Source organism: Erwinia papayae, from assembly GCF_058241465.1.
Window position 1 is genome coordinate 55,990 of record NZ_JBZCHT010000008.1, and the last position, 50,527, is coordinate 106,516.

Genomic DNA, 50,527 nt, shown 5'->3' on the forward strand with positions numbered 1-50,527 from the left:
GGGGCGGTTTCCGAAAAGTTCAGACTTCCGTGCCAGACTTTGGGGGGCGGCGATCAGGTTTTTACTCAAAATGGGTTTTACGGTCGGCCTTGTAGGGTATCCCGCTGTAGGTAAGTCATACCTGCTCGCCCGGACACTGCCAGAAGGTATTATTGACGGTCGAGAGCTGGTGGCGAAGAACAACTGGGAAACGCCGGTGCCATTCCCTTCCGACAAGATCCCGTCCGGGCCTGTAGGCCTTGATGAAGGAAATGTGTTCGGGAGTCAGGCTTTGTTATCGGTAGCGGCGACCCTGAAAAAATGCGGTGTCGTGTTTACTGCTCAACGTCTGAAAAATGCAGAGAGCCTCGCGGCAAGTTTAATGGCGCGGCGTGTGCTGATTTTTTATATCGGTGAGTATGAGTCTTTTAAGTTTGAAGTTGCGGCACAGTATGATCGGCGCAGGAAATCCTGAACCTGCGGAGGTGATTTTTACGCCTCAGAATCTGGTGGAAAATGAATGAATAGAATTTGCATTTGTAATCAATAGTATATAGTTAGAGTGTTTCCCCTGCCTGCGGGGGTTATCGGGTGCGCAATGAATCAGCCCAAGAGCGGTAAGCGTGTTTCCCCTGCGTGCGGGGGTTATCTGGGCTATATCGAACGCGTTAATGGGAAGTGATTTTCAGGGAAAAACATTCGCTCGCAAAATACCTATAGCAAAAAACGGTTCGCCGGTTTTTTTGTGCCTGCGGTATTCGGCCTCTCTTTTGCGGCAGGGATAATACATCCCTGCGAAACTATTTAAAGAAGGTGACGATAATGACTCAGGTTCAGAAAGGTAAAACGGTTCCCGTTCGGCCACCAGCGACGTATTTCAGCTATAGCCCCGACGACGGGTATGAGGAACATGACTCGCCGGAGAAGGCAAAGGCAGCGGCAGACGCTGCGATTGATGCTTATCGGGGTGAAGCATGTGATGGCTGGTCTGATGAAGTGACCAGCGTTACGTGGGGTGTGGTGGCACAACGAGCGACAAAGTTTGGCGAGCGTAAGCGCACCAATGAAGACGCGCATCTTTCTCCAGAAATTCAAACGGTCTGTGACTACTATCTTGCGCCGGAAGTGACCGTACCAGCCTCACTCCCCTTCCCTGCAACGACCGCGCTGCGCATGTTTGCCGAAATGCTTGCCTGCGAATCAATTAAGTCAGGAAATGATGATAGCTGGCGTAGTCGTGCCAGTAATGCAGCGGTTGAATATGCTGATATCGTTGATGCGGAAAATATCGCAGCCGGTCTTACCCCTCTCTCTCCACCAGCAGATCTGATGCCGCGGATTTATGCAGAGGCTCGCCGGGCATATCGTCAGTACCGTTCTGGTGTGGCAGGGCAAACTGTCACGGATGCGGATAACCCGGACTTTCTGTTGGTTATGGCTGCGTGGCAGATGTTTGTCGGGCTGAACGGTGAGCGTCAGGACGGTAAAAAACCGTAGAGTAGTGACAGATAACTCAGGTAATGACCGTTTTCATTTACAAACGTTCGAAATCGAAATTAATGATGGTGGATAAATAATGGACAGATTTGGAGTAGGTGCTGCATTCGCGATTTCTGGGCTGATCATTTTCGTCAGCAGCGGTAGCGTTGGTGACAAAGGTATTATCAACGAGGCAATAAATGCGTTGCTGGTTGATAGTCATCCCTTCGCGCTGGTGGCGCGGATTGGATTCGGTCTAATGATGTTGGGGACGCTTATGTTAGGTTCGTGGATTTTATTTCCGGGGAAGCCCGCAAGACACGCCGAAGTGAACCGGCCAAAACAAAGCGACAAAAACAGCGGTAACTGAGAAAAGTTCAGCTAATCGCAATTTCCATGTAAAAGGTATCTATATTAAAACCAGCGGTGAAGAGAATGGAACATAGCGGATTTTTATTTGTCATTACAGGCTTGAGTATAATCAGCGCGATCTACTGCATGTACGAGATGCAAAAAAAATCGATTAAGACGATGAGCGTACCTGCTGCTACGTTACTGATTATTGCCGCGTTAAGTAGCTATACGGTTTATACAGAAGCACCAAAAATGGTGAATGGTGATGCTCATCTGAATACAGTTCTTGAGCATCACCCCTTACCGAAACCCGTGACCAAGGATCGTCATTGGCAGGGGCTGGAGGTGGCGTACCTCAATGCCACCATTAAGGCTATCGAGTCTGGACGCGCTATTCCTGATGAGGGCATGGAGGTAGCAAAAATCAACATGTGGCTTTACAACAAAGAAATGGCCGGAAAGCTTAACGTTGTCGATTGGGATGGAAAAGATCGCGAACTGGATATTAGCCGAGTTCTGCGATATCAGGAATGGCAGAAGTGTGAAAATGAAGTTTCTAAAAAACCGGGCGATCCGAGAATGTGCTTCCCACCGTGGTCGATTGCCAGCGGTCATGTCCATACGCCTGATGTTGAGTGATCGGGGTGTATCAACAATGTTGACACTATTGCGTGTTGGCATTAGAGTATATACATGTGTTGATACATCAAGAGGTGGTTATGGCTCAGGCAATAGTAAAAAAATGGGGTAACAGCCCGTCAGTCCGGTTGCCAGTAGCAGTGATGAAAGCGGCATCGCTAAACGTCGATGATACTGTCGATATTGAAGTAGAAGATGGTCGTATCATCATCGTCCCTGCAAGACCGAAAGAATATTCCCTTGATGCGCTGCTGTCTGGTATTTCCTCCGATAATCTGCATGACAAAGTGGATTTTGGCCCCGCGAAAGGTAAGGAATTACTCTGATGGTAAAGCGTTATGTTCCAGATGCGGGCGATCTTATCTGGATTGATTTTGACCCGGTAGCCGGGCATGAACAGGGCGGACACCGCCCTGCTGTTGTTTTGAGTCCTTTTGCCTACAACAACAAAGTTGGCCTCCTTCTGTGTGTTCCATGCACGACGCAAGTTAAGGGATACCCCTTTGAGGTCACGTTGTCCGGCAGCAAAGAAGGCGTAGCCCTGTCAGATCAGATAACCTGCGTTGACTGGCGAGCCAGAAAAGTGACCCAAAAATCCACAGTAAGTAAGTCGGAGCTTGCAGAAATCCGGGCCAAAGCAAAGGCGTTGATTGGGTAAGCATCTTTCGCCCTCCCCCCAGCAAGCATCGGGGGGTTATCGGCATTCTGTTTTACCAGAATCTGTACCGGTTGCATTTCCCCTCAAAGTGGGGGTTGATGATATCGACGGACGGCCCGGCCCTGTTCGTTGCAATCTCCCCCCTCATTTTCGGGGGTAAAGTCTGGCCGTAAAAGTTATGATCTCTCAGATTTTTCGGGGGGATATTCTTCGTGAGAAACTAAATATTCACTGTACGCTGCAAAGCGTTCTCTCTTGTTACTGAGATTGGAGGAATGAGAGTGGAATTTTCTAAATACCGTTGGGTGATCTGCGAGTGTTGTGAAGGTGAAGGCAAGACCGGCCACCCTGCTTTCGCTAATGGCATCACATCCAGCGAATGGAACGAATGGGATGAGGAAGATCGTCGAAATTATATGGACGGAATGTTCGATGTCACTTGTGAACACTGTAAGGGACGCGGTTCCGTCAAAGTACCTGATGTATCCCGTATGACATTCGCTGAAAAACGTGAGCTGGTGGTTATTCGGCGAAACTTTCGTGAAGACCGGGAGATCGAACGTATTCATGCTATTGAACGGGCGATGGGGGGCGTAATCCGGCATGGCATAAAGTGAAGTGCTTATGACGTTCTTTTTCTGCCTGAAAAAGAAGCGCCATGAGGCGTTCTGACTGAAAATAGTGTTATCTACATTACCGGGATGATAAGGGAAGTTTTTCCATGCTGTATATGCTGACTTGTTTAGTGATTATGGTGTACGTGATGTACCTGATGGTTACGACACTGAAAGATAAGCTTGAAAATTTGGATGACAGCCGGGTTTTCAGGCCGGGAGCGTTAACCACTTTCGCAACAATTGGTGCGGTAATACTGCTGTTAAGCCCGCTGTACATGACGATGGTCAGTGATTCCCTTAGTCAAAACGCCTCACTATTCACACAGTGGGCCGGGCTTGCTGGTGGACTGCTGTTGGTCGGGGTTTATGGGTGGTTGTTTCTGAAAAGACGTGCATTTTCCTCCGGTCTTATTTCGATTTGTGGGGCCACCCTGATTTTTATTTTTGCGAACAGTTTGCTGTTTGTTTCATCCTCAAATACCGGCGTGCTCAATTTCGGTTTTATCAGTCAGATGACAACAATTAATGATGTCGAATGTGAAAGCGGAATGATGGCCGTGAACCTCGCAGATAAAGGACATTCTTCCGAATGGCGCTGCCCACAAGGCTTCGTTCTGCTGGGAATGTCCAGTAAGCCATTCATTCCGTGGCCTACGTACAGCACGGGCAAGAGTCTTGAGCTTACCGACGCCATTCATACCATGATGGACAGCGCACAAACTGCTACAGAGAAAAAAGACTGATGGAGTGAGCCATGTTTACAGTCGGAAAAACAACTTTCGATATGGCTCATCGTCGCGGGTTGGCACTGACAGTCGAGAGCGACTGTACTGATGACGGCTCTGCCCTGCTCTGCTTCTGGGAGCGCGATGAAGAGTCGGAGTGGATATTCAGCTACCGATTTGATGATCGAGGGTTGATATGGAATGGTAACGTTTATGCGAAAAGCTTTCTGGTAAAGACCATGCCGAAAATAATTTCTGACGAGGCTGAGCTGCGCAATGTAGTGCGTATGTTAGGAAGTAAGCGTCTCAACAGGTGGTTGAACAAGTCATAAAAGTCCTTTTTTGTGCGCTAAATTTTGGTTCCTCCTGTGATGTGAGAAAATTGTTTCAGGTTAAACAGTTTCACGATACAGGAGCTGCACCATGTTCACTATCGGCAAAAAAACATTTGATATGGCAAAGAAGCGCGGCTTTGAGTTGACGCTTGAAGAGGGGCTGGCTTCTGATGGTTCGCTGCTTCTGTGCTTCTGGGAGGAAGGTCAGGACTCTGAATGGCTGTTCAGCTACCAACACACCGGCCACCAGCTTGTCTGGCATGGTAACGTCTACGCACCTGAACGTATCGTTAATCACCTGCCTAAAGTTATTGACGATGAGTACGAGCTTCGGGACATGATTAGTGTTCTTGGCAAGCTGACGTCACAGAAATACCGGGCTTCGATTAATACTTGTCATAAAAAAGTATCTGCATGGAATAGCTATAAGCGCCCTAACTGGATTGAATGCGAACGCCAGCAACTAATGGGGAATGTATCCCGGTTCGGAGCGGGAAATCTCTTTTGAAAATCATAAGCTGAGTAATGTTTCAGATAAATTATCTCCGGGGGGAACTATGAAAACTGCTGATGAGCTGGTGGAACTAACCCCAGCACAGTTGAAAGCATGGAAAAAGCTGCAAACGGCGGTGAAAGAGTTCGTGAGCGCCGGTGGACAGTTTTATTCCAACCTCGACATATTGTCGGGTTATAACGGCAAATACGTTGCAAAGATTGAGCCGGGATGTACTGGTGAATGTCAGGCCGATGACTGCGGTATGCCGTCCATTACAAACTCTGGTTTTTGCTCTTACGCTGACGATGATGCCGGGCTGTTTTTTACCCCAGCCGGGAAAAAATTGTTAAGCAAAGGCGCTGACGATGAAAATTGAAATCACCCCCGCACAACTTGAAGCTATTAGGGAACTGACGGATGATTGCGCTTCAATGATAGGTTGCGGCGAAGACGACTCCGACCGCATCTGGTTAAAGCGCATTCGGCTTATTGATCGTATGCTTGCGAAAAACGGTTATCAGCGAGATTTTTACAAGGAAGTGGTCACTGATGCTGACGAGGATAAACTGTAGAAAAAACTGCACAAAGCGGTATCTGAAAATGTCATGATATCCCCCACCAAAAAAATCAGCAATTTTTCCACCTCAAAACGTCCCCTTTTTTCTTACTTCTTTGCAGGCAAGTTATGAAAGAATGCTTTTTCTGAAACCAACGCATCTGTGTTTAGTTTAAGGAATGGCAATGGAACAACTGAGTTTCAATGAGGAAAGGTTAAATTTTACAACGGCTGCTGCAACAATAGTTATTGAGACGGTGAAGCATCCTGCGCTCGTATTGGTCATCGGGCGATCGGGTTCGGGAAAATCAACGCTGGCGGAAGCGGCTTGCCGGAATGGCTGTTTCGAGTTGATTGACGTACAAACTACGCGGCCAAAAGACTATGAAACGATTTTGCCGAAAATCCTCGCCACAGATAAACATCTCATCATTGATGGATTAGACCTTAACGTTCAGGAATCAGAAGTGGTACTGAGCACGCTGAGAAGCCAACAGGTACAGGGGAAAGGCGCAATAGTTACGTCTATGTTTTGTGACGACTCCCCAGTCACCCGTCTGTTCACGGCAATGTTCTGGATAGAAAATGAATCACCAAGGATCGATGGACATATCCGCTTTAAAAGAATTTTGAGCCTTGATGAATACGACCCGCGAGGGATGAATTACTCCCGGAGCCTTACGACTCAGACCTCTATCTCTGATGTAGAACCCACAGAACCTACGCTAACCGCCCCTCTCCGTAACACTCGCCGGAAAAATAAAATAGCGGCGCAGACACCCGAAAGTAAGTTACAGGCGGAGCACAAGTCTCTCGCGGAAGCCATCATAGCTGCTGGCCTAAAAACAGGTTTAATCTCGTCCCCTGATGAGCTGGCATTTGATAGCCACGACCGCGACGTTATTGCCGATACCATCAAGTCTGCTGCTTTGGATTCAGGTGTAATCTCCGAATCTGCTGATTTCACTGTCGATGAACTGGTCAGGATCGTACAAACGATGGCGGACGTGTGTGCTTCCGGCAATGGTGAGGTGATATCTAACTGATATATCTGCTGTTAAGTGCGTTTCTGGCGGAGCTTTCGAGCTGCCTTTCTGAGTAAAAATACGCTGACCAGCCCTCCGTTGCTGATGTTTGTTGATAGTGCGGTGTTGCTGAAACCGACTTCTCTTCGTCAGATTAGCGACCTTCTCACCAAAGCGAAAAAAGATAACAGCAGCATCCAGTTTGACGAAGCCGATGTGGGCCGTAACAACGGCTACAAAGTTTCTCCGTCATGGCTGTACGTTGAGCCGGGATTCAACCTGCGCGACCTGAACATTGAACAGGCGGAGATGTTCAAAGGTATGTGGCTACGCGGTGCGCGCATCCCGGCAATTCTGGTTAAAGTTGTCATCCTCAACGGTGTTACTCGACTGAAAATCATCGATGGGCATCACCGCTTTGCTGGCCTGATGGCAGCTATCAATGAAGGTGCGAACATCCCTACAGTGCCAATTGAAGAATATACCGGTAACTCTGCGGATGAAATTTTTGAAATGCTCAAAAGCGCACAGGGTCTGGCGCTAAAACCTATCGAGCGGGCAGAAGGTTTCCGCCGTCTGCGTGGCTGGAATCTGAGCATTGAAGATATCGCGGCAGGTTCCGGCAACAATGTTCAAACAGTACGCCGTTCGCTGATTCTGGTCGATGCAGAAGAGAACGTTAAGGCGCTGGTACGCGAAGAAAAAGTATCTGCTGATGTGGCTATCAACCTGCTGGTGGAATGCAAAGGCACTGAGCGCGACGTATATAAAGAGCTACTTGCGTCACTGGAAGAAGCACAAAAAGCGGGTAAAACGAAGGTCACAGCCCGCTTCGTTAAGTCTAAAAAAGTGTCGGTTAAACCGAAGGTTATCCGTGAAACATTCACCTCCCTGCTGCCAGCAAGCAACCAGATCCGCTCTCAGATTGAGCGTGTAAAAACTGATGATACTACAGACCCTGACGCGGTTAGCATCAACATCCCGGCAGACGCCGCCCGTATGCTGCTGGCCGTTCTGGAGCAGTATGAGGCGAGCCAGAAAGCGGGGGCAGCCGAACAGGAAGAGAACGCGGAGACAACTGAGCTGGACGAGCGCACGGAGGCAACTGAGCAGGAAGAGAGCGCCGACGAAAGCGCCGTAGAAGAGCAATAACACATTCCCCCGTACTTACGGGGGTTATTTTTATATGGCGGTCACTGCACTTGCCAGAACGCATCGAGTAACACGGAGTATATATGGCTGACTGGTGGCTACCAATGCCAATGTTGACGGTTCTGGCTCGCATTAAGCGTGGCGATGTGCTGATCGGGGACAGTAATGGCCGTTACTACTGGAAAGCAGACAATAAACGCTGTAGCCCTACTGCAAAGGCGCTGGTAAACCGGGGCCTTATCTGCCAGAAAGGTTTTAACGGGGAAATGTCGATTACACCATCCGGCCGGAATGAACTGGGGTATAACCATGCCCGTATTCCCTATTTACCGTAACAGTGATTGATATCATGAACAAAAATAGCTTAATAGCGCTGGTGTTTTCATTCCAAATTCTGGCAACGCAAACTGTTCGTGCTGACGTTCAGCAAGAATATGTCCGGCTGTCTCAGGATGAATATCAGCAACTCCTTTCCCGCGCTCAACAAAATGGTGAATTCTTACCCCGTCAGAGCGGTGTCACTGATACCGGGCCGGACGGCGAGCCTATGGTGCGCCTGACAAACCGCGAGTACACCAAACTTATTGAACAGTCTAAACCCGAAGCCCATGAGAGCTGGAGCGATAAACTACCGCCTTTTAGCATGTTCAGTTTTTGGCTTGGTTGGGTGAGTGGGATGGTCGGCATCATTATTTTCCGACTCTTGATTAGGTCTGCATGATGAAACTGGGAGCGAGGCAAATACGTTTTTTAGAACTTACTGTGAAACACGGCACTACTGATTTTGTTTTCGCTGGTGGCGCAGCGGATCAGAACGTCCGGGAATCGCTGGAGAAAAAAGGCTTGCTGAAAATAATCCGGCAAACTCCGGGGTATTATCCTGTCTACGAACTGACAGATGTCGGCAATAAATATTGTAAAGAATCGGGGGGTGGGGGCTAATAACCGATGGAAAATCAATTCGAAGTGAAAGCAGATGAAGGAGTATCAAACGACCGTCTGCTAGAAGCGATTAACAGTATGAGCTTTTGGGGAAGCACTACCGGTATTGAACTTGACGAAATCATTGAGGTATTCAGCGAAGCGTTGCGTAACCGCAGGGTGAAACAATCGGAAGACATTGTGCATTCTGGCCGTTTGCCTGTTGAACATATAGGTTACGTGACCCGTGATCGCAAAATGATGATCTTCAAAGACAGTCCGAACATGTTGCCGGAAGATGTAAGCACGCTGGATAAACTGGTTGTCTTATCCGGGCAACTGATTAAACCAGAGGAAGATATCCTGTCAGAAAATGTTGCCCTCAAAGCAGAACTGGAGCGTGCGTGCGGCTTCTCCGTTGATACCCCTCTGACAGACCGTCGTTTACTTGCTGTTCGCGCTGATGGTGTGGACGAGTATGCAGCCTTTCAGGATGCAGTAGCCGAAAAATATGCCAAACCCTCACCGGGTTGTTATGGGGAAGAATCAGCGCGATATGCAGCCGCATCTGCCCGGAAGTTTTCGCAGAATTTACGAAATAATGGGTAAAACGAATTTTCTAGGGAGAAAATAATATGTATACATTGGTTTTGGTTATGGCACTTGGTATGAAAGAAGGCGTTACTTCCCAGAAAATTCCGGGCTACTCCACTCTGGCTGAATGCGGCAACGCAATTAATGATATCTATTCACCAAAGAAAGATTCATACAACCAATTCAAGGCAATTTGTGTCCCCTCCCCTTCCGCTGGTGAAGAGAACAAAACTTAGCGACAAAGCACTATTCTCTTTCAGGCCGCATATGCGGCTTTTTTATTATATTCACTATTTGGCCTGAGTATGTATGGTGCTTTAATAATTCAACCGCCCTGAATGTCGAGGTTATGTATGTCTTTCCCTAAACCAATTAAGGCGCTTCAAATTGTCACCTCTTGGCTGGAGGACAATATCGCAATGGAGTCTGAAATTATCTTTGATAATGATGAAGACAACACCAACGCCGAAACCCTTCTTCCAGCCTTACAGCAGGCACTGATGCTATTGCTGGCGCTGGAAGGACATCAGACAAGTGAAAGCAAGGCTGTTTCTGATACAAAATTGCGGGAAGATTTTGAAAAACGAATCCGGCGTAGTCGTCCAGATTGAGGAGGCATGATGAAAAGATACACCATCATTCTGAGCGATCACGCTGGTTATGCCGATTATCATGTGCTGGCCTCAGACAGGGCCAGTGCCATTGCGAAAGCAGTCACCGAACACTGTAAGAATGACAGTGAAGACGAACGTGAAGAGCGTCAGAATAAACGCTCGCATCAGCCCGAGCCAATTTTCTCGTATCGCGGGTGGTGTAAGCACGCGAAAAAATAGAAAAACAGGAGAAGGTAATGAAACCATATGGCCGTTTTTATTCCGTTAACGGTTGTACCTGTGCATTATGCCGCTCTCGCGGATACCGCAAAGGTAATGCCTACGGCGACGCTCTGCGGGCCAGTAAACACCGTGCTCGTCAGGAATCAAAACGTGAAATTAAGGATCTGATTCATGAAGCTGACTAACGCCCAGATTTACACCCTGCGTCGTTTAGCCAGCGGAACCCGTTATACTCTGCGCGGCGACAGTAAAAAGGCGCGCGAATGCAGACCGTGTGTCAGAAGTCTTTTCGGTACTGATGATATAGCCGCACCATCCATTCCCGTGCTGATTCGCCTTGGGCTGGTGGATTTCGCCCGTTCGGGGCCAAAGGTACACTCCACGTTTTATCAGGTGGAACTTACCGAAGCGGGGAAGCAAGCCGTTGCCACTATGAAGATTAAGGACTGACATTTAATAATAATCTTTCTATGCGGGAATTAAGATAACTATATCGTAAACATTGGAGTGAAATATGAAAATCACGGCAACATTGATGAGAACACAGCTTGCTTAGCAGGGAAAAAAGATGAAACTGACTGGTAGTAATAAAAATGGTGATCGCTTCTATGTGGTGACTGGGTGGAGCGGAGAATACACAATACAGGGCATCGCTTGGCAACTTGGTTTTATTTAATCAAGGATTAATCCCTTATGTCCGTCAGACAAGCCATTATCCATAATGTCAGGAAGTTTCGCGCTGTGCCTGCTGGCAGTTTTCTCTGGCTGGATATACCCGGCGCAGATGACTTGATTGAGAGCCGTGAAGTGCGGAACCTTGACTTCCTGCTGGCAGAATACGGAATGCCGGAGGAGTTGGTGGTTCATCTCGATACGCCGGAGGGGGACTTTGAAGACAGTTTTTGCATCGATGTTTGCGATCTGGTCAATCCTCCAGCCCTCCCCCGCAAAACGAACCGAGCGCTCGAAGCACGAGAAAGAGTTGTCACGTTATTCGGCGCTAAAAAAATAGAGAACGTCGAAGCACTGGTGACATTTTACGCCGGTTATCTGCTGGAGAAATTCAGGGCGAGTCATGGTTATACCGGCCCTGATCCGATAGTTAAAACCCGCTGGCATACAAAGTCATCATGGGGTGGACGTAAGGGCATAACCATATCGCCGGGCTATTTGTATAACACATCATCAGACTTTTTTGGGTTCACGTTCTGGGAATACCGGCACGTTAGCAAGTCCCCCTTGATCGGTGATTTTATTTCGCTCAACCGCTTAAACCACGTTAAAGCACTGGTGGCCCATGAGCTGGCGCACTTCCTGCAACGGAATACAGAATATGCCTCATTGCCTGCGCTGGACTACCGACGAAGCCACGGCGAAGGCTGGCAATACCTTTACACTGTAACGCGAGCAGACCTTAACCGCTTCGTCAGCAACTGAGCATTCGTAGTAAGATGTTTTTCCACTCGCCAAGTTCCCCAGAGTCAGGAATCGTAAAAATGAAATCTATGACGTTTGAAGATGCAAAATCAAAGCTGCTGGAAAATGTTATAGGCAGTAACGACTATGCAAAATTAACAACGTGGCAGGAGTTGAGTGAAGCGGCGGAACAGGAAATATGTTTTGCAGAGGAACGTATTCGTGGTCTACAGGATGTTGCTACACAAGCGAACGAAAATGAAGAGTTTTGATCAGGAGGGAGAAACACGATAAGTATCCCCGGTCACTGGATTAAATGTAACTCACTGAATTATATAGTTTATGCGCTAATATTTCGGGGTGAAATCCCGCAACTGTTCTCACGTTGACTGGCTTATGTGCCGTATTTTGGCCCAGCTTCGCTATATGCTAATGTTTAATCAGTGGTAAAACGTCGTGAAGTAATCTTAAATCATTACGAGGTGTTTAGATGAATAGTATGCTGGTGGAGAAAAGACAACAAGTACCCGGTATGACTAAATGTACGTGGGAAGGAATGCCCGTCACGGTGATCGATGTCGGTTATGCCGGAAAAAGTATTATTGAGTGCTTGAAGGATACCCCGCTGGAAAATATGGAACTTGGAGGAATCAATCCTTTTGATGAAATGATCGAATAAAAGCTCATTTCACCCTCATCGAGCGGTATGTAGAAATATTATAGCGGGGAATTCCCCGCTCACTTAACCATCTCCATCTCCAACTTCGGCCCTCCCCTACTCCATGTTAGTCTGACCATAACAGAACAAGACACAGGGAGTACAACCATCATGGCTATGACCAAAAAAGAACAGACTGAGTTTGAAAAGGCCAGAAGTTATCGTTCTCTCCGCTTTAGCGACTACCCCACCAGCACCGATTTAGATGCCAAATCGTCCGATTCCGGGCTGATAGTCGGTTTTGCTATAAATGTCAGCCGCGTGTTCTCAATGGGAACAATCAGTAGCTATAGCCCGGCAGTCTATGCGGCATGGTCAGAACGTAACTCACACGGTTCCGGTGATGGTTCAGATGATAACCGCCGTCGTTCCTCTCAGGGCGCTGTTCCTCTATATTCAACAAAGAAACGCGCACTTGGGGCATTACGTCGTGAACTGGAAGATAAATTTGCAGCTCTGCTCTTAGAAATAGATGATGCAATTGCCGAAGAAGAATTAAAGGAAAACCCAAAATGAAAGTAAAAGAACTTATCGCCCTTCTCCAGAATCAGGATCAAGAAGCAGAAATTGTCATTGCCGGTTTCGAGACTGTGTGCAGCAAAATGGTGGCTCAGGCCGATATAGTTACCCCTTGTCAAACCGTCTCTGTTACCTCTGATAGTTTTGCAGGCAACCGACAATTATCAACGAGTGGCGAACCGTCCGTGTGGATTGGCTGGAGCGGTGATTATCGAACCGAGGGACACAGGAATGTGCTGAACAACCCAGATTATTATGACAAGGAATATGACGATGATTAACAGAGTCAAACACCTGCTGCTGTTATTCGTGTTGCTGACCGCATCGCTTGCTTTATATCGGTATACGTTATCCATTCCCGATAGCCCAGTCCAAGCTGTAATGATGCCTCTTTCCGGCGTGCTGGGCGCGACTGGCGTTGCGGGCTTATTCCAGTTTTTCTTGGTCGTTGTCCATGAATATTGTTTACGCAGATTATCCGGGGGAAAAAATGCAGGATAATCCTGTCGTTGTCAATCAGCCTACCGGTCGGATGATACGCATAACGAAAACAACCGGGCGCGGTAGTGATTACTATGGCCTGTGTGAACTCTGTGGTGGTCATATGTCTGAATGCTTTACTTCGCGACTGGCCCGTGAACGGCGACGTGAGGATGGTTCGCTCTACCCTGACCTTGCTGGCGTCCATGTTTTTGCGCATAAAACATGCATAGATAAACTTGCAGAGAGAGATAAAAAGTTTTAACAGGACGGGCTGAATGGACAGATTTAATCGAATTCCTTTTGGTTTTGAGGAAAATACCCAGCAATTTGTTGACGTTCATGATGTTAAGTACGGAAGGAAATGTGGGTGTGTCTGCCCGTCATGCCGTCTTCCATTAATAGCAAGACACTGATTAGAATTTTCAACGGTGTGTCAGAGTGATTTTTACCCAAAGTTGGAAACGAACGGCTGCGGGAAGATGGCTCTACCTATGTTGACTATTCTGGCTCTATGGTTTTTGCACATGAAGCGTGTATTGATAAACTGTCATTAAGTGATTGATGAACACTTGTTTTAAATAAGGAGAAAGTCTGTGGATGCTTTTTTTAACAGCGTGAGTTGGGGGTGGACTATATTCCTTTCCATTTTGATTTGGGGAGGTGCGGTTGCAGCCATCATTTTCTACTACATAAAACAAAACAGCCGCCATTATTACTATTCCGGTTTCCCGGAGTTTCCTACGACCATTGTCGTTACATTCGCGGTTGCTATGGCATGGCTGGGAGCGCTACCTATCCTGAATGCTATGGCTGATCAGTATCAATACGGTTCACTGGTTGGTGCGTCAAGAGAAATTCTTTCCGATCAGTACAGGCCCGTTTACGGCAGAGGTGGTTTCCAGTTCTTTGTTTTCTTCATCATTGTTCTCGCTGGTGGGCTTATCACTTATTTTCGCCGGGACAGACGGTATTAATGAAGGGAAGCTCGCCCCACGTCCTTATTGCGGGCAACCGCAGTTCTCATCGCCAGAGTGTTCACCTCTGGCATGAGACAACGACACGCGCCCACTGGCGCTGATCGTTCATAGGGAATGGGAGCAATAAACCCATTCCCATTTTTGCCTTTAGGCCGGTCACGGAGTGGCTGAAACCATATCCCCGGCGAATATAACCAATATCCAGTATATGGCCGCGACCGCCACCCCTGTAGGGAGCTAAAACCCTGCGGGTGCAATCCACCTACCCACCCTCTTTACCCTCTTCCGTTTTACCCTCTTTGCCACCCTCACTGCCCCGCAGCAAAAACAAATACAACTTATTGATATTTAACAGATATTTATTAAAATTTCGCCACGAAATCCTGCAAATTTCGGCCACCAACACCCGCATGAGACAATGCAGTTAGAAGATAAAAATTTGTCATTCAGGAACGAGATATGAAGAACCATAAATTTTACATGGCTTGTCTGCGCGATACAGTGGGAAGCAATATGGCGTTTCATTGCGTTGATGGTGCTGGATACACTACCGATATTGATAAAGCCGCAGTCTTTTCGAAAGAAGAAGCCCAGCGCTTCTGGGATTCAGCCCGTGAGTTTGATGTGCCTGTTTCCCAGTATTGGGTAAGCGCTCTGTCCGATTTTCATGTGGACTGCCAGTACGTGCCGACTTTGACAACGCTTGTCGATGGCTGCACCCGCTATGTTGGTTTCATTAAGGGGCAATGGGATGGTAACGATTTATACTGGTTGTGTGATGGATATATCCCGGTAACTAATTTTCATAACGCGACAATTTATGACAAACCTGATTTAAGTCGCGAAAATGTTATCTGGATACCGTTTGACCGGGCAGATGCAGTGAAACGCCGCACGTTCGCCCTGCGCCTCTTTGACAGACGCACAATGATTCAGGCAAAAGGGTTAAAAATGCCTGAATGGCTTAAACGTCAGCGTCGTCGAAAACACAATGCCACCGGAAAGGTTCGCTGGAACTGTCCGGGGTGTGGCAAAATTCACTGGCAGTATAATCCTTATGATTTTGACGGCTGTACACACTGGGGTTGCCCGGAGTATGTGCGTCATTTTGAAGATTGAAGAGGCGTAAACATGTTTGCAGATAAAGAACCACACATAGTTATTAATGGTGTTGTGCTGGATCATGCTCAAACCATTGCCGTGCGAAATGCCATATCAACTCATCGCGCATGGCTCATCGATAATGGATTAGGTGATGACCAGATAGGCAAAGACCTATCCGAGAGTTATCAGGCTCGCTTAGGTGAGGTTGAAGACATCATGCTTTACTCGCCGCGATGACAGAGAATTTGCCTGTTTGCACCAGTTCGGCACCTCATTTCGTTATGAGATAATCAAGTGAATTAAGGCGATGCCGGAGCGGAATCCGGGAGTAAAGAGGCTCCATGAACACTAAAATTGAAGTCGGAAGTTTAGTATTCTGTTACAGGACAGAAGGGTGCCGGGGGCGCTGTGAAGGGTTGAAAGCGGTCACTGAATTGGAAGTCAGGGATGGAATAACCTACTACAAGGTAACGCCATCAGATGACCCAATGTATACTGGAGATCATTGGTATACAGCAGGTTGTCTGATGTTAGCTCAACGCCCGCCAGTCGGCACGGAAACAAAATTTAAGATTGGTGATCGAGTCCATTGCTTCGGAACCTATCATATTTATTGCGCCACTGGCGTTATTGAACATATTGTCTGGTTTGAGGGAAAACCAGACTACTACGTAACACCAACGGCAACCCCCTGGTATGGTTACAACGATAAGTCGTTGCAACTGGCGACCAAACCTGTTTGCACCACACCAGAATGGGAGAACTTCGTGTTTTAACACTCCTCCCCTACGGCTATTCGGCCCCCTTCCCCCCTGTGGGATAATGTACTAATTCAACACACGCCGGGGGCATCATGGTTACACCAGAAGAACATTATCAGTTCCTGAAAAAGCACTTCCGCACCAAACGTTTTGAAGACCGTAACGGTAAAGTCTGGGGTGCTAACTATTCCAGAAACATCGCTGCACATCATTACAAGGATTTGCAGGACTTCGGTTATAGCCTCATAGGACGCCATGAGTCGGCTAACGGTGAATGCGTTATCTATGATTCTGACCTGAATCTTCTTGAAAGCCCCCCTGAGCGTAGCCGTCAGTCCGCAAAGTTGGGAGGTTCAGGCCATGAGTAACAGCATTAAGCTGTTTTATCCGCAGAAGAGCGAAACCTTGCCGCACCTCGAAGCTATTGAGCTTCTAAAAGCGGCACCATTCGGCGTATTCCTCGCGTTTATTGACCCGCGAACGGACACATACGTTCAGAACGTCTTTCCATTTTTTTATGACCCGGTAGATACCTACGGGCTGAAAGGGCGCTGTTTTATTTCAGAATGGCACGGACTGAACATTTACATACCCGCCGATCTTGGCTGGTACATTGACGGTCAGCAGAATTTACGTCAGAGCACAAAAATTTTCCGTCAGGAATTGGGATATCTTTGTGCTGGCCGTTTTGTCACGAAACCTGTCTCTGTGGAAGTTTCAGTGAATATCCGCGTTGGCGTTGAATTTGATGTCGCTTTCCTACCGCTGCTTTCACGCTCCGGTCACGGGAAGATAGCCACCGCTACTTCCAGTTCTCATCGTTCGGGTAGTTGTTGATGGCCTGTACCGCTCTTGTTCCTCTTGATACGCGCCAGCAGTGCGCGATGACTGCTATTGCCAAGATTGAAGCCCGGATAAGTGCCGGGCGTTCTCTGCCAGAATATCCCTATGCAAAAGCTTTTTTTCGTGAGTTGTCCGGGAAAAACGTTATATCTGCCCTTGATATCCGACTGGTCGATTCCGCTTATGATCCCTCTGTCAGGGGTGGCGCGACCAAGACTGATTACATCAAGGCTATTGACGTCATGATTGAAAGTCGTGGGGAGCAGTGGATACTACCCCTCTCTAAATCAGTAATAGTGTCCATCTTTCCAGCATCGTCAGTCAGGCAGATACAGCGCCGCGATCACCGGGAGCAGATTATCCTCACCCGTAGTGAGCGCCGGTCAGAACAGCAAAAACAAGAGAGAATGTTTGTGGCTGAAAATACAAAGAGCGATGCGTGGATCGCTTTGCAGTTTTGCCTGCCGGGTACGCACAAAAGATGGTTACAGGTCTGGAGAGACGAATTGGAGAACGCGGGGATCACCGAGTGGGAAATCAGGGCAATGCTGACGCGCTGGTGGTCAGGGTTCTGGATAGCTCGCATCCGCACTGACTGGCGTTGGTGCGACAGCATGTATGAGTTCCTCAATGAGCTGGACTACGTTATTGAAACGTCGTCACCTCATGATCTTGCTCTTTGTCGTGCTGCCTTACCGCTGGCACTCCCCCAAACCACGATTACGGCCTGAATATCAGCGTGACGTTTTGAATCCTGCTCCATATTTCATCAGAGGGCGGCTTAGGTAGTTTGGTATAGCCAAGTATCTTTAATGTTCTCTGGCACAGTTCTTTGTCACCCTGTTCAGCTTTAGCCCCAAGAATATTACCGTCCCGGTCAATTTTCACGCTCAGACTACACTTCTTCCCTTTATATCTGTTCGCATCATAAATCTGGCGCTGTATGGCTCCTGTGATATCAGATACATAATTTGCAGTCTCGCGATCAGGTATGTTATCAGCCCGTATGGCAGCAGTATCATCAGCTAAGGCTGCGCCTGAAAGGGTAAGCAGCACGCATAAGATTCTTATACTCATCATGACCTCTATTCCCTGTTCCTTTTAATCAATGTATATCAGCGCGTTTTCTTCGGTAGTCCATAGCATCTGGTAAAATACCAATATGTTTCAGTGTATACGGGGTTGTTCATGACCGGGCAAACATTTTTTCTGGGTGATTTGGTTCACTGCTACCGCCATCATGGCCGCTGTGACGGCGCAAAAACAGTATGCGGTGTTGATATGCGCGACGGAGTGACCTTTTATCGCGTAACCCCATCTGATGATCCGTGGTATACCGCAGAACAACTGACAATGGCACAGCGCCCACCAGAGGAAATGTCTACGTGTTTTCAGGTCGGTCAGCGAGTGCATTGTTACAACATTGATGATCTCTATATTGGTACAAAAATTGTTGAAAGTATCGTTGTCTTTGATGGTGAACCTCATTATTACGTTACACCAACAGACACTCCGTGGTTCTCCTACAGAGAATGCTCCCTTAAAGCAGTGCTGGATGCCATTCACCCCGTAGCAGAATGTGAAAACATGATTTTCTGAAAAAATCAGGGAAGGGAACGCGATGACAATTTCCACTTCGTTATTTTACTACCAAGACCTGTCGCCATCGGCGAAAGCCCTTGCTCGCGCACGGGTTATGGCTTTCGAAGAAGAACAGTACAAAAAGTTGGTTGCTCACTTGAAACAAAACCGTCCGGCCAGCAGTATCAATGCGCTGGTTAACGATACATACCATATTCAGCGTGTAGTCAATAGATTACAGGCCGTGCGTAAATACCAGCGAGCTTCACAGCATGAAGTTGAACGCGCCATTGAGGAAAATCTCTGCATGTTCGATGCTGACGGTCGCTATTATATGTTCACTCAGAAAGCCTTCTACTGAGGTGTTTACATGCCAAGTCAAATAAATGAAATTATTGAAAGGAGTCGCGCCGCTTTTAAAGAAGGGTGGTTGCAGGACATCCTTAAACAACCGGGCGCACCTTTTCATACGCTGGCCGGGCTGGTGGGTTTGATTAACTCATCACGCGCCAGTCACGGTTTCGAGCCTTTACCCCATGTAGATCGCGAAGATGGTGCACAGGCAATACCTGTAGAGCTGCTCTACATCCTGCCTGAACAATGTGACTGTCGCGCCATCGAGGAAGAATCTGCCGCACGTCTAATACATCCCTACAAAACAAATCCGCTTGCGGTTAGGCCTTTAATTGTAGAGCAGATGTTGATAGACGGTGAATTGCGGTTGGCCGTTCGTGATGGCTGTTTGCGCTATATCGCAATGATCATGGCAAAAGAGCAGGGGGCACAGGTTGATTTTGTCCTGGTAAGGTCTATGAGATAGAAAATTGCCAGACAAGACAGGAGGGGAAACCTCTTAAAATCAGCAGCCTACGGGCTGCTTTTTAGTATCTGGCGTATATTTTCATAATCATGAGAACCTCAGTCAACATTCAAATGACAGTCAAAAAACGTTTCAATTACGATTGAATGCATTTTAGATAACTGTTATCGAAATCACTACCGTGTACCAGAAATTCTGGTATAGTTCCAAAAAACGATAACAAGGGGTGTATATATGTCAGATAATTTTGACCGACTACTCGAAACCGGTAATCGCGCGAATATCATGCTCAACTGGCTGACAGAGCAAATCCAGTCGAAGCGGGAAGAATTCGAGCAAACCGAGTTTTATAAAACCTACTCTAAAGCCGCAGTATCAAAACTACCTCACCTGAGTAAGCGAGCTGTTGACGCCGCAGTCGAGGAAATGGAAGCAGCCGGGTATCAGTTTGGTAAGCGTCAGGGGGGAACTTCAACACAGTACGCCATGACTATTCAGAACATCATTGATATTTACAAACACAGAGGTATCAAAACCTACCGTGAAAAACGCGGAAAGGCTTTCGTTATCTTTGTTGTGAATTTGAAAGGTGGTGTATCCAAAACGGTTTCTACCGTCACGATGGCACACGGTATGCGTGCGCATCCGTCCTTACTGCATGAAGACCTGCGCATTCTGGTCATTGACCTCGATCCGCAAGCGTCGTCTACGATGTTCCTCAATCATCATCACAGTATCGGCCTTGTTAATAACTCCAGCGCACAGGCCATGTTGAACAAAGACCTGACCCGCGAAGAGATTCTGGAGGACTTCGTGAAGCCTTCCATCGTGCCGGGCGTCGATATTATTCCCGCCTCTATCGAGGATGCATTCATTGCATCCCGATGGACGCAGCTATGCGATCAACATCTGCCGGGGATGAATGAGAACAACGTCCTGCGCGAAAATATCATTGACAAAATCAGTGACGATTACGACTTTATCTTTGTGGATACGGGGCCTCACCTTGACCCGTTCCTTATCAACTCCATAGCGGCCAGTGATATGCTGATGACACCGGTTCCGCCTCCGCAAGTGGACTTTCACTCTACGCTCAAGTATCTGACTCGCTTACCTGAGCTTGTTCAGCTTATTGAAGACTCAGGGCTGCAAAGCAAAATCATTGCCAACGTCGGGTTTATGTCGAAAATCATCAATAAATCAGACCACAAACAGACGCACAGTTTTGCTAAAGACGTTTTTGGTGGTGATATGCTTGATGCTGTTCTTCCTCGTCTGGAAGGATTTGAGCGCTGTGGGGAATCTTTTGATACGGCTATTAGCGCCAACCCGCAATCTTATGCCGGTAGCCCCGAAGCACTGAGAACTGCGCGTACCGCCGCAGAGGATTTTTCCCGTGCAGTGTTTGACCGTATTGAATTGTTGAGAGGTGCAGCGTGACACAGAAGAGAGAACGCCCTGTTCTGGGCCGGACTTTTGCCGAATCACCTCTTTCCGGCAAACCTACCGTGACGACGGCTGAAAGTAGTCAACGTTTCACTCTTGCCTCGGGCCACAAGGTTACATTTCACGTCGAAGTGATCCCCGCAGAGTCAGTTGAAAGCCGCACTTATGTTGATCAGAGTATTAACGGAAGAGATCAGAGCGCACTCAGCGCCGAATCTCTTACAGACATCACCCGCACACTGCCCTTGCAGCAGTTTTTCCCGGTGATTGGTCGTCAGGTCGGTGAACGTATTGAAATCCTCGATGGTTCGCGTCGTCGTGCTGCCGCGCTCATTTGCGGAGTCGGACTACGAGTCATGCTCACCAAAAGCGATATTAGCGCGGATGATGCCCGCCAGCTCGCTGCCGATATCCAGACAGCCAAAGAGCACAACATTCGTGAAGTCGGGATGCGCTTGATGACACTGCGTGACAGCGGCCTCAGCCAGAAGGAAATTGCCGAGCAGGAGCGTCTTTCTCCGACGAAAGTAACGCGAGCAATTCAGGCTGCATCAGTACCTGAAATACTACTTACTGTATTCCCGGTTCGGTCAGAACTGACGTACCCGGATTACAAAAAGTTGCTGACTGTATCTGAGGTGGCTGAAAAGAAAAAACTTGAACTTGATGCGCTGGTGGCCGATGTGGGCAAAGAGGCCGAAATATTGCGATCAGGAACGAATCTGTTACCTGATGATTACAAGAATGAGGTCATTAAGCTTTTTGACAAATCCATATCGACTCTTACGGTTAAACCTGCGGCAAACAAACCTGTTGTTGAGTCGCTAAAAAAATACGATGACAGCCGCGCATATGCACGGAAAAAATCGAACAGCAAAGAGCGGAAGGTTATTTACGAATTCAGTCGAATCAGTAAAGAGGCGCAGGAAAAAATTGACGAGGCGATTCGGGCGATCATAAATCAATATGAGTAGTGAGGCTGTAGGGTGAATATCAACGACCTGTACGGTATAGATCGCGAGCTGGTGATTGTGTATTGCAGGCTATCTGGTGGGAGAGGGGGACGGCTGCAACAACCTGCCATCCAGCTCCCCCTTCCGAAGACGTCTTTGGTCTGAATGAAGTAAGCGAGGCTTTGCGTCTCATGGGGGCGTCCCAGATACGTTGATAAATTAAGCCCTGTTTTACAGGGCTTTTTTGTTTCTGAAAGAACACTCCCCGCTCGATAAAACACGTATAACTTTATGTTTATAATGAGTATTTCCCTGTAATTTCGGGGCGAAATCCCGCGCATTTTTCTGGGGGTATAAAGTGTGATGTTTCGGGTTAAACTTCCCGCATGGGATAATAGTCCCACCTGAGATGGCTGTTCGTCATAACTTTACTCAGAATTGTTTGAAATTGCTGATTGCCTGACTCACTCTGGGCATTGCGCTCAGATAAAACGGGAAACATGTATGTCCTCTAAAAATACCAAATATGTCACCTTTACTTTTAATGGCAAGGCTCCTTCTGACTGGATAGCTACACTTACCGAAGCCAGCGAACAAACCTCATGGATAGACCCAGAGTCGCCGGGGAGCGTTATCCTGAGAGAGATTATGCTCAATACTCCGGTTGATGTTGAAGCATACACAGACAGAAGCACTATTACGGTAGAACTTCCGAAGCAGGCTGACGCGTTATCATCATTGCTGGGTATGTATGCCGCTACTGATGCAAAAATACTTTTATTGGCAGGCTGTCAAAAAGTCAGCTCGCTGGCGAGCGTCACACTTAAAACCGTAACGCTTGAGCCTTCTGGTTTTGCTATCTCCAGTGAACATAAGGCCGAACGTTCCCTGTATTTCATGACACATAATGGGATTTGCGTTAAGGCGGACTCCTCAGTAACTCTCTGTCCAGAAAAACTTCCCGGCGCGACTTTCTTCGCCAGCGAAGAAGAATTGGATTCTGCGGGTATTGTGCGTTGGGGTGAAAACGGCGGGGAAGGGTGGCGGACTCATGCTACCGTGATGGCTGGCCGCGTTGTGTTAATTAATAATTTCGGTAATATTATAGCTCTAGGCAATGAACCCGAAGATGCCATTAACTCAATTAGTAACTGACCGGGATGTAAAAAGTGAGTGTATTTTCATTCCAAACATCTTGGCGTGATCCGGTGCTGGTGGCTTTGAATGTGCTGTGCATTATTATTTTTCATTATGAGCTGACGGCCTATCTCGCTCCGCTACAAAAGCCTTTCCCACTAGAGCTTGGCTTTTCTTTTTCTCTCGCACTTGCTGTATTTATGGAGCTGCGACACGGTTTCAACCGGTTAGTGTTCATTCAGTTAACAACGACTGTTATCGTGTTCATATTCGGAACGTTCGTTGCACATCTGCTACGTTACCAGTATCTGTCACTGGCTTCTTTCATGATATCAGAGCCGGATATTGAAAGCGTAATCGGCAGCGACTACTACGCAGCCCTGACAAATCCTGCTATTGGCTATGGAAGTTGTTTTGCTGCTGGCCTTTCTTTCTCTCGCCTTTTCGTCTGGAAGATATTGCGAAGACTTTTGCTTGCGATCTTTACACGTGGGTGTAGTGATAAAATTTGTCCATGCTGCGGAACCGCAGTAAAAAAATAAAACATTTATCTTTTAAAAGGGAAACCATGCATAACAAATCGTCACAACCTGAGCAGCAAATATCCAAGGTGAAGTCCCCGGCCTTCATCGGTTCATTAATTTGCTTTATTGGATATATAGTTATCATCGGGCTGGGTTACGCAGAGAAATTGTCTGAGAAGTGGATTGGGTGGATTGATATCGCCTGTCTCGTTCTCGGTCTGATAACGTATATAGCAGACACCTCTGGATTTCTTGAGAAAAAACCAACGTGGTTGCCTGCGGCCAGAACGATAACACTTGCGACTATTTCTTTGTCACTTTCAATTCATATCTTTACTCAAACAAACATGCTCGCCCACTTTCCGTTATTTGTTTCACTCGCTTGTGTACTTATTGTCGTCGTCGTAGTTTGGGCTATAAAAGCAGGCTTTGAACGGTGGAAAGGTAAAAGCATCTAATTTTCTTCGTTATTACACATCTTTCTGATTGAAATCCCAGCCCTGTATATGCAGGGCTTTCTGGTTCCAGATAAGCAACCAGCCGATCTCATTTCATCATTTGTCATGATTAAAGCCGTTTTATATTCGGCCTACAAGGTTTCTGTGCAATCATAAAATCATCAATGAACATGCTTGTACGAATGTATAAAACTAATCTTACGCAGAATACCCTGAATTAATCCCATTACGTCAGAACCGAATAAGGAACAATAATGTACGGAACAGTTAAAGAAGTTATCGAACGCCTGATTCGTAGAAACCCTGATGAGCCTATTGGTGCCATATTCTGGGATACAGATGATGTTAAAGAAGCGATGGCTCTCCAGCGCAATGAGAAGATTGATGACGAACTAGCAGAACAAGCTTTGTGTCGGGTTATCTCTACTCATGACGCGAACCACGGAGTTTGTTGGGGTACGTTCGTCTGTACTGTAGATGACATCAGACAGGAGTTAACTGAAAAATCCGAACCGTAAAAATTAAGCTACACCAAACGAAGCCTGCAAAGCGGGCTTTTTTATTGTCTGAGACTGTTCAAATTTTATTCGTTCATCTTTTCGACCCTTTGTTTATCAGTTATAGTCTGTTTCCAGATACTCCCATGAGAGGGCAATTAGACGGAGGGGAATATGTTTAATCCGAAAGAAAATAATGTGACATACCATGCGATGCTTCGCTGGACTGAGCGTGGGTACATGGGGAATATCGGACTTCTTCATGAGCTATCAAAAGCTGAACCGCTTGACATGGATGCCGCCAAAAAATAGTAACTACTTGCAACTATTTTTGCATGTAACTAACCTATTCCATAAAAATCAAGAAGATAAAGTGTATTTATTCACGAGGTGGTTTATTTTTGTTTTGGCAGAGGAGAGTAGGTATGTCCCGAAGCATATCGAAATTGTTGTTCGTGGGATACTGGCTCACTTTGGTTGTGATGATCGTGATATCAGTAGCAGGTAGTCGTGCTCTCATACGTAGTGATGACTTACGTGTTTATCTGATGGCTTCAAGCATAGCCCCATACAATACTAATTGGGTAACTGTGATCAGGAATCGTGATAAGCCAGACATTACTGCATTGATGGTAAATGTGCCCGGCACCGACGATAAGACTCATATGCGCTTCATAGAGTACGCGACAAGCGATTTGGCTAACTTGGGTAGGGATACGCTTAAAAGCCTCGTACAGAGCGATACAGAAGCTTCTATTCTTGGTAGACCTACATACGGAATGCTGGTAGATGTCGATCCTAAGCAGGCCAAAATGTTGATTTATGACACAAAGGCCGACATGGCGCTTCTTGGTCTAACGATGTTCTCCGTGCCGGAAGTCGCATTTCTTGCGGTTGCCACATTGATAACGCTGCTTAAGTATGTGTTAACGGGAAGAGGACGAAGGGCGTTGGTGGTCTTTAGTTACTGGACAAAAATATCCTATTTTGTTTCGTTTTTGTCTATGTGCGCAGCTCTCTGGCTTATGTCTTTCCCGGTTTATCCTTCGCTGCTGAAATGGGTTCGTGAGTTGTTCTGATTAATTTTCGATTATTATTCAACCTCTACAAAGAGATAACGAGCAGGGCTGTGATTAAGCAGATAGTGTTGTTCTGGCTGAACTCTCAGAAGAGGACGCGATAAAATTTTATTTGGAATTGAAACAGGAGAAAATTATGGTTTCAAAAGTAAGCATTGGAATTGGCGGAAAAAAAATCGAAGTTTCTGGACATAATATTCGTGTTGCTGGTGGCGAAATATATGTTGATGGACAGCAAATTAATGTTGGCGGAGACATAAGGCCGATCAATGTGGTTATCAACGGTGATGTTGGCGTTCTGGAGACTGACAGCGGCGATGTGACTATCAATGGTAGCGCAGGGTCTGTAACAACAAAAAATGGTAACGTCAGTGCTCAAAGCGTTACAGGCGACGTCACGACTAAAAACGGGAATATCCATTGTGGATCTGTAGCGGGTTCAGTCGATACCAAAAACGGCAACATAAATCACCGGTAACAGGGTAGACAGATGAAGATTTTTAAGATTTTAACACCCTATGAAATTGAGTTGTTACAAAATTCAGGGTTCCGAAAAGTGGTCAATGAAAGCATATCTACGGAAGGTTTTCTTGAAGGTTATAACCGCCTGAACAATATTACCTTCAACCTCCCAAAGAACGGGCTGGAAATTCTAATTGATCAGGCTACGGGGGCAGGGGACAGGAGAATCCGCGAGTACCTGAACGGTTTGCTGCCATTTATCTATAGAGCTGTTTATCTGCCGTTATGTTCTGGATTTACAGAGTGATGCTGACTGAGCGGGAACCGCTTTCAGGGAATGAATGGGGGTATCTTTCATTTCCTGAAAGCGGTTGGACAAGCGGAGCGCGTCAGTGAGAAAACAACTATGTTTGCAAGTTGTAAGCAATGTAGAAGAACTGCTCTCTTGAGTTATCCACATATCCACCGGCTAGATCCAATAATAAGATCCATATAATATCAAAATAAGATCCTAACAGATCCCGGATCGCGCTATCCCTTGGTATAGCTGGCTTGAACCTCTTTGTGGATGTGCTGTAGTGGGATCTTGATGTGTTGTAGAGGGGAATTGATGTGCTGGAGAGGGAAATCTATGTGCTGAGGCGGGATTTGCTGTGTGCTGGAGAGGGGAAATTGCTGTTTTTATCAACATTGTGAGCTGAACCATTGGTATAAAAAATTATTGCTTAATAAACAAGTGCTTAAATGTTTATTTTTCATCGAAAAAAGATCCTGTTAGTAACAGATAATTAACAGGGGGTTGGCTGTGTTTTTGTTAATGATGATGAAAAACATAGAGTTATCAACATATCCACCGGAAAGATCCAATAATGTAGATCCATATATCTCCATTAACTGCCAAACAGATCCCGGAACATCTAACTACCTGATATTAATGGCTTTAAAGCGTTTGTTGATGTGCTGTAGCGGGAAAGCTATGTGCTATAGCGGGACAACGATGTGTTGTAGCGGGGAGACGATGTGCTATAGTGGGAAAAGTGATGTGCTGTGGTGGGATGGCACATTGTTTTTATTCACATTACGCATGTGGTCGTGCAAATGGAAAATTCGAATAAAACCAAGAAGTTGTTCAGGGATGCGATCCCGGAACCGGAAAATGATACACAGAGGAAATTGACAGTCACTACGCATTCATCGGTTCAGCCAGCAGTGTTAATGCGAATGGGGGTTTTTGTCCCGACTAAAAAGAAGGGGACAGAAGCTGAACCAATCAATGCCAGTAGTGCTCTTTCGAAACTTGAATATGCCGCGAAAGAGGGTTATACGGACGTGGTGATTACAGGCCCACGCCTCAACCTGTCAACGGATTTTAAAGTCTGGATGGGTATTATTCATTCATTTAGCCGTAGTGATGATGCTCTCAAAGGAAACACAATTACTTTAAAATTCAGTGACTTTGCACGTAACTGCCAATATCCAAACAAGCGCTTTGATTCTCGTTTGCGTAAAGAGATCCGGGATTCCCTTGCAAGAATTCGTGGGAAAACTATAACCTTTTCAAGGCCGGGTGCTACTAAAGTTGATATCACGGGCTTATTAAAAACCGCTCAGTTTGATATTGAGACGAATACTATTGTTCTCGAAGCTGACGAAAAGCTGTGGGAACTCTATGCTGATGACAACCTTACACTTTTACGCAAAAAACCGTTATCAGCTTTGCCTCGCAAAGAAGCTGCCCAAGCTATCTATACTTTTATCGCTTCCCTTCCGGCTCAACCAATACCGTTATCGTTTAAGCGTCTCCGTGATCGCTTGTTACTTCCCAGTAGCAAAGGAGAGCAAAACCGTACAATTCGCCATGCGCTTGAAGATTTGCGAAAAATCGGTTATCTCGATTATGAATTGGAACAGGATGACACCAAGGAATACATTGTTAAAATCAAACGCAGAAATCCCACTCTAAAGCCAGAAGACTGATCATTTCTTTCCTGTCAATGTGCTGGAGCGGTGGCCGTTCCCTCCAGCACATTGAGGTTTATAACCACCGCTTACTTTTCTATCTTCCCGTCTCTGCACATTACTTTCACTAAAGCAGTCTATTTTCCTTCTGGTGCATAAAACACTTTTTCTGTGTTTTATGTGCTGGAGCGGGATAAGCATCGTTGATGTGCTGGAACGGGAAAAACATCGTTGATGTGCTGGAGCGGGAAAAACATCGTTGATGTGCTGGAGCGGGAAAAGCATCGTTGATGTGCTGGAGCGGGAAAAGCATCGTTGATGTGCTGGAGTGGGAAAACATCGTTGATGTGCTGGAGAGGGAAAAACATCGTTGGTGTGCTGGAGCGGGAAAAACATCGTTGGTGTGCTGGAGCGGGATAGCGATGTGCTGGAGAGGGAAATTGTCGTTGGCATTCGAGATGGGGTTATACCGGTGTGCTGTCGCGGGAACCGGGATGTGCTGTGGTGGGATGCGATATTATAGGTTGGTCTGGTAAGCTCTGGGCGGTTCTTTTGATGTGCTGTAGTGGGAAGTGTTAGGCAGGTGCGACCAAATTATGTGATAAGCATCACACAAGAATCGTGTTGCAAGCTTGTTTTACTGGTTTTACCCCCGGAAAACGTCTCCTTTTTTTGTCATTTTCCCGCTGTAGCACATCAATAAAGTGAATATTCCCACTCCAGCACATCATGCAAGGGGGAGGTTGCGCGATAAATGTACAAGGTTCCCACACCAGCACATCGCTATCCCACACCAGCACATCAGCACTGTACGTCGCAAACCCTTTGTATCTCTGGCTTCCCCCTCCAGCACATCGCACATAACTATACTGATCATAAAAACAGTGCGGTTCTGTCGTCATTTCCCGCTCCAGCACATCACAGAGCTAGGGTAGGTCAGCCTGTCGGAAACTGATGGATTTCGACATAAACCCGAACCGTGATTTAATAACCTAAAGAAAGATATTTAAAGGAATGAAGATGACGCGGGGCGCATTTGAGGAGTCACTGAAATTTTATGGTGATCGTCAAAGAGATGAAAAAAAATGCACTGCGCTGAATGTCCAGTACAGCGCGATACCCAAGAGATCGGTGATGACAGTAAATGTCGAAATGGCAAAACTGATCGGTGCAACGGCTGACTGGGAAAACAAAATTTATCTGCAATTGTCACAGTATGAACTGATGCACTTTTGCGAACTTCTTTTTGGTCTCAGAAAAACAGCCGAGTTTAAATATCACGGTGCAGGGAAAAATAAGGGGCTTACCATTCACAATAATGGCGCTCAGGGGGTTATGCTTGTCATATCAGAAGCAGGTATAACATTACAGCATCTGTTGAACCATGATCAGCGTATTGAACTGGGTGCTTTTGTGATCAGGAGACTGGCTTTGTCCTGGCAGGTTTCGGTAAGTGATGTTTTGGCAATACTTCGTCAGTCAGTCGCGATCAGTAAAACGGTCGGCAATTAAAGAGGGAACGCCGTGAACACGAACGATGCACGTTCACTTGAACATACACTGAAACAACTCAACGAAGCGTTTGCGGCGAATGCGGAGATTCAGCGTGAGCTGGCCCGGATGCGGGCCAGACTAAGTGATGCTTATGAAAGAGAAGCTCAGCCTCTACGTGCTCAGTTAGTTATGGGGTCAGAGGTGATTAAGGAATGTCGTACTCAGTATGAACGTCAACTGGTTGCTCAATGGGGTGGGCTGATATCACCTGATGATGAAATACGATGCGCGACTTTTCTTCCCGGATTCAGCCCGGACTTATCGATGTTGTTTAACCCTCCATATCCGGGATTTTGTGAAGGTATGCTTACGGAGTTTATGCGCCACCATTATCTCTTCCGAGTACAAACGAGTGAAGATAAAGACTTTAATATAGGGCTGCGATATTCACCGGAGAAAGACAATTTACCGCTTATGCTGAAAGGGATTACAGCGCTTTTACCCTACGTGACAAAAACAGAAACCGGCCATATTCCTGTTTCAGCGAACACCTCCATCACTTTCTCCGACAGAGAAGGAGGGAGTGCTTACATAGCATATGAGTCGCTCGTCATCGATCCTGAATCGGGTGAAACGAATTTACTAATTCATAAGTCCAGACGAGAAGAAACAGTACGACTTCATTTTCGTGACGTTAGGTCGGCCTTGCTACATCTGGTTTCTGCTCGTTATTCCTCCATCAATCGGTACAGAAAATTGTTTGAATAAAATAAGAAAGGCTTCAGGAACGCTTACCAACGAAGCTGCCGCGTCACGGGCAACCGTTCGGTAGATGCAAAACCAGTTTGTATCTACCTCACCGTTTTCAGTAAAACATATTTGCAAGGTAAGTTATGAATCTGGATAGTCTTAATCAGCCGCTTACACCGGCATCTGAATTGGTGATTTCTGTTATTGTATTTGCATACTCAGCATTCGTTTTAAAGATATTGTGGAACACTTTCGTATCGCCTTTCGGTGTTAGGAAAATCAACACCTTTTGGGCTATAGGTCTCGTACTCCTTCTATACACACTTATGTATGTAACTTTTCCTACACGGTTAGTTTTTTCTGCGGAAAAGGAGGAGGTAGCCGTGACACTAATGAGTTACGTGAGAATGGTGAGTCGTCTCAGCATTATCCTGCTCTCGACATTATTTTTACGCCCTCTGATGCCAACGATGACTAAGAGTGATAATGACCCCAGATTTTCATCTGGATCAGATAGAAATGAAAATAAGTGAGGATACAATGGCAAACGCGAACAAATGCCGGAATGACGTGGTGATCACCGTGAAGTCAACGCCACTTAACGAATTGATGAAAGACTGGTCACAGGAGGAGAAGGACAGGATGGCGCAGGCGGTGATCAACAACACTAATTTCAGGCTTCAATTTAAACAACCTGAGTAAATTTAAAAGGGCCATATGGCCCTTTTTATTATCAGACTTCACTTTTTCCAGTAGATGTCTTTTCTTCTGCCTGTTTAACCGCAAACGCAATGACTTCATCTTTATCCAGTCCGGCCACGCTGGCTAGTGCTTCCAGCACTTTACCACCCTCACTGAAAAGAGCGCGGGTTTCATCAGCGCTCAGTTCGTCAGTCTTGGTGTCGGTAAGCGACGCATAGGCAGCAATAACTCTGCGAAGTGGAAACAATTTTTCAACCGGAAAATATTCAGGGAACAGCCGGGCGTAATGTCCCGGTTGTATACTGTTTCGTGCTAAGGGTGAGTGATGTGTGCCGTATTCAATGATGGACTGGATTACTTCTGTAGATCTGACATCGGATGTCAGGAAGAAAAATTGGGTGCCGGGTAGAAACGAAAAATTCATCGAGTGGAGAGCTGAACCTTTCGGCATATCGGAAAGAAGTTCGGCCAGTCCTTCCTTAAATTTGCTTGGCATACTCATTAGCGTTTTCTCTCAGTGATTGTTGCATAAGATTACCCGACTGCGACCGAAATTACAGCCGGGCAGATATCAGTTCATAACAATGCCAACATCAGCAGTGTTGCTCTCTTTGTTCACTTTTACCACCAGCTTTTCCCCTGTAATGGTTTCAATCAGACCGTCATAATCTTTATTGATCTCCTCCGGTTCAAAGAGGTCAAACGCTTTTACGTCTTCGGTATTCACAACGCGGCCAGCCCCGACCACACAGAATATCTTCTTCTCCAGTGTTTCAGAAGTAATGAGTGTTTGTAATTTACGGGCCTGATCCTGCTGCGCCTGCGGTAGCTCATTATAAGAAAAAAGATTAATGCCATAGGCAATAGGTTTGATGTGAATAAAAGTATCAGAGGTAAACCAGTCAGCCCACCTTACTTTAGGGTGGTCTTCATGGAATTCAATGCAGAATATTTTCTGTTCAACCATCACCTGAAAAAGGCGAAGAAGGCCCGGAAGACAATCTGAATCCCAGCCATCGGCACACAATGTTTCCTGAATATTGTCCCATGCTGTAGCAATGCTACGGAGATTTACGATTACGCTGTTTCTGGCACCGCGATAAACATAATCTGCATTTTTATTGCTGGCGATGCCATAAAGAAAATCCTGATCCATTACGTGCCGGGAAGACACTTTTGCGGTGGCATAGATATAAACATCATTACAGAGAAGGCTCATTTCTCAGACTCCGGTTGTTGTTATGACTCAGTGTGCAAGAGAATTAAATTATCTCATGACCGGAGAGAGGGCCGAATAGCCGAAAACACATCAATGGAGCCTATTTAATATCAGCGATCAGAGCGAGAATTTTTTTAACTTCACTGTCGCTCAGTTTGTTCAGTACCAGCCGGTAATTCCCTTCGATGCATTCTGTAACTTCGCCGTTATGTTTATCGTCTCCGTTTTTGAAATGAAAACTGTTATCGGTCATTGCCGGGATAACAGCCATACCAGCTATTTTAGCTGCCGATACAATATCCATGAAAACATTTCTCGCGGTGACATGCTTATCTTCTTTTTCACAGGTGGCCTTATTCCATTCATCCACCAGCGGTGTTAATTTTTTGATAATATCACTGGCACCGTATAGATAAAAATCTTCTTTAGATAGCTCAATGCTTTCACTCCGGTTAACGCTTTTTTCGCTGACAAACACCATAAATAAAATGACGCTTTCGCCGATATCGACGAGCATAGATACCGCACCATTATTTAGTTTTGCACGAAACGGATTCATTATTCGAGGTGTATTTTTCCAGCAGTCTGGAAGGGAGTTAATAACATCTTCGATGTTGATTTTCGTGTCAGGAATGAGGGATTCAGCCATGATGAAGGCACCTTTAAGGGTTGATTTAAACTGATTATCGCACGGGGAACGGGAGGGCCGAAGGGTGTTACGGGCCGAAAACCCAATGTATTAGACCAACATGCAATAGAGGGGTATAAGCCCCTCCGCTTCGCTCCGGGGCAGGGAGTTCCGCTTTTACGCTGTGCTTCTTTGTGAGAGGGGCCGGAATTCAACCTGAACATTTGCGCCGGTATGTGAGAAATAAAGAAGAGAGAAAAGGTGTCGTCTTTGAGTCCGCACAATCTCTCTGGTTAGCGCCCCGAGAGATAATAAGAGAAGAAAGAGAGAAAAAAAGAAAAAATAAAAGAGGGCCGACGACCACAAGATTTTCAGCGACGACAAAAGGTAAAAGAAAAAGACAGGTTTATCAGCGGGCGGGTTCTTTATCGCTTCATTGCATGTTGGTCTAATTTGCGTTTCGGGTGTCGCTTTTTATGTGTTATCTTGCCGTCGTGGATCTACTTATAGTTTTTCTGACCGGGGAGGTGACAGTGACCAACATGATTAGTTTTCGTGATAATTCCCGCCTGAGTCTTTCTACTGACCAGATCGTGAATTCCGTTCCCGGTTTCCGCACCCGAGCCGATGCGCTAAAAGCCGGTTCCACTTTTGGCTGGAGAACGGCTATCCGCTTAGAACGTCGTTTCGAAAATATCTGGGTGGTGGGAAAGAAAGACTTTCAACCTGATGAGACCGACGGCATGTGTTATGATGCATTTCATCTCCCGTTACTAAGATGGGAAAACAAGGACGGGAAGATGGTTTGTCCTGTGTTGAAAATTCGCAGGTTAATTTTGTAATTTGATGCGCTGGGTGGAAGTCGAAATTAACTGCAAAAAAGTGAAGGAGAAATACCGTTGGGATTCCTTAAATTTTTTACTGGTTTTTCACGGGCCAGAACGGTTGCGCTTGGTGCAATTCTGTTCGTTATCGTCAGTAATCTTATCGATAGCGGATTCAGTATGAAGATGGGTTACGGGGCAGCGGCCAGTTTGTTTTATTTCTGGTTAATGTTCAAACTTAATCTGGGTCAGACCCCGATAATTATTTGCGTAATGTGTATTTTGCTTATTTTCACTATTCTCGGGGTCGATCTACAGGAAATATATCGCGACTACTATGGTGGTTTTTTACTGGGAGGATTTGCCGCTCTTATATACCATGACTTCCGTGTCTGGCTAAACCATAACAAGACCTCCCGAGACTGAATCATTTCCAGCCAGAAACCCCGCACGCTAATGCGGGGTTTTCCGTTTCTCGTACTCCGTAGTTCACTTTTCCATCCTAATGATAAATGACCTCATTTTGTCGCGTTTTTTTCTTTGGTGGTTATTCTGAGCGTGTTATTTTGCTTTGAGATTCTTACCATTTAAATTTCAAGTAGCTAAAGGATTCCACATGAAGAAAATTGTTTTCCTGATTGCCACGTTGTCCTTACCGTCATTGTCTTTCGCAATGACCCAGACTCATGATACTGCCGTCGTCGATAAATTGGCTGAGATTTCCAGCAAGCTTGATGTACTTATTAGTCAGGGGGAAATCAGGGAAAATAATGATCTCCTGTCCCGCCCGACGCCGGAAGGGGCGTGCATTTATGCGAATAAGATCTTTCCTGACGGTCAGGTACACGATGTCAGTGGGACGAAGCAAAAATGCTCGAAAGGAGAATGGAAAGACGTTAAATAGCGGTCGCTAAAACACAGCAATTTATACATACAGGATGTATAAAAGGCCGCGATTGCGGCCTTTTGTGTTTAGGTCTTCTCATGCAGTTAAGCACACTGTTCCCGGTTGTAACCACTGCGGTATCGGTTAACTCATAAGGTTTCCTGCGCCCCGGAATGTTCCCGCTTCGGGGGGCGGGAGGGGAGCTGTATAATCAGAAAAAAAACAACGGGGTACATACATGAATCATCATCCAGTAGAGCTGGTTTATAAGGCGCTGACCTCTATTCTGGCTCCCTATCTTACAGACGCCAAGCCAGTGACCGGTAGCTGCTCTTGCTGCGGCCGTCCTGCATCAGAGTTTGGTTTTAAGGGCTTCGAGCAAAAGAACAGTTACGGTCAGATGGTGATGCACTGCATTCCTTGCCAGAGTTTCTTCACATCCGCACCGGATGTCATGGGTGTAGAAAACCCCAAAAAACCGACAACCGGTCAGAAGTTTGGTATGTGGTCTGGCGTTGGGGCAATTATCGAAATTAACACACTCCGCGCTGTTCTGTTCGCACCTCCGGGTGTAGTCGCGAAATTGCCACCGGCTTTTTTCGAGAAGGTGAACGTCGTGACTGCCACCACCGGCCAGCATTTGCAATATCTGTTCAATACAAATATTGAATACCCTGCGATTTATGTTCAGGACTTTGGACGTAAAACCTATGAACTGGTCAGATCGCTCCGCGCCAGTTATAGCGATAATGCAATCTACGCCTGCTGCGATCAGCTTATGACGCCACAAAATTCCGTGTCGTTTGTGATTGATCTCAACAAAGCAAAACGGTTGCACGAGCAGATGGCCACTTACGGAAAAAAAGAAGTCGATATCTTTATTCGCACAGTTTCGATGCTGGCCTACGCACGCATTACACCAGAAAAAGCATCCGATGAATTTACAAAGCATGGGCTGCTTCCTTTGCTTCGCGCTCTGCCTGCCGATCCGCACCAGAGACTCACATTACTGCGTCTGCTGAGAAAGGTTTAATAACAATGAAATTCTACGAAAACGCGTTTCGCGTGCGCATCCCTTACTCTGACATTTACCGCATTCATCAGAATCTTGATTTTCTCATTCAGGAGAAGTGCAGCATTAAGTTACCGTATTCATTCAACATTCAGCCCGGTAACGCAGATGATGCACACATTCTTCTAAGAACATCAGTTGCTATGGGTTTTCCCGGTGAAGTGTGTCGCAATCTGACGCTTAAAGTTGGTGATGCCATACCATTCGTGACGACGCTCACCATGATTCAACGCGTCATTGACGGGAAACGTAAACGAGAGATCACTACGCCGCCTGAATTGCAAAAGGGCTATGTCACAGAAAGATTTTCCCGTGCAGGTTTAGAGTTGCAGGAGCTGCTGGTCTCCCCACCTGAATATTTCTACGTGAAGAAATCCAAAAAGGATAAAGCGATTGTGCTTCCGGCATCCATCATTCGTGCCACTGGCATCGTTACGTCTGTTGAAGAGGCAGAAAAAGCCATAGTGTATGGCGTCGGTCGCAAAAGAGTATTTGGTTTTGGCCTGATAAATATCACTGGAGAAAGTTGATGAATGTACCTGACCTGTTTGCCTTTGCCGGGTTAACTTCCCGTGAAATTCAGCAGGAGTACATCAGCTCTGTCACAGCGGGTATGAGCTGCGCGAACCGCGTAGCACTTCTCAGTGCTGATACTGGTGTTGGAAAAACGCTTGGCTACCTTGTTTCTGCATTACGCATCATAGAAAAAGACCCGGATGCAAAATTTATCATTGCGACCAGTTCTCATGCTCTTATGAACCAGATTATGGGCGCGGATCGACAGGCCATTGAATGCATGGCCGCGCAGATCGGGCTATCCGTCAGTTTCTCCCGGTTGATGGGGAAGTCCAACTATGTATCTCCGGCAAAAGCCCGCGACGTGTTGAAAAGCTACCCTCAAAGCTACTCTGACCATGAGCGGGTTTTAAGTGCGCTCGCGCAATGGTCTGGGCCTCTGGTGGAATTCGAAGAAGAGTTCGGCGAGCTGCCTCCGGGGATCAGGCCCGAAATGGTTACATACTCTGTATGGGATGATGCCATCCACATTCGTGACAATCAGCGTGATGCCCTCAATGCCCGTTTTGTCGTGACAACTCACGCAATGGTTATCATTGACTCGCTCTGCAAAGGGGTTGTGTTGGGGGATAAGTTAAATACGCACCTTATCATTGATGAGGCCGACATGTTTGCTGACATGATGGATCTATGGCAACAACGACGACTCAACATTCGCGATTTACTTGGCTCTTTGGGGGACAAGTTTCCGCACAGTGCCATTGTCGAAATTCAGGAGATGGCAAAAGAAATCACCCGTGTTGCTGACGGACTTCACTTTAATGGCTCATCTGCGGCAACAGCACTGTATGAAAAAGCTGTGGACACACTGGCGCACGCCGGGTCAAAAATCAGTGACAAACCCAGCCGTAATGCTTTCCTGAATCTGCTGTATAGCTGGCAAATGGCAAAAGCAACAGGGGGCAGAACGGGCATTGGTGTGTCCAGAATCAGACAAGAACCAGCGCTGATCAGCATCAACCCGTTTGTTGGCCGGAATATAGGCCGATACTGTTCAGAATGGAAAAGCACACTCCTTACCTCGGCAACCCTGAGCATTACGAACAATGTCGAACGCGGGATGGAATGGATAGTGAAAGCACTCGGCCTGACCGAAGACATGATTTCGCTCAAAGACATTTTCACTCCTGAAAACTATGGAACAATGGAGCTGACTATCGCCGGCGCTGAATTCCCGGAAATATTCAGCAATCCGAAAGAGCAGGCTTTCTCTGAGGCGTGGATCACTCAGGTTGCTGATGCAATCCGCAAATGCAACAAACCGCTGGTGGTGCTGACGGCCAGCCATGCGGAAGGACGTGAATTAGCCTCTCGTCTGGATAAGGCTTCGCTACCCGTCTATCTCCAGCGGGCGGGACAACCTCTTTCCGAGATAATCAATGCTTACCGTGAAAAGCCCGGAATTTTCATTTCTGCGGGGGCATCTGTTGGCCTTAGCCTGCACAACGACGACGGCAGCCAGATGTTTCACGATCTCTTCCTGACCCGGATGCGCTTCTCCCCGCCAGATCGCGAAGGTGTTGAAAGTTATCACCAGTTCCTTAAAGCGCAAGGCTATAACCACACAGTCGAAGCGCTGACGCGTAGTTTATACATATCACAGCTACAGAAAGTTGTGCGGCAGGGCAAGCAGGCTATTGGTCGCGGAATACGAAGCGAAAATGACTTTGTCCGCGTCACCATTTTCGATCCCCGTTTCCCTGAACCTAAAGATATTTCATCACGATACCGTGTACTGGAAAATATTGTCCCGATCCGGTTCGGGCAGGCATACCGCACCTGTAAAATATTATCTCCAGCCAAAAGAAGAGAGGACATCGAATGTTAAACGCTAAACCGTACCGGGTGATCATGAAATCCTTATCCCCCGTGGTCATCAGCGGCATTCCTCCGTCACTCGATGGCGTTCTGTATGAAGCCATATCTCAGGTGATTGCCAGCAACGATCCCTCTGAGGTTTTGCCTGCCTTACGTGATGTGCTGCTGTTCAATGAAGCATTGGGGGTATTCCATGCATCATCGCTCCGTTTTGGCATTACCCCGGAACAAGGAGTAAGCGCGGCCACCAGCGTAAGGTGTGACTATTTTTCACAGGAAAAACTAAGTTCGGCCATGTTCTCTCCCAAAGAGAGGGGCGGGAAATACAGTCTGATTCGGCTTGAGGGTGGGCCAACAAAAAAGAGACTGACTTCCCGCCCGGCTTACTCAGCTCCTTATTTGACTTTTGATTTTGCCGGTGATGCCGATGCGGTAGAGAAGCTGCTTACACTCACTCATGTTGGTGTCGGGTATGACTATTTCTCTGCGGCAAACGGGGAGTTCACCGATGTTCGTATTATCCCGTTAGATGAAGATATCAGTATTTCATCTGGCGATGTTGCTGTCAGGCCAGTGCCTGACACATCTGGTTTAGATGGGGTTAAGGGTTTGTCCCCCCTCATTCCTCCTTATTTTCACGGCGAAAAAGTGGGGGTGGTATACCCTGAGCCGGTTCGTTTTAACCTGATTACTACTTTATTGTGAGGCAGACATAATGAGAACGTTAAACTTCAACGGAAAAATCACCACGTTAGAACCCTTGACCGTAACGCTCAAGGGTGCTGTTTCTGCATCCGGGCATCGTCTGCCACGCAACGGAGGCTATTCGTCCAGCCCATATTTCCCCGGCACCAGTATTCGTGGCGCGATCCGTCATGCTGCCCATCTTGTCATTGTTGACCGGGTTGGCTTTGACGCGGAGGGGAAAGTACCATTTGACCTCGCAGACCACTTTATGATGGCTCAGGGCGTTGATATTGCAGGTGATAGCGAGACGTTCGCTGCCGGGGAAATCAACGCTGGCGCAGAGTTGCGTCGCAAGAACCCGCTACTGAGCCTGTTTGGCCGATGGGGACTGGCTGGCAAAGTCGGCATTGGTAACGCCATCCCCACGAGCGATGAACAATGGGGCATGTTCGGCGGTGGGGCGCGTACCATAATGTTTGAGCGCAACGAATCCCTGTTTGAGTTCCTGGAGCCGGATCAGGTTGACCGCCTTAACCGCATCATCACTGAGCAGTCCGAAGCAAGCGTAGACATCACAACTATCAAGGCTGAACAGGCCGCGCTGAAAAAACTGATGAAAACTGCCGATAAAGACACAAAGGCGGATTTGCAGAAAAAAGTTAACGAACTGGATGAAAAAATTCAGTCTCGTAAGGATGAAAAATCCGAAGCCCGTGAGTCCATTCGTCGTCCTATTGACCCCTATGAAGCATTCATTGCCGGGGCTGAACTGAATCACCGAATGAGCATTAAAAATGCCACTGACGAAGAAGCTGGCCTGTTTATTTCTGCGCTTGTTCGTTTCGCTTCTGAACCGCGTCTCGGCGGTCATGCGAATCACAACTGCGGGCTGGTGGAAGCAAACTGGAGCGTCACGACATGGAAGCCGGGTGAACTCACGCCAGTCACCCTTGGCGAGATCAGTATTAGCCCTAGCGGTGTAAAAATCGAAGGTGAAGAGCTGTCCGCTATGGTCGCTGCTTTTGCAGAGGCAGATGGATTTGATTTTAAAGCCCGGTGATGCATAATTTCTCGGTAGGAAAAATATGACCCATTTTTCCTTTTTATATCAAAGCAATATAATTAGAGTGTTTCCCCTGCGTGCGGGGGTTATCGCTGGACACCGGAATCCCCGCGTAATCTGACTGAGTGTTTCCCCTGTGTGGGGGTTATCGGGGAACAACGGACTGAGAATAACGCATAATGGCGTGTTTCCCCTGTGTGCGGGGGTTATCGGCGCACACCGAAAAAGCACCGCGCCCGTGCTAATGTGTTTCCCCTCTGTGGGGGTTATTGGCTTGTCCGCAATCCGGCGTTTCATCGCCGTTAGTGTTTCCCCGGCTTACTGGGGTTATCTGGGGCATGTGGCTTTCTACGGAAAGAACGGAATCGAGTTTCCCCTGTGCGGGGTTATCGGGCCAGACGCCCAACGCTCTCTCGCCAGCTCTGGTGTTCCCCCTGCGCGCGGGGGTTAACGGTCTACTTCGAGCTTATCACAGGTATTGCCTGATTCCCCCTGAGTTCGGGGGTTGCCGGGCTATAGAGCGAGAGCCGATTTTTACTGATCTAGGATTTTCCCTTCTTCGCGGGGTTAACGATGTTGTGGGCGAAGGAATATGCCATCAATAGCATTCCCCTTCTGGGGGTTAACGGGCCGTAAGAAATGCAAGTATTGATACATCCCCTTTTTTGGGGTAAGCGCATGGTAAAAATGAATAGGATTTTTTAGCGAGAAAATCAGAATAGGATTTAGCAAAACAGTTTTATTGCTACAAATACCCTTGTTGGTTAAAATACATACTGTATAAACCAACAGGGGTATCCGTCATGGATTTAAGAAAGACATTTGAACAACTTACCGACGAACTGCTTGCGCTGAAAAAGTTGATCAGCGAAAGCTCGCCGTTGTTTGCTCGTGTCTCGGTAATTCCCCCGGTTTTGCGCGGCGCGGAGAATGAGCCTGTTAATGAGATTGTTCCCATTCAGTTGTACGGGCGGGAGGCAATGATTAAGGCTGTAGATACGTGGCTTGACCTGCATATTAAAGATGAGTTTTCTCAGAAGGCGGCACGTCGCGCCTCGGGGGTGCTCTGGTTTCCTACCGATGACAACGCATTCACTCTGGAATTAGTTCGTCTGTTGGAAATAATTAATACACTCAAATCCAGTATAGAAAACCACATCATCAGCACCTTCCAGACCAGAACGTCAAGGTTTGAAGCTCTACATAACCAGTGTACAGGAGTTTTGACCCTGCACTTATATCGGCAAATCCGCTGGTGGCATGATCAGCACATTTCTGCGGTCAGATTCTGTTGGCAGGAAAAAGAGTCTTTGCTGGTGCCGGACAAAGTTGAATTACTGGCACGGATGGGCAAAGACGGCAGGGAAGATGAAAGCCAGAAGATCCCAATGAGTCAGTTGATACATAAAGTATCTTCTGTACCCGAAGATAAACTTCGTATAAGACGACGCCTCAAAGTGCAGCCGGTGGCGAATATTACTTTCGGTGACGGACTGAAAACTGTAACAGCTCCAATGCCGTACATCATTATTCAGGATGAACGGCCAGAGATAAAAATGTTGGGCCATTTTGATGCTTTAGAACGTGCCAAGCGTAAGCCACGCAATGACAGGGTTAAAACTGAGGTCATAGGTCATTTTCACGGAGAGAGCATTGAAGTAATTACAGAATAAGGATTTTCACTGGACATTTGCCGCTCCGTTAACTACTGTATATGCGTACAGTAACAACCGGGGGGTTATATGTTACGTATAGATGTTCGATTCGATGCAAGTAAGAAGGTGTCTGCAAAAATTCAGCAGGCATTAAGAACTGAAATTGAGAAGGAGATCCTGTCAAATTATGAACGTGGTGTGGTGAGAGTAGGGAAGGGCAGTAGTGCAGAAGTTTCCATAACTGGTGTAGATGACGAGGAAAAAAAAGCTATATTGCAGCGACTGGAAGACATATGGATGAGTGATAGTTGGTTGCCGTCATAGCTGCCATTACCCCAAGCCGGGCATTATGTCCGGCTTTTTTTTATCTGGGTTCTGACAGAAACACAATGTTGTTTGTTTGCAAGACGATTCGCTGAGTATGTCTCTGAACATCTAATCTGAACTATTCGGCAACGGCCTGCTGTGAGCAATGATATTAGCATACTAACAGAATTGATCGCTTTGTGCCACCAGCACCATTATGTGCTATTCCTTCTTTTCACTCACAATCAACACTCAGGGTTTGTCATGAATAACAGTTTTACTCGTGGTATGGAGGAATCTCTGGACGAAAAGTTTAATGAGCTTTTTCATCAAAAAAAAGACAGCATCACACAGAGAACGCACACCCCGTAAGTCTCGGTCTGCTTGATCGGGCAGGCTCTCCATAAAATCCACCTAATTTTGTTTTATTTTGCAGAAAACTATTCGGCTTCGATGTGAGATATGTCAGCCTTATTTAAAAGGTTAGCAAAAGAAGGGGGCGAGAATGACACCGCATAAATGTCATGATTACCAGCCAGATGAACGTGAAGCAATAGCCTCGTTTGAAGTGAAAGGCGAAACGGGAACATTCGCTGAACTGGAGGCATTATCTGACGTAGCCCAACGTCGTCTGGCTGAATGTTTCCGAATAAATAAGTCAATACCTGTCGGGTTCACGGCGATAGATTTCCTGAATGAAAAGGAACGTCATTCTCATCACATCTTGAAGCTTTCCCTTACGTTATGTGTAAATGAGCAAAAAAAAGCCCATGAACGCATTTTAGCGCGTCGTGAAGCTATGAAGGTGAAACATCAGAGGGCATTGCAATGAAGCTTGGGCCGCGTCAGGAAGTCATCCTAACCGCTATGGTAAAGAATGGAGGTAAGTATTGGCCGGGGTGTGGAATTGTCTGGGGCAATTTCAGCACCACCCGAATGATCCTTGAATCCCTTGCAGCGAAAAAGCTAATCACCAACGACGGTAATAATCGTTATTCCGTCACAAAAGAGGGTACAAGGCTGGGTGATCCATATCGTTACATTAAAGAACGAGTAGCTGAAAAAAAACAACAATAAAATGTTCTGAATGAAAAATGAACTGTTTCTCATCAATGCGGAGAAAACCATATGAACGTAACCATGCATGTAACAGGTAAAGGTATTTCATCCATGCTCGCCGAAGAGCTGGCGCTGTTTGGCGAACGTGTAGGTGAAGCAATTGAACATTGTCGTGATGAAAAAGAATGTGCGGCTTTAGAAGACGCATTGCAGGCACTTAGCAAGGCAAAGACATCTCTGGATAACGCAGTAAGTTAATAGCAAAGACAATTCTAAATGGAGATTCATTTGTCACTTTTTTTAGAATATGTAGGAAAAATAGAACGTCATTACGGAACTGATGTTGCCTTGGGGTTTGTTCGTGCAAATGATGCTATCACAGTTGCCGATGCATCGAGAGACTATGAAGAAGCATATAATGTGCGCGTTGAAGAGATAAGAAATCTCGTCGATATATTTAATGCTTCTGGTGGCTTGCCCGATCATAAACTTACTGTGGAGCGTATGAGTCCTAAAGCAATTCGCGTTATCCTGAATGGCCTAATGGTCTTGTGTGGCGATGTTATGAATTCCAAGAAAATTTTATGTTTACGTTTACTCAGGCGCTGATAAGCTCACTTTATACGGCATGACGGTATCAGGGGGAATAATGAAATTTCTAAAGCAGTTTTTCGTTGCAGTGCTTCTCGTTTGTTCAGTAGCTCATGCCGAAAACCCAAAAGAAGCTGGTATATCTTTGAACGTAAAACAATACAGCGAATTAGGGAAGTTCGGTGTACCTCGTCCGATGTCCTTGTCGGTGGTTAAATTCAACGGTAAGACATATATTCTTTCTGATATGCCTGATCGTCGCCTTTACGACCTCACTCTCAATAGAGCAAAAGACGGCAGGGAAGTGTTATGCGGAAAAAAAGGAAAAGGGCTTAAAGTAGCTAACTGCTATTACATATTTTTTCGTGAGCAATGATGTGTTGTCTCAGGAATGTTTTGGCTAAGACAAGCGGGAGGTGCTATGTCTGAAACTGTAACCGTCATTGATGCTATGGGTCTCCCAAGAGAAGTAACCGTAATCGCTCGTTTTAGTGAAAAGATCGGCGGCCAACAATTCGGATTTGTTTTACATAAAGCATTAACTGTTAACCGAACAGTCCTATGTCATGCAGCAAGCGGTGTGCGAATCGAAATTCTGAAAGGAAGTGATGTAGAAAAGATGGGTGAGATTGAAGCAGGAAAAAAAGGGCTTCGCTCAATCATTCAACAGTTCGGGGATGAAAAAGTTGCTTCATGGCTTTTATCATTTATAAAAAAATATGCCAGTGAGATTTGATGCTATTGTGTTTATCTTCTCGAAAATAATCGTGGGTTTTGGTTTTATCATTTAGCTATCTGGTACGGTATCGATGATCAGACAAAACATGAAAATGATGGAGTAATTATGATTGGTGCATCCTTTAAAAAAGGTGACAGCGTAACGTGGGTTAGTCAGGCTGGTGGCTCAATTCGGGAAAAAAAAGGTGAAATTGTTGAAATTATTCCGCCAAATGGAAAATTTAGTAACGCTATTCGCGACAGATACCCTGATCTCTTCAAAGGAGCTGGCGTAGGATTTCCCCGGCCAGAAATTAGCTATATCGTTGCAGTGCCGCAGGGTAAAACCGGAAAAGCGAAACCAAAACATTACTGGCCCCGCACATCTGGGCTGCGTTTGTCTCAATGAGGTTTCAAAACAGCGCCACTTCGAAGTGGCGCTTCTTTATTCGGCCATCCCAGCAACCATGAGATAATCTAGTCGTCAATGGATCAAGGAGAACAGGCGATGAAGATCTCTCTCGAAAACGGCGTTGTGCTTTATGTCTCCCATTTAGCTGATAATGGTCAACGTAAAAGCCGCCGTCAGGCGGTCGCAGAAGCAGCAATACGTTGTTTCGGCATGAATATGGGGGGGACTCTGCTCGATGAGTCGCTAACGGCAGTGGCTCGTTTTGACGCTACTGGTAAGCGATTGGCATCCTAATTGATTACCGGGTTCATTTATTCGATGTTTCGGCTCCCGGTTACTGCCTCTCATTTTATAGGGGAATAGCAGGCTTATAACATCAGATAAACCATCTCCGGGGGAGAATTTTTCATGGCAAGCTCGGGTGTGAGAGGAAAGCGTAAAGAAGAGATGCTCACAGCGGCAAAAGACGATCTGGCAGAACGGCTTGAAAGTAACGGTTTATGGCTAAGAGCCGCTACACGCTGGGGGGAAATGATAGATGCCTGTGATAACGCTGACCTTTGCGAATTTTACGTCCAGCGACGAGAACATTGCATCAGAAAATCAAACGAACGGCATCGCGCCAGACTGGAAGAATCTAACCTTAATGCTGATCTCAGTCTCGTTAGACAACGAATTGATGCTATTTACCGGGAAAGCAATCTTGGGCCGGTATCCTACTGGTATATCGAATGGGATTAACAATTGCTGTACCGTTTTAATCATATAGTATATGTTTAAATTATATTTGTCTTATGCATCATGGGGGTGACATGAAAGAAATTGTTAAAGATGTCGCAGTGATATCTCTGCCACATCGCGATTGGTCTTGTGAAGCTATATCTTACCGCGTAAAAGTGATGCCGATGCCAGGTGAGCCAGGAGGTGGAAATCATCTCTTTATCATGATTGAAGACCGGTTTGAGTTTATCAATCATGACAAAAGCCGAGATGTTTTATCGCGAATCATACTCAGCAGATATATGAGCATTCCGGCTCGACGAATTCATTTCATTTTCTATGTATCAGCCATAGGTACACCAAACGGCCTTAACGTAAAAATGTATAATTTTGATCGTGATGAGAACCGACAGGCAATAATGAAAAAGGATTCAGTGGACTACTCAGGGAACACAGCAGTATGTGCGATGGTTATGTTTTAATTGATGATAGCTACGTTGATTAACTCCCCCCCACCGATACTACTCTTGCCGCATTCGGAGAACAGGTCATCCTCCTACTTCTCTCTGCTGTGACAGGAACTGCTCAGGACTTTTCGGAGTATGGAATTAATCAGGATTAGCCATTCGCATCCCCGGCTGACAAATAACTTACGAGGCATACATGAGACTTGAAGATTTAACTGGAGACGATCGTACCCTTGTTGTAGTTGCTCTCCAAGCTCTTTATCGGGAGCGAGCGAACTCATATAATTCGGCCTTTCTCGCCTGCCAGCTCGCAGGCAAGAAACCACCAGATGAAACCTTTTTTGGAGTGGAGGAAAGTATTTTGGCAATTCGCAGGATTGGCGCTCTTCCGCAGAGATGAAACCGGATATGAAATCAACCTATCAGAACGACGACAGGCGGACATTACTCACCAGAGCAGGTCAGTTGTTGGTTGGTGTTCTTATCTGTTGACGGGAGGAGTATTTTATTTATGTAGAATAAAAGAAACTTCTATTCCCCCTAAACTTTTTCACTTTTTACTATTCGGCCCCCCTAACCGCTGTGTGATGATGTTTGTCTGACTACTGATCACTACGCGGAGAAAAAAATGAAACGTTTTTCAGATATCACCTCATACCTAAATATTTCCGACCGTAAGCCATCATTAGGGCAAGTTCGAAATGATGTGACAAGCTGGGGCAGGACAAATCGCTCTTCGCGTCACCGTGTGAAAATCACTTTATGGCTCGACAGCGATGATAAAGAAGATCGCGTAGTTATTTCAGGTGAGGTTGTTCTTAACATTAAAAAAACGGCCCCGGAAAAGGGAGTGGATCTGAATATCGAAGTTCATCATTACTCCGGTTATGATGAAGTGAAACGTAAACTAACCACCAGCCACCCTGAAAAATACTTTCGTATTGATGGACAGACTAATCCCGAAGACGTAAAAACCTTTTATGCTTCACTGTGTGAACAAATAGACACCCTCGAACTTAATGAACGTTACTCTTTTCCGGGGTTAAAAGATTACAGAGCAGCATAACTTAAACGGGGTTACGACCCCGTGGCATTATGCATCAGGAGTGGTTATGGTGGACTTCGAAAGCGAAAAGAATTCTCTGAAAACACGATTCGCTCGGGCAAGGCGCAATGCACGCCGGTTTTATCTCGAATATATGCGTTATCAGGGCGGAGGATTCACTTACAGGGCATTAAAACATGCCCTCTCAGAAAAACATTTTTGTTCGGCATCTATAAAACCATTCGACAGGTATCGACGATGAAATGTTCTGCAAATGTTTTCTGCCAGTATCGCGTTTACAACAATGTTACAGTTATGACGTGATAAACTCTTTTTCGCTGAAATACATGGTGGTTTTGTGAGTGAAAAAAACTTTATAGTGGATTCTGAAAATATGGATGTTCCTCATTTTTTAACGGACAAGTTTGAGTCCGATTTATCTTCCCGTGGTTTCAGGATGGATAAAGACAAAGAGGGGTTTTATATTTCTGAATTAACCCAGTCTGCTTGGTTGGGATTTTCATTATTCTATACATATATGTTCGTTGAAGAAAAAAGGGTGGTTGATGATGATCGTGTTGCTGCTGATGATAACGTTGAACCAGAAACACCCCCTGCGTTAGAAAAAAACAAAAAAGAACAAGTGTTCTTTCTCGACGATGAAAGTGACGAGGTGGATAATGTTTGCATCTCCACTTCCGAGCCAATTAAGCATTCATTTAATAAAATTCTTTATCCTTTAAAAAGTGATGCAACAAAACAGGCAGTCGCAGTTAGTAAAGACAAATGCATCCCAATGTGGATTCATCCTGCAAATGGTGAAGAAGGGTGGCATATATCAAGTCATGGATTTGCTATTTCAAGAAGGCCGGACATCCCGGTAACGGTGAGTATGCTGGATCAGCGGCAGATTTTTTACGGGTTCTCTCCATCAGGAATCGCGAAAAAAAATGCAGCCTTCCGTCGTAGCACGTATTGCCTATAGTGGTTCCATCTTCACTCAAAATTCTGAGTATTTTAACGAAAATATTCTTTGGAATGGATTCGTGAACAATCTGATCCAGCCCTTGTGATCAGCATTGACAAAGGGAGCCGGGATGAACGGTCTGAGCGTCTGGCTTACATTCAGGAATCAATAAAAGAGGTGCTTGGCTTTTCATCATACTATCGCTGGATCACACGCGATACAGTTGTTATCGCCATATCACACGATAAATTCGATTATGGAGAAGCAAGGGAACGTGTTCAAAACCCTCATTGGATGCTTAAAACAATGAGCTGGCCGAACACCTTTATCCTGAAAGAAATGAAATAGTTGAATTAAGGCCATAGTTCTTCGGCCTACTAAAACGCACGGTATTCTACTGTTAACATACAGTGAACGGAGTGAAGTTATGTTTAGCAATAAAGCCCAGTTACAGGTCGGTTCTGAATATCATGAATCGCTCGTATCTTTTATCAAGCAAGAAAGCGAATCAGGTATGATTAGCTTAAAAAAATACCACCGATTCATTCTTTTAAAATGGGCCTTAATACTCCTTTGCTTAGCCATTACATTTGCATTTTTTACATCAATTTATTTATTCATCCGAGATGGATCACTATCAGGGATCGCAGGAACTGCTGGTTATGGCTTTATGCTTGTATTGCTGATGACTGTACTAAGTATTTTATCATTCGGCCTACAAAACAAGCTTGAATGCATTGAAGATAGATTTAATGACGATAGCCTTATGAGGCTTTTCAATCACGGAGCGCCTGATGATGTTATTGACAGCATTATCCTCGCACTGGGCCGAACAGGAGACCTTAGCTACGTTGAGGTGTATGATATATACTGGGTGTGCAGTCGAACCAGTAACGGGATTGACAAAGCGCACCTGCTGGGCGAACGGTATAAGCAAATAAAGAAAAGAGTCCGTAATCACAACTTTATAAAAGGACATGTCTGATGATGAAGGGATGGATACTCACGTTTTCAGAAACGAAGGAGTGTATTGCACAGTCTTTCCGTTATCCCATACTATCGAAAAACACTTTTTTCGTATCAGTTCTGACTGTGTTCGCTTTTGTCATTAGCTGGCTTACGCTCTCTGGTGTGAAAGGAGAGTTGAAACCTGCGGCTTCACTCACAATTTTTTGCTCGTACTTCTTGTTTGTTATTTCTGCGGTGAGTTGGTCATTCAGGATGCGTGAAATGCATACTATGCTGGTAAAAATCATTGTTCTCAGTTTTATTACAATTGTATTGCTCTGGAATTATCTCGGCGATGGGGTGTTTACCGTAATACAGAAAATAGTATCTCACGAGCCGCAAAGCGGTGTTGTTAATTCTGAGCTTTTTATCGCACTAAGCGATATGATCTCGAATACAATTATAGTTTGTCTCTGGCCCGGATTTTACTGGTTGAGTCTTTCAGTTATCCTGCTTGCACAGTTCAGGCAACGAGCAGGCATCACAAAAGGAATACTTAACCGAATGATTATAAATCTTCCAGTATGGATAATGCAGGTTTTTGTCTACGTTTCACTCTGCATTGTGCTTCTGATTATATCTCCACTTACTCAACTGCCAGTTATGATCACACCATTGCTTACTGTCTGGAATAGTGTTTTTATCTTTCTCGTCATAGTCAACATTGAGAATGGTACGCCACCAGCTACTGTCATTGGTCAGATCGCGCGAGTAAGATTAACCTTGAGGAAATGATTATGCGTCGTGCTTTTTCAGATAAAAGTGCTGCGATATTGTCTATCGCAACTCAGGAAACTGAGATCCATAAAAGATGGTTTGCTACCACTCCGCAGGGAGACGGTCTGCCTGATGTTCCCGGTGTTTATCGATTCAGAGTTCCTATGGAACATTCCCCGGAGCAAAAAATTGAATTTCTCGCCCTGTTGCGCTGGCGCAGACACGGGATGAAAAACATTCTCTTTCCGACCTTCGAATATTTCATTGACGATGAGTTCATTACGATACCGGAAGGCACTGAGTGGACACACCGCGAACCGGGAGATCCAGAAATGCTTTCCCAAGATTCTTTCCCTATTGTCCAGCGTATATCCGAAATCACATCGTCTTGCCCGTTCTGCAAGAACAGGCCGACACTCAGTGGCAGGAAGGTAGATTTGGAAACCGGTGACAGATATTCCACCTCGTTACCATACCGTTTCAACCAGTTTTGGTTTACCTGCTGTGAGTGGATTGCGCCAGCTCCGCGCCAGACCATCGAACGCCTGATAGACGACTGGAACGAACACGTTAAGCAGTAATAGAAGGTTCTTTAGCCGGATTCTGTCAAACTATGCTGACTTGAAACAACGCAACAAAGAGGCACTATGAGTAAGAAACTTATTTTAGATGAATATCATTCATTTGTTGCTACGCCAACGATTATCAATGAGTTAAAGAAAATGGATTGCGTCCCTGATGTTCAGTACAAACTTGATGGTGAACGAGTTTTCGTTTTCGATAAGCTGGTATCTCTTCTCAAAACACTGGAATTACCATCTGATCCCATTGAACGTCGGAATGTCGTTAGTCAGGCAGTTTTGGCCGCGATGCCCGATGCGTATCTTTCTGCGATTGAGGCAGTAACGTCATGGGAAATAAAACCAGAATCCTATGAAATTCGGTTAGTTGATGGGGCATACATCGTCTGGCATAAAGCATTCAACTCATTTATCCCCGTAACGTTCTCGTCACTGGAAAGTGCCCGTCTGGCGCTGGCAG

General features: G+C 46.1%; 87 protein-coding genes (2 of these 87 running past the window's edge). 82 read left to right on the forward strand and 5 right to left on the reverse strand.

Going from position 1 to position 50,527, the window contains the following annotated elements; genetic code table 11:
• The 37 genes from AC3RPL_RS03750 to AC3RPL_RS03930 form a co-directional block, all read left to right on the forward strand.
• Positions 1–454 carry the 3' portion of a hypothetical protein gene (locus AC3RPL_RS03750; protein WP_171879680.1) on the forward strand. The gene continues 155 nt to the left of window position 1, outside the view, so 454 of the gene's 609 nt are visible here — the last part of the coding sequence; its start codon lies off the left edge, out of view; its stop codon occupies positions 452–454.
• Positions 455–801: 347 nt separating this feature from the next.
• On the forward strand, positions 802–1,476 hold the full coding sequence (locus AC3RPL_RS03755) for a hypothetical protein (RefSeq protein WP_490739028.1): 675 nt from the start codon (positions 802–804) through the stop codon (positions 1,474–1,476).
• Between the two features lie 79 nt (positions 1,477–1,555).
• Positions 1,556–1,828 carry a hypothetical protein gene (locus AC3RPL_RS03760; protein ID WP_490739029.1) on the forward strand — a complete coding sequence of 91 codons (273 nt, stop codon included), beginning with the start codon at positions 1,556–1,558 and terminating at the stop codon, positions 1,826–1,828.
• Positions 1,829–1,893: 65 nt separating this feature from the next.
• Complete coding sequence (locus AC3RPL_RS03765; protein ID WP_171879678.1) at positions 1,894–2,451, forward strand: hypothetical protein; 558 nt, start codon at positions 1,894–1,896, stop codon at positions 2,449–2,451.
• Positions 2,452–2,531: 80 nt separating this feature from the next.
• Positions 2,532–2,777, forward strand: a complete 246-nt coding sequence (locus AC3RPL_RS03770; protein ID WP_113455953.1) for an AbrB/MazE/SpoVT family DNA-binding domain-containing protein — start codon at positions 2,532–2,534, stop codon at positions 2,775–2,777.
• On the forward strand, positions 2,777–3,109 hold the full coding sequence (mazF, locus tag AC3RPL_RS03775) for an endoribonuclease MazF (RefSeq protein ID WP_023286013.1): 333 nt from the start codon (positions 2,777–2,779) through the stop codon (positions 3,107–3,109). Before AC3RPL_RS03770 ends, mazF begins: the two co-directional genes overlap by 1 nt.
• Before the next feature lie 281 nt (positions 3,110–3,390).
• Positions 3,391–3,726 (forward strand): hypothetical protein, encoded by a 336-nt coding sequence (locus tag AC3RPL_RS03780; RefSeq protein WP_490739030.1) that lies wholly within the window; start codon positions 3,391–3,393, stop codon positions 3,724–3,726.
• Between the two features lie 104 nt (positions 3,727–3,830).
• The gene (locus tag AC3RPL_RS03785) at positions 3,831–4,469 is read left to right on the forward strand and encodes a hypothetical protein (RefSeq protein WP_023286011.1); all 639 of its coding nucleotides are present in this window, start codon (positions 3,831–3,833) and stop codon (positions 4,467–4,469) included.
• A gap of 11 nt (positions 4,470–4,480) precedes the next feature.
• Positions 4,481–4,783 (forward strand): hypothetical protein, encoded by a 303-nt coding sequence (locus AC3RPL_RS03790; RefSeq protein ID WP_023286010.1) that lies wholly within the window; start codon positions 4,481–4,483, stop codon positions 4,781–4,783.
• A gap of 91 nt (positions 4,784–4,874) precedes the next feature.
• Positions 4,875–5,294: a hypothetical protein gene (locus AC3RPL_RS03795; RefSeq protein ID WP_023286009.1), complete on the forward strand. Its 420-nt coding sequence runs from the start codon at positions 4,875–4,877 to the stop codon at positions 5,292–5,294.
• Between the two features lie 49 nt (positions 5,295–5,343).
• The gene (locus tag AC3RPL_RS03800) at positions 5,344–5,658 is read left to right on the forward strand and encodes a hypothetical protein (protein ID WP_023286008.1); all 315 of its coding nucleotides are present in this window, start codon (positions 5,344–5,346) and stop codon (positions 5,656–5,658) included.
• Positions 5,648–5,854, forward strand: a complete 207-nt coding sequence (locus AC3RPL_RS03805) for a hypothetical protein (RefSeq protein WP_045268441.1) — start codon at positions 5,648–5,650, stop codon at positions 5,852–5,854. Before AC3RPL_RS03800 ends, AC3RPL_RS03805 begins: the two co-directional genes overlap by 11 nt.
• 169 nt (positions 5,855–6,023) lie before the next feature.
• Positions 6,024–6,884 (forward strand): ATP-binding protein, encoded by an 861-nt coding sequence (locus AC3RPL_RS03810; protein WP_490739031.1) that lies wholly within the window; start codon positions 6,024–6,026, stop codon positions 6,882–6,884.
• Between the two features lie 84 nt (positions 6,885–6,968).
• On the forward strand, positions 6,969–8,015 hold the full coding sequence (locus tag AC3RPL_RS03815) for a ParB-like helix-turn-helix domain-containing protein (protein WP_490739032.1): 1,047 nt from the start codon (positions 6,969–6,971) through the stop codon (positions 8,013–8,015).
• 83 nt (positions 8,016–8,098) lie between these two features.
• Positions 8,099–8,350 (forward strand): hypothetical protein, encoded by a 252-nt coding sequence (locus AC3RPL_RS03820; RefSeq protein ID WP_098992508.1) that lies wholly within the window; start codon positions 8,099–8,101, stop codon positions 8,348–8,350.
• Between the two features lie 14 nt (positions 8,351–8,364).
• The gene (locus AC3RPL_RS03825; RefSeq protein WP_490739033.1) at positions 8,365–8,736 is read left to right on the forward strand and encodes a hypothetical protein; all 372 of its coding nucleotides are present in this window, start codon (positions 8,365–8,367) and stop codon (positions 8,734–8,736) included.
• Positions 8,733–8,957, forward strand: coding sequence for a hypothetical protein (locus AC3RPL_RS03830; RefSeq protein WP_227522550.1), 225 nt, complete (start codon positions 8,733–8,735; stop codon positions 8,955–8,957). The genes AC3RPL_RS03825 and AC3RPL_RS03830 overlap by 4 nt, the downstream gene beginning before the upstream one ends.
• A 6-nt stretch (positions 8,958–8,963) precedes the next feature.
• On the forward strand, positions 8,964–9,545 hold the full coding sequence (locus AC3RPL_RS03835; protein ID WP_490739034.1) for a hypothetical protein: 582 nt from the start codon (positions 8,964–8,966) through the stop codon (positions 9,543–9,545).
• Positions 9,546–9,571: 26 nt separating this feature from the next.
• Complete coding sequence (locus tag AC3RPL_RS03840; RefSeq protein ID WP_490739035.1) at positions 9,572–9,766, forward strand: hypothetical protein; 195 nt, start codon at positions 9,572–9,574, stop codon at positions 9,764–9,766.
• Positions 9,767–9,883: 117 nt separating this feature from the next.
• A complete protein-coding gene (locus tag AC3RPL_RS03845) occupies positions 9,884–10,141 on the forward strand; it encodes a hypothetical protein (RefSeq protein WP_490739036.1) in 258 nt (85 codons plus the stop codon).
• Positions 10,142–10,150: 9 nt separating this feature from the next.
• Positions 10,151–10,363, forward strand: a complete 213-nt coding sequence (locus AC3RPL_RS03850; protein ID WP_098992505.1) for a hypothetical protein — start codon at positions 10,151–10,153, stop codon at positions 10,361–10,363.
• Positions 10,364–10,380: 17 nt separating this feature from the next.
• The gene (locus tag AC3RPL_RS03855) at positions 10,381–10,551 is read left to right on the forward strand and encodes a hypothetical protein (protein ID WP_181883487.1); all 171 of its coding nucleotides are present in this window, start codon (positions 10,381–10,383) and stop codon (positions 10,549–10,551) included.
• Positions 10,538–10,816: a hypothetical protein gene (locus AC3RPL_RS03860; protein ID WP_490739037.1), complete on the forward strand. Its 279-nt coding sequence runs from the start codon at positions 10,538–10,540 to the stop codon at positions 10,814–10,816. Before AC3RPL_RS03855 ends, AC3RPL_RS03860 begins: the two co-directional genes overlap by 14 nt.
• Positions 10,817–11,059: 243 nt before the next feature.
• Positions 11,060–11,803, forward strand: a complete 744-nt coding sequence (locus AC3RPL_RS03865) for a hypothetical protein (RefSeq protein WP_490739038.1) — start codon at positions 11,060–11,062, stop codon at positions 11,801–11,803.
• 59 nt (positions 11,804–11,862) lie between these two features.
• Positions 11,863–12,054 (forward strand): hypothetical protein, encoded by a 192-nt coding sequence (locus AC3RPL_RS03870; protein WP_490739039.1) that lies wholly within the window; start codon positions 11,863–11,865, stop codon positions 12,052–12,054.
• Between the two features lie 218 nt (positions 12,055–12,272).
• Complete coding sequence (locus tag AC3RPL_RS03875; RefSeq protein ID WP_045268448.1) at positions 12,273–12,461, forward strand: hypothetical protein; 189 nt, start codon at positions 12,273–12,275, stop codon at positions 12,459–12,461.
• A gap of 150 nt (positions 12,462–12,611) precedes the next feature.
• A complete protein-coding gene (locus AC3RPL_RS03880) occupies positions 12,612–13,016 on the forward strand; it encodes a hypothetical protein (protein WP_124767158.1) in 405 nt (134 codons plus the stop codon).
• Entirely contained in the window at positions 13,013–13,300 is a 288-nt protein-coding gene (locus tag AC3RPL_RS03885; RefSeq protein WP_124767157.1) for a hypothetical protein, read from the forward strand. Before AC3RPL_RS03880 ends, AC3RPL_RS03885 begins: the two co-directional genes overlap by 4 nt.
• On the forward strand, positions 13,293–13,520 hold the full coding sequence (locus tag AC3RPL_RS03890) for a hypothetical protein (protein ID WP_441326876.1): 228 nt from the start codon (positions 13,293–13,295) through the stop codon (positions 13,518–13,520). The genes AC3RPL_RS03885 and AC3RPL_RS03890 overlap by 8 nt, the downstream gene beginning before the upstream one ends.
• Complete coding sequence (locus AC3RPL_RS03895; protein WP_196558481.1) at positions 13,510–13,764, forward strand: hypothetical protein; 255 nt, start codon at positions 13,510–13,512, stop codon at positions 13,762–13,764. The genes AC3RPL_RS03890 and AC3RPL_RS03895 overlap by 11 nt, the downstream gene beginning before the upstream one ends.
• 331 nt (positions 13,765–14,095) lie before the next feature.
• The gene (locus AC3RPL_RS03900) at positions 14,096–14,476 is read left to right on the forward strand and encodes a hypothetical protein (protein WP_045268451.1); all 381 of its coding nucleotides are present in this window, start codon (positions 14,096–14,098) and stop codon (positions 14,474–14,476) included.
• Between the two features lie 462 nt (positions 14,477–14,938).
• Positions 14,939–15,598, forward strand: a complete 660-nt coding sequence (locus AC3RPL_RS03905; protein WP_490739040.1) for a hypothetical protein — start codon at positions 14,939–14,941, stop codon at positions 15,596–15,598.
• A gap of 12 nt (positions 15,599–15,610) precedes the next feature.
• The gene (locus AC3RPL_RS03910) at positions 15,611–15,820 is read left to right on the forward strand and encodes a hypothetical protein (protein WP_080861803.1); all 210 of its coding nucleotides are present in this window, start codon (positions 15,611–15,613) and stop codon (positions 15,818–15,820) included.
• Between the two features lie 104 nt (positions 15,821–15,924).
• Complete coding sequence (locus AC3RPL_RS03915) at positions 15,925–16,359, forward strand: hypothetical protein (protein ID WP_490739041.1); 435 nt, start codon at positions 15,925–15,927, stop codon at positions 16,357–16,359.
• Positions 16,360–16,436: 77 nt separating this feature from the next.
• Positions 16,437–16,712 (forward strand): hypothetical protein, encoded by a 276-nt coding sequence (locus AC3RPL_RS03920; RefSeq protein WP_490739042.1) that lies wholly within the window; start codon positions 16,437–16,439, stop codon positions 16,710–16,712.
• Entirely contained in the window at positions 16,705–17,181 is a 477-nt protein-coding gene (locus AC3RPL_RS03925; protein ID WP_196530429.1) for a hypothetical protein, read from the forward strand. The genes AC3RPL_RS03920 and AC3RPL_RS03925 overlap by 8 nt, the downstream gene beginning before the upstream one ends.
• Positions 17,181–17,918 (forward strand): plasmid SOS inhibition protein A, encoded by a 738-nt coding sequence (locus AC3RPL_RS03930; RefSeq protein ID WP_124767152.1) that lies wholly within the window; start codon positions 17,181–17,183, stop codon positions 17,916–17,918. Before AC3RPL_RS03925 ends, AC3RPL_RS03930 begins: the two co-directional genes overlap by 1 nt.
• On the opposite strand, the gene tolA is transcribed toward AC3RPL_RS03930, so the two are convergent.
• Entirely contained in the window at positions 17,908–18,267 is a 360-nt protein-coding gene (tolA, locus tag AC3RPL_RS03935; protein ID WP_490739043.1) for a cell envelope integrity protein TolA, read from the reverse strand. The two genes, AC3RPL_RS03930 and tolA, sit on opposite strands and share 11 nt — an antisense overlap.
• A 108-nt stretch (positions 18,268–18,375) precedes the next feature.
• On the opposite strand from tolA, the gene AC3RPL_RS03940 reads away from it, so the two are divergent.
• The 15 genes from AC3RPL_RS03940 (at position 18,376) to AC3RPL_RS04010 (ending at position 28,626) form a co-directional block, all read left to right on the forward strand.
• Positions 18,376–18,786, forward strand: coding sequence for a hypothetical protein (locus AC3RPL_RS03940; protein WP_490739044.1), 411 nt, complete (start codon positions 18,376–18,378; stop codon positions 18,784–18,786).
• Between the two features lie 22 nt (positions 18,787–18,808).
• A complete protein-coding gene (locus AC3RPL_RS03945) occupies positions 18,809–19,129 on the forward strand; it encodes a hypothetical protein (protein WP_490739045.1) in 321 nt (106 codons plus the stop codon).
• A 9-nt stretch (positions 19,130–19,138) separates the two neighbouring features.
• A complete protein-coding gene (locus tag AC3RPL_RS03950; RefSeq protein WP_490739046.1) occupies positions 19,139–19,588 on the forward strand; it encodes a hypothetical protein in 450 nt (149 codons plus the stop codon).
• Between the two features lie 234 nt (positions 19,589–19,822).
• The gene (locus AC3RPL_RS03955; RefSeq protein WP_098992492.1) at positions 19,823–21,028 is read left to right on the forward strand and encodes an AAA family ATPase; all 1,206 of its coding nucleotides are present in this window, start codon (positions 19,823–19,825) and stop codon (positions 21,026–21,028) included.
• Positions 21,025–22,008 carry a ParB family protein gene (locus tag AC3RPL_RS03960; RefSeq protein ID WP_490739047.1) on the forward strand — a complete coding sequence of 328 codons (984 nt, stop codon included), beginning with the start codon at positions 21,025–21,027 and terminating at the stop codon, positions 22,006–22,008. The genes AC3RPL_RS03955 and AC3RPL_RS03960 overlap by 4 nt, the downstream gene beginning before the upstream one ends.
• 483 nt (positions 22,009–22,491) lie before the next feature.
• Positions 22,492–23,142 (forward strand): hypothetical protein, encoded by a 651-nt coding sequence (locus AC3RPL_RS03965; protein WP_098992490.1) that lies wholly within the window; start codon positions 22,492–22,494, stop codon positions 23,140–23,142.
• Positions 23,143–23,156: 14 nt separating this feature from the next.
• Positions 23,157–23,666: a hypothetical protein gene (locus AC3RPL_RS03970; RefSeq protein ID WP_023285980.1), complete on the forward strand. Its 510-nt coding sequence runs from the start codon at positions 23,157–23,159 to the stop codon at positions 23,664–23,666.
• A gap of 26 nt (positions 23,667–23,692) precedes the next feature.
• Positions 23,693–24,106 carry a hypothetical protein gene (locus tag AC3RPL_RS03975; RefSeq protein ID WP_114261664.1) on the forward strand — a complete coding sequence of 138 codons (414 nt, stop codon included), beginning with the start codon at positions 23,693–23,695 and terminating at the stop codon, positions 24,104–24,106.
• Positions 24,107–24,360: 254 nt separating this feature from the next.
• Positions 24,361–24,624, forward strand: a complete 264-nt coding sequence (locus AC3RPL_RS03980; protein WP_107321248.1) for a hypothetical protein — start codon at positions 24,361–24,363, stop codon at positions 24,622–24,624.
• 153 nt (positions 24,625–24,777) lie between these two features.
• Positions 24,778–24,915 (forward strand): hypothetical protein, encoded by a 138-nt coding sequence (locus AC3RPL_RS03985; RefSeq protein WP_164970786.1) that lies wholly within the window; start codon positions 24,778–24,780, stop codon positions 24,913–24,915.
• Positions 24,916–25,028: 113 nt separating this feature from the next.
• A complete protein-coding gene (locus AC3RPL_RS03990) occupies positions 25,029–25,682 on the forward strand; it encodes a hypothetical protein (protein WP_115455157.1) in 654 nt (217 codons plus the stop codon).
• A gap of 136 nt (positions 25,683–25,818) precedes the next feature.
• Positions 25,819–26,160, forward strand: a complete 342-nt coding sequence (locus AC3RPL_RS03995) for a hypothetical protein (protein ID WP_107321245.1) — start codon at positions 25,819–25,821, stop codon at positions 26,158–26,160.
• 12 nt (positions 26,161–26,172) lie between these two features.
• The gene (locus AC3RPL_RS04000) at positions 26,173–26,451 is read left to right on the forward strand and encodes a hypothetical protein (RefSeq protein ID WP_107321244.1); all 279 of its coding nucleotides are present in this window, start codon (positions 26,173–26,175) and stop codon (positions 26,449–26,451) included.
• A gap of 791 nt (positions 26,452–27,242) precedes the next feature.
• Complete coding sequence (locus AC3RPL_RS04005; protein ID WP_223349446.1) at positions 27,243–28,121, forward strand: RepB family plasmid replication initiator protein; 879 nt, start codon at positions 27,243–27,245, stop codon at positions 28,119–28,121.
• Between the two features lie 352 nt (positions 28,122–28,473).
• Positions 28,474–28,626 (forward strand): hypothetical protein, encoded by a 153-nt coding sequence (locus AC3RPL_RS04010; RefSeq protein WP_490739048.1) that lies wholly within the window; start codon positions 28,474–28,476, stop codon positions 28,624–28,626.
• Between the two features lie 85 nt (positions 28,627–28,711).
• Here AC3RPL_RS04010 and AC3RPL_RS04015 read toward each other — a convergent pair whose 3' ends face one another.
• On the reverse strand, positions 28,712–29,005 hold the full coding sequence (locus AC3RPL_RS04015) for a hypothetical protein (RefSeq protein ID WP_490739049.1): 294 nt from the start codon (positions 29,003–29,005) through the stop codon (positions 28,712–28,714).
• Positions 29,006–29,123: 118 nt separating this feature from the next.
• Here AC3RPL_RS04015 and AC3RPL_RS04020 point away from each other — a divergent pair, with 118 nt between their 5' ends.
• The 3 genes from AC3RPL_RS04020 (at position 29,124) to AC3RPL_RS04030 (ending at position 31,049) form a co-directional block, all read left to right on the forward strand.
• Positions 29,124–29,615 carry a hypothetical protein gene (locus AC3RPL_RS04020; protein WP_490739050.1) on the forward strand — a complete coding sequence of 164 codons (492 nt, stop codon included), beginning with the start codon at positions 29,124–29,126 and terminating at the stop codon, positions 29,613–29,615.
• A 12-nt stretch (positions 29,616–29,627) separates the two neighbouring features.
• Positions 29,628–30,365, forward strand: coding sequence for a hypothetical protein (locus AC3RPL_RS04025; protein ID WP_490739051.1), 738 nt, complete (start codon positions 29,628–29,630; stop codon positions 30,363–30,365).
• Positions 30,366–30,866: 501 nt separating this feature from the next.
• On the forward strand, positions 30,867–31,049 hold the full coding sequence (locus AC3RPL_RS04030) for a hypothetical protein (protein WP_490739052.1): 183 nt from the start codon (positions 30,867–30,869) through the stop codon (positions 31,047–31,049).
• A 31-nt stretch (positions 31,050–31,080) separates the two neighbouring features.
• Here AC3RPL_RS04030 and AC3RPL_RS04035 read toward each other — a convergent pair whose 3' ends face one another.
• The 3 genes from AC3RPL_RS04035 to AC3RPL_RS04045 all read right to left on the reverse strand — a co-directional run bounded on the left by AC3RPL_RS04035 (position 31,081) and on the right by AC3RPL_RS04045 (position 32,917).
• Positions 31,081–31,551, reverse strand: a complete 471-nt coding sequence (locus AC3RPL_RS04035) for a hypothetical protein (protein ID WP_490739053.1) — start codon at positions 31,549–31,551, stop codon at positions 31,081–31,083.
• A 69-nt stretch (positions 31,552–31,620) separates the two neighbouring features.
• Positions 31,621–32,268 (reverse strand): hypothetical protein, encoded by a 648-nt coding sequence (locus tag AC3RPL_RS04040; RefSeq protein ID WP_490739054.1) that lies wholly within the window; start codon positions 32,266–32,268, stop codon positions 31,621–31,623.
• Between the two features lie 100 nt (positions 32,269–32,368).
• The gene (locus AC3RPL_RS04045; protein ID WP_490739055.1) at positions 32,369–32,917 is read right to left on the reverse strand and encodes a hypothetical protein; all 549 of its coding nucleotides are present in this window, start codon (positions 32,915–32,917) and stop codon (positions 32,369–32,371) included.
• 521 nt (positions 32,918–33,438) lie between these two features.
• Here AC3RPL_RS04045 and AC3RPL_RS04050 point away from each other — a divergent pair.
• The 27 genes from AC3RPL_RS04050 to AC3RPL_RS04180 all read left to right on the forward strand — a co-directional run.
• Positions 33,439–33,738 carry a hypothetical protein gene (locus AC3RPL_RS04050; protein ID WP_490739130.1) on the forward strand — a complete coding sequence of 100 codons (300 nt, stop codon included), beginning with the start codon at positions 33,439–33,441 and terminating at the stop codon, positions 33,736–33,738.
• Between the two features lie 598 nt (positions 33,739–34,336).
• Positions 34,337–34,624: a hypothetical protein gene (locus tag AC3RPL_RS04055; RefSeq protein WP_171879657.1), complete on the forward strand. Its 288-nt coding sequence runs from the start codon at positions 34,337–34,339 to the stop codon at positions 34,622–34,624.
• A gap of 220 nt (positions 34,625–34,844) precedes the next feature.
• Positions 34,845–35,639, forward strand: a complete 795-nt coding sequence (locus AC3RPL_RS04060; protein ID WP_490739056.1) for a hypothetical protein — start codon at positions 34,845–34,847, stop codon at positions 35,637–35,639.
• Positions 35,640–35,644: 5 nt separating this feature from the next.
• Positions 35,645–36,208, forward strand: coding sequence for a type I-E CRISPR-associated protein Cas6/Cse3/CasE (locus AC3RPL_RS04065; protein ID WP_080861817.1), 564 nt, complete (start codon positions 35,645–35,647; stop codon positions 36,206–36,208).
• Complete coding sequence (locus AC3RPL_RS04070; protein WP_490739057.1) at positions 36,208–38,082, forward strand: DEAD/DEAH box helicase; 1,875 nt, start codon at positions 36,208–36,210, stop codon at positions 38,080–38,082. The genes AC3RPL_RS04065 and AC3RPL_RS04070 overlap by 1 nt, the downstream gene beginning before the upstream one ends.
• Complete coding sequence (locus AC3RPL_RS04075) at positions 38,076–38,777, forward strand: hypothetical protein (protein ID WP_080861820.1); 702 nt, start codon at positions 38,076–38,078, stop codon at positions 38,775–38,777. Before AC3RPL_RS04070 ends, AC3RPL_RS04075 begins: the two co-directional genes overlap by 7 nt.
• 10 nt (positions 38,778–38,787) lie before the next feature.
• Positions 38,788–39,819: an RAMP superfamily CRISPR-associated protein gene (locus AC3RPL_RS04080; RefSeq protein ID WP_490739058.1), complete on the forward strand. Its 1,032-nt coding sequence runs from the start codon at positions 38,788–38,790 to the stop codon at positions 39,817–39,819.
• Between the two features lie 806 nt (positions 39,820–40,625).
• The gene (locus AC3RPL_RS04085) at positions 40,626–41,495 is read left to right on the forward strand and encodes a DNA replication terminus site-binding protein (RefSeq protein WP_490739059.1); all 870 of its coding nucleotides are present in this window, start codon (positions 40,626–40,628) and stop codon (positions 41,493–41,495) included.
• Between the two features lie 69 nt (positions 41,496–41,564).
• Positions 41,565–41,801 (forward strand): DinI-like family protein, encoded by a 237-nt coding sequence (locus AC3RPL_RS04090; protein ID WP_032409493.1) that lies wholly within the window; start codon positions 41,565–41,567, stop codon positions 41,799–41,801.
• Between the two features lie 487 nt (positions 41,802–42,288).
• A complete protein-coding gene (locus AC3RPL_RS04095; RefSeq protein WP_098992470.1) occupies positions 42,289–42,615 on the forward strand; it encodes a hypothetical protein in 327 nt (108 codons plus the stop codon).
• Entirely contained in the window at positions 42,612–42,860 is a 249-nt protein-coding gene (locus tag AC3RPL_RS04100) for a hypothetical protein (protein WP_098992469.1), read from the forward strand. Before AC3RPL_RS04095 ends, AC3RPL_RS04100 begins: the two co-directional genes overlap by 4 nt.
• Before the next feature lie 51 nt (positions 42,861–42,911).
• A complete protein-coding gene (locus AC3RPL_RS04105; protein WP_045268472.1) occupies positions 42,912–43,100 on the forward strand; it encodes a hypothetical protein in 189 nt (62 codons plus the stop codon).
• A 30-nt stretch (positions 43,101–43,130) separates the two neighbouring features.
• Positions 43,131–43,451, forward strand: coding sequence for a hypothetical protein (locus tag AC3RPL_RS04110; RefSeq protein WP_490739060.1), 321 nt, complete (start codon positions 43,131–43,133; stop codon positions 43,449–43,451).
• A 40-nt stretch (positions 43,452–43,491) separates the two neighbouring features.
• Positions 43,492–43,809, forward strand: a complete 318-nt coding sequence (locus tag AC3RPL_RS04115) for a hypothetical protein (RefSeq protein WP_490739061.1) — start codon at positions 43,492–43,494, stop codon at positions 43,807–43,809.
• 45 nt (positions 43,810–43,854) lie between these two features.
• Complete coding sequence (locus AC3RPL_RS04120; RefSeq protein ID WP_490739062.1) at positions 43,855–44,169, forward strand: hypothetical protein; 315 nt, start codon at positions 43,855–43,857, stop codon at positions 44,167–44,169.
• Between the two features lie 108 nt (positions 44,170–44,277).
• The gene (locus tag AC3RPL_RS04125) at positions 44,278–44,559 is read left to right on the forward strand and encodes a hypothetical protein (RefSeq protein WP_490739063.1); all 282 of its coding nucleotides are present in this window, start codon (positions 44,278–44,280) and stop codon (positions 44,557–44,559) included.
• 99 nt (positions 44,560–44,658) lie between these two features.
• Positions 44,659–44,856 (forward strand): hypothetical protein, encoded by a 198-nt coding sequence (locus AC3RPL_RS04130; protein ID WP_490739064.1) that lies wholly within the window; start codon positions 44,659–44,661, stop codon positions 44,854–44,856.
• Positions 44,857–44,970: 114 nt separating this feature from the next.
• Positions 44,971–45,303, forward strand: coding sequence for a PerC family transcriptional regulator (locus AC3RPL_RS04135; RefSeq protein ID WP_045268477.1), 333 nt, complete (start codon positions 44,971–44,973; stop codon positions 45,301–45,303).
• A 71-nt stretch (positions 45,304–45,374) separates the two neighbouring features.
• Entirely contained in the window at positions 45,375–45,764 is a 390-nt protein-coding gene (locus tag AC3RPL_RS04140; protein WP_045268478.1) for a hypothetical protein, read from the forward strand.
• A 181-nt stretch (positions 45,765–45,945) separates the two neighbouring features.
• Complete coding sequence (locus AC3RPL_RS04145) at positions 45,946–46,149, forward strand: hypothetical protein (RefSeq protein ID WP_098992464.1); 204 nt, start codon at positions 45,946–45,948, stop codon at positions 46,147–46,149.
• Positions 46,150–46,377: 228 nt separating this feature from the next.
• Positions 46,378–46,815 carry a hypothetical protein gene (locus AC3RPL_RS04150; RefSeq protein ID WP_201435165.1) on the forward strand — a complete coding sequence of 146 codons (438 nt, stop codon included), beginning with the start codon at positions 46,378–46,380 and terminating at the stop codon, positions 46,813–46,815.
• 337 nt (positions 46,816–47,152) lie between these two features.
• Positions 47,153–47,779, forward strand: a complete 627-nt coding sequence (locus AC3RPL_RS04155; RefSeq protein ID WP_490739065.1) for a hypothetical protein — start codon at positions 47,153–47,155, stop codon at positions 47,777–47,779.
• A 48-nt stretch (positions 47,780–47,827) separates the two neighbouring features.
• Complete coding sequence (locus AC3RPL_RS04160) at positions 47,828–48,109, forward strand: hypothetical protein (protein WP_490739066.1); 282 nt, start codon at positions 47,828–47,830, stop codon at positions 48,107–48,109.
• Between the two features lie 79 nt (positions 48,110–48,188).
• Positions 48,189–48,746, forward strand: a complete 558-nt coding sequence (locus AC3RPL_RS04165) for a hypothetical protein (protein WP_490739067.1) — start codon at positions 48,189–48,191, stop codon at positions 48,744–48,746.
• The gene (locus tag AC3RPL_RS04170; protein WP_490739068.1) at positions 48,746–49,504 is read left to right on the forward strand and encodes a hypothetical protein; all 759 of its coding nucleotides are present in this window, start codon (positions 48,746–48,748) and stop codon (positions 49,502–49,504) included. The genes AC3RPL_RS04165 and AC3RPL_RS04170 overlap by 1 nt, the downstream gene beginning before the upstream one ends.
• Positions 49,505–49,506: 2 nt before the next feature.
• Complete coding sequence (locus AC3RPL_RS04175; protein WP_490739069.1) at positions 49,507–50,067, forward strand: hypothetical protein; 561 nt, start codon at positions 49,507–49,509, stop codon at positions 50,065–50,067.
• 66 nt (positions 50,068–50,133) lie between these two features.
• Positions 50,134–50,527 carry the 5' portion of a hypothetical protein gene (locus AC3RPL_RS04180; RefSeq protein ID WP_490739070.1) on the forward strand. Its footprint extends 1,013 nt past the window's final position, so the window shows 394 of its 1,407 coding nt (coding positions 1–394); the start codon lies at positions 50,134–50,136; the stop codon falls past the right edge of the window.

What these genes read in the sequence shown, in the direction of transcription:
- AC3RPL_RS03755 (WP_490739028.1), top strand. Translation starts at nt 802, where the DNA reads ATGACTCAGGTTCAGAAAGGTAAAACGGTTCCCGTTCGGCCACCAGCG.
- AC3RPL_RS03760 (WP_490739029.1), top strand. Translation starts at nt 1,556, where the DNA reads ATGGACAGATTTGGAGTAGGTGCTGCATTCGCGATTTCTGGGCTGATC.
- AC3RPL_RS03765 (WP_171879678.1), top strand. Translation starts at nt 1,894, where the DNA reads ATGGAACATAGCGGATTTTTATTTGTCATTACAGGCTTGAGTATAATC.
- AC3RPL_RS03770 (WP_113455953.1), top strand. Translation starts at nt 2,532, where the DNA reads ATGGCTCAGGCAATAGTAAAAAAATGGGGTAACAGCCCGTCAGTCCGG.
- mazF (WP_023286013.1), top strand. Translation starts at nt 2,777, where the DNA reads ATGGTAAAGCGTTATGTTCCAGATGCGGGCGATCTTATCTGGATTGAT.
- AC3RPL_RS03785 (WP_023286011.1), top strand. Translation starts at nt 3,831, where the DNA reads ATGCTGTATATGCTGACTTGTTTAGTGATTATGGTGTACGTGATGTAC.
- AC3RPL_RS03790 (WP_023286010.1), top strand. Translation starts at nt 4,481, where the DNA reads ATGTTTACAGTCGGAAAAACAACTTTCGATATGGCTCATCGTCGCGGG.
- AC3RPL_RS03795 (WP_023286009.1), top strand. Translation starts at nt 4,875, where the DNA reads ATGTTCACTATCGGCAAAAAAACATTTGATATGGCAAAGAAGCGCGGC.
- AC3RPL_RS03800 (WP_023286008.1), top strand. Translation starts at nt 5,344, where the DNA reads ATGAAAACTGCTGATGAGCTGGTGGAACTAACCCCAGCACAGTTGAAA.
- AC3RPL_RS03805 (WP_045268441.1), top strand. Translation starts at nt 5,648, where the DNA reads ATGAAAATTGAAATCACCCCCGCACAACTTGAAGCTATTAGGGAACTG.
- AC3RPL_RS03810 (WP_490739031.1), top strand. Translation starts at nt 6,024, where the DNA reads ATGGAACAACTGAGTTTCAATGAGGAAAGGTTAAATTTTACAACGGCT.
- AC3RPL_RS03815 (WP_490739032.1), top strand. Translation starts at nt 6,969, where the DNA reads ATGTTTGTTGATAGTGCGGTGTTGCTGAAACCGACTTCTCTTCGTCAG.
- AC3RPL_RS03820 (WP_098992508.1), top strand. Translation starts at nt 8,099, where the DNA reads ATGGCTGACTGGTGGCTACCAATGCCAATGTTGACGGTTCTGGCTCGC.
- AC3RPL_RS03825 (WP_490739033.1), top strand. Translation starts at nt 8,365, where the DNA reads ATGAACAAAAATAGCTTAATAGCGCTGGTGTTTTCATTCCAAATTCTG.
- AC3RPL_RS03830 (WP_227522550.1), top strand. Translation starts at nt 8,733, where the DNA reads ATGATGAAACTGGGAGCGAGGCAAATACGTTTTTTAGAACTTACTGTG.
- AC3RPL_RS03835 (WP_490739034.1), top strand. Translation starts at nt 8,964, where the DNA reads ATGGAAAATCAATTCGAAGTGAAAGCAGATGAAGGAGTATCAAACGAC.
- AC3RPL_RS03840 (WP_490739035.1), top strand. Translation starts at nt 9,572, where the DNA reads ATGTATACATTGGTTTTGGTTATGGCACTTGGTATGAAAGAAGGCGTT.
- AC3RPL_RS03845 (WP_490739036.1), top strand. Translation starts at nt 9,884, where the DNA reads ATGTCTTTCCCTAAACCAATTAAGGCGCTTCAAATTGTCACCTCTTGG.
- AC3RPL_RS03850 (WP_098992505.1), top strand. Translation starts at nt 10,151, where the DNA reads ATGAAAAGATACACCATCATTCTGAGCGATCACGCTGGTTATGCCGAT.
- AC3RPL_RS03855 (WP_181883487.1), top strand. Translation starts at nt 10,381, where the DNA reads ATGAAACCATATGGCCGTTTTTATTCCGTTAACGGTTGTACCTGTGCA.
- AC3RPL_RS03860 (WP_490739037.1), top strand. Translation starts at nt 10,538, where the DNA reads ATGAAGCTGACTAACGCCCAGATTTACACCCTGCGTCGTTTAGCCAGC.
- AC3RPL_RS03865 (WP_490739038.1), top strand. Translation starts at nt 11,060, where the DNA reads ATGTCCGTCAGACAAGCCATTATCCATAATGTCAGGAAGTTTCGCGCT.
- AC3RPL_RS03870 (WP_490739039.1), top strand. Translation starts at nt 11,863, where the DNA reads ATGAAATCTATGACGTTTGAAGATGCAAAATCAAAGCTGCTGGAAAAT.
- AC3RPL_RS03875 (WP_045268448.1), top strand. Translation starts at nt 12,273, where the DNA reads ATGAATAGTATGCTGGTGGAGAAAAGACAACAAGTACCCGGTATGACT.
- AC3RPL_RS03880 (WP_124767158.1), top strand. Translation starts at nt 12,612, where the DNA reads ATGGCTATGACCAAAAAAGAACAGACTGAGTTTGAAAAGGCCAGAAGT.
- AC3RPL_RS03885 (WP_124767157.1), top strand. Translation starts at nt 13,013, where the DNA reads ATGAAAGTAAAAGAACTTATCGCCCTTCTCCAGAATCAGGATCAAGAA.
- AC3RPL_RS03890 (WP_441326876.1), top strand. Translation starts at nt 13,293, where the DNA reads ATGATTAACAGAGTCAAACACCTGCTGCTGTTATTCGTGTTGCTGACC.
- AC3RPL_RS03895 (WP_196558481.1), top strand. Translation starts at nt 13,510, where the DNA reads ATGCAGGATAATCCTGTCGTTGTCAATCAGCCTACCGGTCGGATGATA.
- AC3RPL_RS03905 (WP_490739040.1), top strand. Translation starts at nt 14,939, where the DNA reads ATGAAGAACCATAAATTTTACATGGCTTGTCTGCGCGATACAGTGGGA.
- AC3RPL_RS03910 (WP_080861803.1), top strand. Translation starts at nt 15,611, where the DNA reads ATGTTTGCAGATAAAGAACCACACATAGTTATTAATGGTGTTGTGCTG.
- AC3RPL_RS03915 (WP_490739041.1), top strand. Translation starts at nt 15,925, where the DNA reads ATGAACACTAAAATTGAAGTCGGAAGTTTAGTATTCTGTTACAGGACA.
- AC3RPL_RS03920 (WP_490739042.1), top strand. Translation starts at nt 16,437, where the DNA reads ATGGTTACACCAGAAGAACATTATCAGTTCCTGAAAAAGCACTTCCGC.
- AC3RPL_RS03925 (WP_196530429.1), top strand. Translation starts at nt 16,705, where the DNA reads ATGAGTAACAGCATTAAGCTGTTTTATCCGCAGAAGAGCGAAACCTTG.
- AC3RPL_RS03930 (WP_124767152.1), top strand. Translation starts at nt 17,181, where the DNA reads ATGGCCTGTACCGCTCTTGTTCCTCTTGATACGCGCCAGCAGTGCGCG.
- tolA (WP_490739043.1), bottom strand. Translation starts at nt 18,267, where the DNA reads ATGATGAGTATAAGAATCTTATGCGTGCTGCTTACCCTTTCAGGCGCA.
- AC3RPL_RS03940 (WP_490739044.1), top strand. Translation starts at nt 18,376, where the DNA reads ATGACCGGGCAAACATTTTTTCTGGGTGATTTGGTTCACTGCTACCGC.
- AC3RPL_RS03945 (WP_490739045.1), top strand. Translation starts at nt 18,809, where the DNA reads ATGACAATTTCCACTTCGTTATTTTACTACCAAGACCTGTCGCCATCG.
- AC3RPL_RS03950 (WP_490739046.1), top strand. Translation starts at nt 19,139, where the DNA reads ATGCCAAGTCAAATAAATGAAATTATTGAAAGGAGTCGCGCCGCTTTT.
- AC3RPL_RS03955 (WP_098992492.1), top strand. Translation starts at nt 19,823, where the DNA reads ATGTCAGATAATTTTGACCGACTACTCGAAACCGGTAATCGCGCGAAT.
- AC3RPL_RS03965 (WP_098992490.1), top strand. Translation starts at nt 22,492, where the DNA reads ATGTCCTCTAAAAATACCAAATATGTCACCTTTACTTTTAATGGCAAG.
- AC3RPL_RS03975 (WP_114261664.1), top strand. Translation starts at nt 23,693, where the DNA reads ATGCATAACAAATCGTCACAACCTGAGCAGCAAATATCCAAGGTGAAG.
- AC3RPL_RS03980 (WP_107321248.1), top strand. Translation starts at nt 24,361, where the DNA reads ATGTACGGAACAGTTAAAGAAGTTATCGAACGCCTGATTCGTAGAAAC.
- AC3RPL_RS03985 (WP_164970786.1), top strand. Translation starts at nt 24,778, where the DNA reads ATGTTTAATCCGAAAGAAAATAATGTGACATACCATGCGATGCTTCGC.
- AC3RPL_RS03990 (WP_115455157.1), top strand. Translation starts at nt 25,029, where the DNA reads ATGTCCCGAAGCATATCGAAATTGTTGTTCGTGGGATACTGGCTCACT.
- AC3RPL_RS03995 (WP_107321245.1), top strand. Translation starts at nt 25,819, where the DNA reads ATGGTTTCAAAAGTAAGCATTGGAATTGGCGGAAAAAAAATCGAAGTT.
- AC3RPL_RS04000 (WP_107321244.1), top strand. Translation starts at nt 26,173, where the DNA reads ATGAAGATTTTTAAGATTTTAACACCCTATGAAATTGAGTTGTTACAA.
- AC3RPL_RS04005 (WP_223349446.1), top strand. Translation starts at nt 27,243, where the DNA reads ATGGAAAATTCGAATAAAACCAAGAAGTTGTTCAGGGATGCGATCCCG.
- AC3RPL_RS04015 (WP_490739049.1), bottom strand. Translation starts at nt 29,005, where the DNA reads ATGACGACAGAACCGCACTGTTTTTATGATCAGTATAGTTATGTGCGA.
- AC3RPL_RS04020 (WP_490739050.1), top strand. Translation starts at nt 29,124, where the DNA reads ATGACGCGGGGCGCATTTGAGGAGTCACTGAAATTTTATGGTGATCGT.
- AC3RPL_RS04030 (WP_490739052.1), top strand. Translation starts at nt 30,867, where the DNA reads ATGAAAATAAGTGAGGATACAATGGCAAACGCGAACAAATGCCGGAAT.
- AC3RPL_RS04035 (WP_490739053.1), bottom strand. Translation starts at nt 31,551, where the DNA reads ATGAGTATGCCAAGCAAATTTAAGGAAGGACTGGCCGAACTTCTTTCC.
- AC3RPL_RS04040 (WP_490739054.1), bottom strand. Translation starts at nt 32,268, where the DNA reads ATGAGCCTTCTCTGTAATGATGTTTATATCTATGCCACCGCAAAAGTG.
- AC3RPL_RS04045 (WP_490739055.1), bottom strand. Translation starts at nt 32,917, where the DNA reads ATGGCTGAATCCCTCATTCCTGACACGAAAATCAACATCGAAGATGTT.
- AC3RPL_RS04050 (WP_490739130.1), top strand. Translation starts at nt 33,439, where the DNA reads ATGATTAGTTTTCGTGATAATTCCCGCCTGAGTCTTTCTACTGACCAG.
- AC3RPL_RS04055 (WP_171879657.1), top strand. Translation starts at nt 34,337, where the DNA reads ATGAAGAAAATTGTTTTCCTGATTGCCACGTTGTCCTTACCGTCATTG.
- AC3RPL_RS04060 (WP_490739056.1), top strand. Translation starts at nt 34,845, where the DNA reads ATGAATCATCATCCAGTAGAGCTGGTTTATAAGGCGCTGACCTCTATT.
- AC3RPL_RS04065 (WP_080861817.1), top strand. Translation starts at nt 35,645, where the DNA reads ATGAAATTCTACGAAAACGCGTTTCGCGTGCGCATCCCTTACTCTGAC.
- AC3RPL_RS04070 (WP_490739057.1), top strand. Translation starts at nt 36,208, where the DNA reads ATGAATGTACCTGACCTGTTTGCCTTTGCCGGGTTAACTTCCCGTGAA.
- AC3RPL_RS04075 (WP_080861820.1), top strand. Translation starts at nt 38,076, where the DNA reads ATGTTAAACGCTAAACCGTACCGGGTGATCATGAAATCCTTATCCCCC.
- AC3RPL_RS04080 (WP_490739058.1), top strand. Translation starts at nt 38,788, where the DNA reads ATGAGAACGTTAAACTTCAACGGAAAAATCACCACGTTAGAACCCTTG.
- AC3RPL_RS04085 (WP_490739059.1), top strand. Translation starts at nt 40,626, where the DNA reads ATGGATTTAAGAAAGACATTTGAACAACTTACCGACGAACTGCTTGCG.
- AC3RPL_RS04090 (WP_032409493.1), top strand. Translation starts at nt 41,565, where the DNA reads ATGTTACGTATAGATGTTCGATTCGATGCAAGTAAGAAGGTGTCTGCA.
- AC3RPL_RS04095 (WP_098992470.1), top strand. Translation starts at nt 42,289, where the DNA reads ATGACACCGCATAAATGTCATGATTACCAGCCAGATGAACGTGAAGCA.
- AC3RPL_RS04100 (WP_098992469.1), top strand. Translation starts at nt 42,612, where the DNA reads ATGAAGCTTGGGCCGCGTCAGGAAGTCATCCTAACCGCTATGGTAAAG.
- AC3RPL_RS04105 (WP_045268472.1), top strand. Translation starts at nt 42,912, where the DNA reads ATGAACGTAACCATGCATGTAACAGGTAAAGGTATTTCATCCATGCTC.
- AC3RPL_RS04115 (WP_490739061.1), top strand. Translation starts at nt 43,492, where the DNA reads ATGAAATTTCTAAAGCAGTTTTTCGTTGCAGTGCTTCTCGTTTGTTCA.
- AC3RPL_RS04120 (WP_490739062.1), top strand. Translation starts at nt 43,855, where the DNA reads ATGTCTGAAACTGTAACCGTCATTGATGCTATGGGTCTCCCAAGAGAA.
- AC3RPL_RS04125 (WP_490739063.1), top strand. Translation starts at nt 44,278, where the DNA reads ATGATTGGTGCATCCTTTAAAAAAGGTGACAGCGTAACGTGGGTTAGT.
- AC3RPL_RS04130 (WP_490739064.1), top strand. Translation starts at nt 44,659, where the DNA reads ATGAAGATCTCTCTCGAAAACGGCGTTGTGCTTTATGTCTCCCATTTA.
- AC3RPL_RS04135 (WP_045268477.1), top strand. Translation starts at nt 44,971, where the DNA reads ATGGCAAGCTCGGGTGTGAGAGGAAAGCGTAAAGAAGAGATGCTCACA.
- AC3RPL_RS04140 (WP_045268478.1), top strand. Translation starts at nt 45,375, where the DNA reads ATGAAAGAAATTGTTAAAGATGTCGCAGTGATATCTCTGCCACATCGC.
- AC3RPL_RS04145 (WP_098992464.1), top strand. Translation starts at nt 45,946, where the DNA reads ATGAGACTTGAAGATTTAACTGGAGACGATCGTACCCTTGTTGTAGTT.
- AC3RPL_RS04150 (WP_201435165.1), top strand. Translation starts at nt 46,378, where the DNA reads ATGAAACGTTTTTCAGATATCACCTCATACCTAAATATTTCCGACCGT.
- AC3RPL_RS04165 (WP_490739067.1), top strand. Translation starts at nt 48,189, where the DNA reads ATGTTTAGCAATAAAGCCCAGTTACAGGTCGGTTCTGAATATCATGAA.
- AC3RPL_RS04170 (WP_490739068.1), top strand. Translation starts at nt 48,746, where the DNA reads ATGATGAAGGGATGGATACTCACGTTTTCAGAAACGAAGGAGTGTATT.
- AC3RPL_RS04175 (WP_490739069.1), top strand. Translation starts at nt 49,507, where the DNA reads ATGCGTCGTGCTTTTTCAGATAAAAGTGCTGCGATATTGTCTATCGCA.